The sequence below is a fragment of the Bradyrhizobium sp. MI1.4 genome (assembly GCF_055811315.1).
The window spans coordinates 56292-112990 of sequence record NZ_JBVVPP010000003.1 but is presented as its reverse complement, the minus strand read 5'-3'; the positions used below and the strand labels follow the sequence as shown (position 1 = coordinate 112990).

The following is a 56699-nucleotide window of genomic DNA, read 5'->3' as shown; positions in this document are numbered from 1 at the left end:
GACTGGTCGCTGGCGATCCTGGGCGCCCTCGAACCGGTGGTGTCGCCTGAAGTGGCTGCCCGCGGCAACAAGGCGGTGACGGACTTCCTCGCCTACCTCCGAACGCTGGTCGCGCGCCGGCGCGAAAGGCCCGGCACCCCCGAGCGCGACGTGCTGACGCGCCTGATACAGGGTGAAGACAACGGCGAGCGGCTGACCGAGAAGGAGCTGCTGCACAACTGCATCTTCCTGCTCAATGCCGGCCACGAGACCACCACCAACCTGATCGGCAACGGCCTCGTGGCGCTCGACCGGAACCCGGATCAGAAGCGGCGGCTGATCGACAATCCTGAGCTGATCAAGACTGCGGTCGAAGAGATGCTGCGCTACGAGAGCTCGAACCAGCTCGGCAACCGCATGACCACGGAGCGGGTCGAACTCGGCGGCGTCATGCTCGAAGCCGGCACATCCATCACGCTCTGTATCGGCGCTGCCAACCGTGACCCCGCACAGTTTCCGGACCCGGAGAGATTCGACATCGCGCGCACGCCGAACCGGCATCTCGCCTTCGCCACCGGCGCGCATCAATGCGCCGGCATGGCGCTGGCACGATTGGAAGGCGCCATCGCGGTCTCGCGCTTCTTGGCGCGCTTCCCGAACTATGCCGTGAGCGGACAGCCGGTCAGGGGCGGACGGGTGCGGTTCCGCGGCTTTTTGAGCGTGCCCTGCGCGATCGGCTGAGGCATCAAAACAAAAAATCGCGAAAACAACCCCATGCACAGTAGAAGGTTACCGGCGCGGGATGGGCCAGCGATTCCGCGCAACCATTTGACATCCCAGGCCATCGGCGCCGCCGCGCGCAACAATTGCCGGAAGGCCTAAACCACCGTCTTGTGCCGCGCGATGCAGGTTTGCAGCACCTCGTCCAACGGTTTACCCCACCAGTCGTTGGAGAAGATTTCGATCTCCGAATAGCCGGCAAAGCCCTGCGCTTCGACCGCTGCGCGCACCGATTTGATGTCGATCACGCCGTCGCCCATCATCCCGCGGTCGTTGAGAATGTCCCTGGTCGGCACCAGCCAGTCGCAGACATGGAAGGCGAGCAGGCGATCTCGGCCGGCGCGCGCGATCTGCCCCATCAGCTCCGGATCCCACCAGATGTGATAGACGTCCAGCGCGACGCCGAGCATGCCGCTGCGATCAGGGTCGAGCCGGTCGCAGATGTCGAGCGCCTGCTTCGTCGTGTTGACGCAGGCGCGGTCGGCCGCATAGGCCGGATGCAGCGGCTCGATCGCCAGCGGCAGCTTGGCCTGTTTGGCGTAGTCGAGCATTTCGGCGAGCGCTTCCTCGACCTGCGTCCGCGCGCCGGCGATGTCCTTCGACGCCTCGCTGCCCGGCCGCGAATATTGCGGCAGGCCGCCGACGACGAGCACGACGCAGGGGGCGCCCAGTGCCTTGGCTTCATCGACGCAGCGCCGGTTGTCGTCTCGCACCTCGCCGCGGCGCGCTGCGTCGGAGGTGAACATGCCGCCACGGCAATAGCCCGATAGGTCGAGACCGGCATCGCGCACCGCACGCGCGGCACGATCGAGGCCGACGGTTGCGACCTGGTCGCGCCAGGGGTCGATGGCGCGGATACCGTGCCTGGCACAGGCGTCGATGATCTCGACGAGATCACCCTGTTTCCGGATTGTCGCCGTGTTGAGCGACAGCCAACGATGGTCGGACGAGAAATCACGCATCAGGATTCGATTCCGTGCGTTGAGAGCACCGCCTGCATCCGCCGCGTCGCCAGCTCCGGATCGGCGAGCAGTCCGGCCTTGTCGGCCAGCCGGAACAGTTCGGCCAGATGCAGCGTCGAGCGCGTGCTCTCCTGCCCGCCGACCATGGTGAAGTGGTCCTGGTGGCCGTTGAGATAGGCCATGAAAACCACGCCGGTCTTGTAGAACCGCGTCGGCGCCTTGAAGATGTGCCGCGACAGCGGCACCGTCGGCCCCAGCACGTCGTGGAAGCCGGCTTCGTCACCCGCTGCCAGGCGCGACAAGGCGTAGGACGCCGCCGGCGCGATCGCGTCAAAAATGCCGAGCAGCGCGTGCGAAAAGCCTTCGACGTCGCCGGCGATCAGCTCCGCATAATTGAAATCGTCGCCCGTATACATCTTGATGCGCTTGTCGAGACGACGGCGCATGTCGATCTCGCGCTGCTTGTCGAGCAGCGATACCTTGACACCGTCGACCTTGGCGGCGTTGCCGTTGATGATGGCGACCGCAATATCCATCGCCTTGTCGAGATCGTTGGTGCCCCAATATCCCGTCAGCGCCGGATCGAACATGTCGCCGAGCCAGTGGATGATCACGGGCTCGCGAACCTGCGACAGCACGCGATCATAGACCTTTGCGTAATCGTCGGCATTACGGCCAAGCTTCGCCAGCGCGCGCGACGCCATCAAGATGATGCGGCCGCCGACCTTCTCGACCGCCGATGTCTGCTCCTCATAGGCGCGGATCACGTCGTCCATATTTCTGGCGTCCTCCACCGCGAGATGGTCGGTGCCCGCTCCGGAAAACACCAGCGCGTTGCGACGCTTGGCGGCAGACACCGAGCGCGTGATCAGCTCCAGCGAGGTCGGCCAGTCCAGCCCCATGCCGCGTTGCGCGGTGTCCATGGCTTCCGCAACGCCAAGCCCGAGGTCCCAGACGTGCTCGCGGAAGGCGATAGTCTTGTCCCAGTCGACAGCGGCGGAGAGCCACGGGTCGTTGTCGGCAAAGGGATCGGTCACGGTATGGACGGCCGAGAACGCGATGCGGCTCAGCGGCCCCTCGAGCTTTGCCGGAAACGTTCGCGAGGCCGCGAGCCGGTAGGTCTCGATCGAGCGATCGGCTTTCGGCAGCTTGAGCGACAGGGACGACGTTGACGGAACGGGCTTGGGCTGGACGGGCTTGTTCATTATTCCCTCCTCAGACCTTAATCGGCGCGACGTCGATCCAGCGCCGCTCCTTCCAGCTCTTCAGCGCGCATTCGGCGAGCTGCACGCCCTTGACGCCTTCGAGCAGCGTGAATTTGTAGGGCGCATCCTCGTAGACGTGGCGGATGAACATCTCCCACTGCTCCTTGAAGCCGTTGTCGTAGGTGACGTTGTCAGGCAGCTTCTGCCAGTCGCCGTTGAAATCGTGCAGCCGCTTCTCGTCGGGATTCCATACCGGCCGGGGCGTCGCCTGCCGCGCCTGGATCATGCAGTCGGAAAGGCCGGCGACGGCCGAGCCCAGCGTGCCGTCGACCTGGAAGGTGACGAGATCGTCGCGATAGACGCGCGTCACCCAGGACATGTTGATGTGGGCGATGGCGCCGCCCTTGAGCTGGAACGTGGCATAGGCGGAGTCGTCGGCGGTCGCCTTGTACTTCTTGCCCTGCTCGTCGAAACGCTCGGGGATGTCGGTGTTGCCGATGCAGCTCACGCTCTCGACCTCGCCAAAGAGATTGTCGAGCACGTAGCGCCAGTGGCAAACCATGTCGAGGATGATGCCGCCGCCATCCTCCTCGCGGTAATTCCATGACGGCCGCTGCGCCTCCTGCCAGCCGCCTTCGAACACCCAATAGCCGAACTCGCCGCGCACCGAGAGAATACGGCCGAAGAAGCCGGAGTCGCGCAGGAAGGCGATCTTCTTCAGGCCGGGCAGGAACAGCTTGTCCTGCACCGTGCCGTGCTTGATGCCCTTGGAATTGGCGAGCTTGACGACCTCGAGCGCCGCCTCGAAGTTCGTCGCGATCGGCTTCTCGCAATAAACGTGCTTGCCGGCATTGATGGCCTGGGTCAGAAGGCCCGGCCGTGCCTGTGTGGTCGCGGCATCGAAGAACATGGTGTCGTTCTTGTCGGCGAGGGCGGCATCGAGATCGGTGGTCCAGCGCGTGACGTTGTAGCGCTTGGCAAGGGCCTCGACCTTCTCGGCGCTGCGGCCGACCAGGATCGGGTCCGGCATCACGCGGTCGCCGTTCTTCAAGCGGACGCCGCCCTGCTCGCGGATCGCGACGATCGAGCGGATCAGATGCTGGTTGAGCCCCATGCGGCCGGTGACGCCGTTCATGATGAGGCCGAGGCGTTGGGTGGTCATGCCGATTGCTCCCTAGGTGATTTGGGCTGTTCGAGCGGGCGTAGCGCCGACCAGTCCGGATGGACCGACGTCGCAAAACCCGTTGTGCGAAGCGATCCCGTCAGGAGATCGCCGTCGTGAATGGAGAGACGGATACCCTGCCCGGCATCGGCGTAGAGATCGGGGTGAGCGGCGGCGAACGCTTGGGTCTCTGCGGCAGGCGTATCACCGAAGCCATCCACATAATGATGGCCGTTACGTTCGGCATGGGTGATGCCGATGAAGGCACCGAGCGCAAGGTCCTGCTGCACGGCGACGCCCGCCTGGCAGGTCAGGTCCTCGCCGGTCACGAAGAATCTTTCGCCGGCCACGCTCCATTTCGCCGCGCGCGTCGCGTTGACGATGGACTTGTAAAGCCCTTTGCACGATTTCGACGAGATGCCGTGATAGCCAAGCGCCCGTGCCGCAGGAAACGTATCGTAGGAATCGTCGGCTTCGTCGATGATGAAACCGCGCGCAGCGAGAGAGCCGAGCGGCGACAGCCTCGTAACATCGCGCGGCATTGGCTGCTCGATATAGAGCAGCCTGGATGAAATCGATCGCAGCGCAGTGTCATGGTCGAGCCGGCCGATGAGTTCATGCAAGGCTGCGAGATCGGCATATTGCTCGTTGGCATCGAGCGTCAGGTTGTAGTCACGGTCCAGCGCATCGAGCTCCTTGCCGATGCGCGCCAGCCGCGCTGCATCGGCGACGGGGTCCCCCGACAGCTTCAGCTTGAAGTATCTTGCCCCGGAGTTCTCGCGGGCATCGGCAACCCCGCCCTCGCCTTCAACGGTGTCGTCGAGGCCGACGGTATGCCTGATGGCAACACGCGGCAGCGGCTTCCGGCCGGATAGAAACGTCGTGAGATCCGTCTCCTTCAGGTCGGGCGAAAGCCGCGCGTCGATGCCGGCGATGTTGCCGGCCATGCCGTCGAAAAAATTGGTCTCGGCAGCGCGGAGCAGCGCATCGAGGATCGCTTTGTCGATTTCGGCGGGGCCGTAAGCCGCCGCAAGCGCCGGAATGTTCTTTTTCGCACATGTCGCGACCTGGGCACCGATGCACGAGGCATGCAGATCGAATGCCGTCAAAAACCCGGTTCGCGCGAGATAAAGCCCCCGCGCGATCTCCAGCGCGCGGCGCAAATCATCGACAGTCTGCGCCGGCGACAGTTCCGGCCGCTTGTCGAACCATTTCGGCACCAGCAGCTCGGCGCTGGCACCGACCGCGCTTCCCCGGCCCTCCACCTCGATCTCGACCCGCACGAACAGCTGCGGCGTCGCGTTGATCGTGATCGCGCCGAAGCGGAACGGCCGCGCGAACTGCACGGGACGTTCGAAGAACGCGATATCTCGCAGCTTCAGACGCGGCGCCATGGCTTTAGTCCAGCGAACCTTGCGAGAAGAAATGCTTGCGGATGCGCTGGACGAGTTCGGTGAACACAGGGTCGGCCATCACGTCGAGCGAGCGCGGGCGCGGCAGCGGGACGTCGTAGATCGCGGCGACCGCGCCGGGCCGCTCGGTCATGACCAGCACGCGATCGGCGAGGAACACGGCCTCGGGGATCGAATGCGTGATCAGCAGCACCGTCTTTCTGGTCTCGCGCTGGATCCGCATCAGCTCGACATTCATGCGCTCGCGCGTCAACGCGTCGAGGGCGCCGAACGGCTCGTCCATCAGCATGATCCTGGGATCATGCACCAGCGCGCGGCAGATCGAGGCGCGCTGCTGCATGCCCCCGGAGAGCTGCCACGGCAGCTTCTTCTCGAAGCCTTCGAGCCCGACCAGCTTCAACAGCGCCTTGGCGCGGTCGAGATATGTCTGGCGCGGCAGCCGCTTCATGTCGATCGGCAGCATCACGTTGGACAGGATGTTGCGCCATGGCAGCAGCAGCGCGTTCTGGAACACGATGCCGACATTGCCGTGCGGCGTCGTCACCTTCTCACCCTCGACCAGGATCTCGCCCGTCGTCGGCGGCAGCAGTCCCGAGATCAGCTTGAGCAGCGTGGACTTGCCGCAGCCGGATGGGCCGACCACGACGAAGAACTCGCCGTCATTGATGTGAAAGTCGAGCGGCCGCAACGACGGCACATCGCCGTCGCGCGTCCTATAGGTCTTCGACACGCCGGACAGTTTGATGCCCGACGCATCGCCCGCAGCCCGGTCGCTCACCAGTCTCAGATGCGCGGCCGGTTGCAGGGTTTCACTCATGGCTGTCGCGGGTTTCACGAACCGCTCTTCGGCAGATAGTCGTTGGTATAGAACGCCTTCGGGTTCTCCTTGGCCTTGGCATCGAGCCCGCCATATTCGACCATCAGGTTGACGCTGTCGGTCATGTTCTGGTCGGTGACCTGGAACGGCCGCTTGCTCTTGGTCTCAGCAGTCCGGTAGAGCGGAATGGTTAGCTCAAAACCCTGCGTCAGCGTGTCGACCTTGCCGCCCTTTGGGTTGGCATCGAGGATCGACTGCGCCGCGGCCTTCGGCTCCTTCTCGGCGGCCTCGACCGCCTTGGTCGTCGCCGACATGAAGCGGCGGACGAGATCGGCATTGGCCTTCACATAATCAGTGTTGGCGATGATGCCCGAGGAGACCATGTTGATGCCGTAGTCGGCGAACTTGATCGGATAGACGTCCTTGCCGGTGGCGTCCTTGATCTTCATGGACTGGTCCATGACATAGCCGAGCAAGAGATCAGCCTGGCCGTTGATGACCGCGTTGAGCTTGGTCTGGCCGTCGCCGGCAACCGTCTGGAAGTCACTTTCCTTCAGGCCGGTCTTCTTCAGGAACAACGGCCAGATCTGGGTCATGGAATCGGCCGGCGTGATCGCGACTGTCTTGCCCTTGATATCCTCCGGCTTCCTGATGTTCTTGTCGGCGAAACCCATCGCGGACATCGGGCTGGTCTGGAGCAGCACGCCGGTCGCGACCACCGGCGCGCCCTTGATCGCGGCACGCATCATGGTGGGCACGTCGACATAGCCGAAATCGGCGGTCTTGGCGGCCACCGCCTGCGTGGTCGCGGCCGAGCCGCGGCCTTCCTGGATCTCGAGGTCGATGCCTTCGGCTGCGTAGATGCCCTTGGCCTTGCCGTAATAGAACGGCGCGTGCTCGCCATAGACGTACCAGTTGAGCATCAGCACGACTTTGTCGGCTGCTTGCGCCGGCATGGCCGCGAACACCATCAGCGCCGCCGAGACAACTCCTATCCACCGCTTCATCGTCACTCTCCCTTCTCGTTGTTGCGTCGGCCGTTTGGCGGCCGTTCGTCGCTTTGGTTGTTGTTAAGAGGCGAAAATCACGTCCTCGCGCTGGCTAACATGCCAGGGAATGACCAGCTTCTCGATCCGGTCCACGATCCAGAACAGGATGACGCCGAGCAGCGCGAGGATCACGAGCGCTGCGAACATCGTGGGCAGGTCGAAGGTGCCGATCGAGCGCTGCATCACATAGCCGATGCCGGAATTGGATCCGACGAACTCGCCGACGACGGCGCCGACCACGGCGAGCGTCACCGACACTTTGAGGCCGGAGAAGATCGCCGGCAGCGCATGCGGGAGGTTCACCGCGCAAAACACCTGGAAGCGGCTGCCCTGCATGGCGCGGGCGAGATCGACCATATCTGGATCGACCGATTTGAAGCCCTGCACGGCGGAGACCACCACCGGAAAGAAGCCGAGCAGGAACGCCGAGATCACTTTCGGAATGATGCCGAAGCCAAACCAGACCACGAACAGCGGCGCGATCGCGATCTTCGGCACGGATTGCGAGAACACCAGCAGCGGATAGACGTAGCTCTCCACGGTCTTGGAGCCCGCGATCAGCATCGCGATGGGGATGCCAAACAACGCCGAGAGCGCGAAACCGCAGACGGTGGCATAAGTCGTCGGCCAGGACTGGCGCAACAGTTCCGGCCAATCGGTGCGCAGCACCGCGATGACATCGCCCGGCGACGGGATCTGGTAGGCGGGAATCTTGAACAGCCGGATGGCGAGATCCCAGGCCACGACGATGAACACCAGGAACAAAAACGGCCGAATCCAGGCCGCATTCAGCATCTTGGACACCGCACTCTGCGGCTTCAGCTCAGCCACGTCTCACTCCCGGCAGTCTTGTTCGTTGGGCGAGAAATTAACCCGTTGGGTAAATACTGTCCAGCGGTTTTCCTGCGACGTTTTGGGCGGATTCCGGGTGGCTTGAGGGACGCGTCGGCAGCGCCACGTCTTCGGTGTCATTCCCCGCGAAGGCGGGGAATCCAATACGCCGCGGCCCGTCGGCTCAACCACAACCGTCTCGGAGTACTGGATCGTCCGGTCAAGCCGGACGATGACGGCTGAGTTCGGAGAAGCGCCGATAATCCATCGAGCTGTAGCGAGTTACACCGCTAAACCGTCTGCGCCACCGCGGCGCGCGACTTCGGCGCCTTCGTCATAGCTAACAGTGCGGCCGACTGCCCCGTCAGCGCTGCCAGCACGAGGCCGACCATGTGGTCCAGCCGCTCGTCCTTGGCGTCCTTGGCCAGCAAATCGCGACCGAAGATCACGCTGAGCGTCGCCGAGTTCGACAGATAGAAGAAGCAGAGTCCCGCGATCGAGATGTAGAGCTGGACAGGATCGACCGCGACCTTGAAGTCGCCGCCGGACACACCGCGCCGCACCACGGTGCCGATCATCTCGACGAAGGGCGAGTGCATCGACTTCACCTTGGTCGATTTCTTGAGATGCTTTGCGCGCGCGAGATTCTCGGTCTGGAGCAGCGACAGGAATTCGGGATTGCGCAGGAAATAATTCCAGGTGAACTCGATCAGGCGGCGGATGGCCTCGGGCGGATCGAGATGTTCGAGATCGAGCCCGCGCTCCTCGCTGCGGATCTTGTCATAGGCGCCTTCGAGCACCGCGAGATAGAGCTCGTCCTTGTTGCCGACGTGATAATACAGCATCCGCTTGTTGGCGCCGGCGTTGGCCGCGATGCGGTCGACGCGCGCACCGGCAAGCCCGTGCGCCGAGAATTCCTGCTTGGCGGCTTCGAGAATGCGCAGCCGCATCCCCTCGGGATCGCGCTGCCATTTCAGAGTTCGCTTTGCCGCTGCTTTCGCCAAACCGGTTGCTCGCTGGGTGCTATCAGGATGCCGTGTAACACGCGCTCGGCCCGCCGCATAGTTTCGTCATTGCGAGCGTAGCGACCCAATCCAGACTGCCACCACGGAGGCAGTCTGGGTTGCTTCGTCGCAAGAGCTCCTCGCAATGACGAGGGGAGGACTGAACCTCAATCCACCGGCTTCGGCGAGCGCTCCAGCAGGACCGTCTGGATGCCGCAGGTGCCGGTCCGCACCGTCATCACCCGCGTGCCCGGCTTGCGGCCGTTGCGCACGTCGCTGACGTCGAGGCCGGCGGCGATCAGGCGGGCGCGCGTGGCGTCGATATCGGTCACCCGCCAGCTCAGGCCCCACAGGCGGTCATGCAGGGAATCGCCGCCCGCGACGGGGCGGCGCACCACCTCGACGACGAGATCGCCGCAGCGGAAGAACATCAGCTGGCCCCAATCCTGGTGCGAGCGGTCGAGCGCCAGATCGAGCCCGAGCCGCGCGCCATAGAGCGCGGCGGCGCGATCGGAGTCCTCGGTGGTGATCACGACGTGGTCGAGCGCATCGATCGGCGCGATATCGGTCGCCGGTGAAAGCGGACGCTCATCAGCCAGTTCGAGGAAGAACGTGCGCACGCCGCGCGTGAGCTCCGTGGCGGCGCGCGTCCGCTTCCAGTGCAGGACCGCACCGCTCTCCGCATCGCTGCTTTCGACCTCGGCGACCGGATCCGGCTTGAGCGCCACCCGCTCCAGCCGCCGGTGCATTTTTCTCATGTCCGCGACACGAAAGCACAGGCTGGCGAGCACGCCTTCCTGGTCGTCGAGCAGCGCGCGCATGCGGTCGGCGGCCACGCTGAAGCCGTTCGGCGCCATCAATTCGATCGTCATGTTCGCAAGAGTGAACAACACCCGGTCGGCGCCCTCGCCCGAGTTCTGCCAGGCCGGCGCGCGCCCGAGCAGCGTCTGATAGGCCGCCTTGGCCGCACCGATATCCCTGACCAGTGCGACGACGTGATCGAGGCCGGTGATCATGCTTCCCCCTGTTGAGCGGCCCGGAACCGTGGACCGAGAGACGGCGTTTGTCCGGGCTTGGCATTGCCCGGTGATGGTCGTATTCCGGCCGCATGCCGACCTCAAGCACTCCCAGCGGCGGTTTTGCGAATAATTTCAGCGGTCCCGCGACGGAACCGGTGTTACAGTAAGCACGCCGGCCGGGACCACAAAGCGCATCACGGACAAGCAATGCAGGCTCTCTTCATCGGACAGACCTATATCGACGTCGTCTTCATCACCGACCACATGCCGACCGGCGACGAGAAGCACGTGGCCTCCGACTACGCGGTTTCCTTCGGCGGCAATGCGGTGACCGCGGCGTTCTGCTGCGCCAAGCTCGGCATCGTGCCCGATCTGATCGCCACCGCGGCCAATGACTGGCTCGGCCGCATGTTCATGGACATGTGCGCGAAATATGCGATTTCGCTCCATGGGCGGAAGGTCAATCAGTCCTCGCTGTCCTTCATCATGCCCAAGGACGGCAAGCGCGCCATCGTCCGCTGCCGCGACGACGACCACATCCATCCCTTCCCGATGCTCAATCTCGGCGGCTGCCGCGCGCTGCATGTCGACGGCCATCAGCCCGATGCCGCGATCCACTACGCAAAAGTCTGCCGCGAGGCTGGCATCTTGACCTCGCTCGACGGTGGCGGCCTGCGCACCAACACGCATGAGCTATTGGAATTCATCGACGTCGCGATCGTCGCCGAGCGCCTGTGCGAGCAGATGGATCTGACGCCGGAAAAGATGCTGGACTATCTCAAGAGCCGCGGCTGCAAGATCGGCGGCATCACCATGGGCGAGAAGGGCCTGCTCTGGTACGACGAGACCGGAACGGTGCAGGTGATGCCGGCGATGCCGATTCCGCGCGAGCGCGTGATCGACACCAACGGCGCCGGCGACGTCTTCCATGGCGCCTATGTCTATTCCTATCTCGCCCATCCCGGCAAAAGCTGGCGCGAGCATTTCGATTTTGCCCGGGCAGCCTCGACCTTCAAGATCCAGCGTCTTGGCAACGAAGCTGGCCTGCCGACTCTTGTCGACATCGCCAAGGTCAGGCACGAGTTCGAGGTTAGGGTCTAGCGCTCGCAGGGGTCTCTCATGGGGCGCGTCTTCGTCGCCGGCAGCATCAACATGGATGTGGTGGCGACAGCCGATCGCCATCCCAGGGTCGGCGAGACCGTCGCCGGCAAGCAGGTGCTGTATTTTCCGGGCGGCAAGGGCGCCAACCAGGCGGTGGCGGCGTCGCGGCTTGGCGCGCGGACCACGCTGATCGGCCGGCTGGGCAAGGATTCGTTCGGCGGTGAGCTGAGGACGTTCCTCGGCGCGCAAGGCATCGATCTCGGCGCGATCCGAGAGACGGCCGAGGCGCACACAGGCACGGCCATCATCACGGTGGCGGAGGCCGACAACACCATCGTCGTCATTCCCGGCAGCAATGCGCTTGTCGGCGTCGATGACGTCGCGGCCGTCCCGCTAGCCAAGGGCGACGTCGCGGTCAGCCAATTCGAGATCCCGCTGCCGACGATCGCCGCGTTCTTCCGGCGGGCTCGCGACATTGGCGCCACGACGCTGCTCAATCCGGCTCCGGCACAAACCATGTCGAGCGAATTGCTCGCGCTGATCGACATCCTCGTGCTGAACGAGACCGAGCTCGGCCTCCTCGCCGGCGTGGAGTTGTCCGACAGTGACGAGGCCGCGCGCATCCTCGACGTCGCACGAAAACTTCAGGCGCGCGAGGACCAGACCATCTGCGTGACCCTCGGCAAGCGCGGCGTGCTGGCGCTCGCGGGACGCGAGGAGATTTCGGTGCAAGGCCGCGTGGTGAAGGCGGTCGACACCACGGGCGCAGGCGATTGTTTTGTGGGAGCACTCGCGGCGCAACTCGCCGACGGCGTCGACTTGCGCGCAGCACTCGCCTTCGCCAATGCCGCCGCCTCGATCTCCGTGCAGCGCATGGGCGCGGGGCCGTCGATGCCGACGGCCGCGGAAGTCGCCGCCGTCCTCAATGCGAACTGATCACGCCAGCGCGCCCTTCAGGTCGAAACTTTCGTCGGCGGCATGCTCCGGCGTGATCGAGCGATCCAGGCCGAACAGGCGGCGGCCGAACATGTGGTCGCCGGCACGGTTGATCGATTCGATGCCGAGCAGATTGTCGCCCTTGTAGCAGAACGCCGAGAATGCCTTCCTGGTGGGATCGCCGCGCAGGACGACGCGGTCGTAGCCGGTGGTGAGGCCCGCGATCTGGAGCTTGTCCTCGCCCTGGTCGCTCCAGAACCAGGGATGGCTGTCATAGGCCTTGCGGTCGCCGGTCAGCCGCGCCGCGAGGCAGCGCGCGTGATCGGTGGCATTCTGCACCGATTCCAGCCGCTGCGATCCGCCGAAGCGCGGGCTGTTGAACAGCGCGCAATCGCCGATCGCCGAGATATCAGGATCGGCCGTCGAGAGATATTCGTCGACGATGATCCCGGCCGCGACCGGCAGCCCCGCCTCCGCCGCAAGCTCGATGTTCGGCAGCACGCCGACGCCGACCACGACAAGATCCGCCGGCAAATGCCTTCCGTCGCTCAAGGAGACGCCGGTGACCTTGCCGTCCTCCGCCTCGATCGCGGTTGCTTGCACGCCGAGGTGGATGCGGATGCCGGCCTCGCGATGCCGCGCCTGAAAATACTCCGACACCTCAGCCGTCACCGCGCGCGCCATCACGCGCGGGGCGAGTTCGAGCACGTCGACCTCTAGCCCCTTGATGCGCGCGGTGGCCGCGAATTCGAGGCCGATGAAGCCGGCGCCGATCACCACGACCCGCGTCTTTGACGGCATGATCTGCCGCAGCGCCTCGCTGTCGTCGAGGATGCGCAGATATTTCACGTCGGGAAGGTTCGCATTGGGCAGATCGAGCAGCCGGTTGCGGGCGCCGGTCGCCAGCACGAGGTGGCCGTAGGGCAGCGGCCTGCCCGAGGCGAGCAGCACCTTGCGCCCCGCGCGGTCGATCGACACGGCGCGGCCCGCGACCAGCTCGATGCTCTGGTCCTGGTAGAATTTCCCCGGCCGGAACATCAGGCTCTCCGGCCCGGCGGTCCCCTTGATGTAAGCCTTGGACAAAGGCGGCCGCTGATAGGGCAGATGCGCCTCGTCGTTGATCAGGCAGATAGCAGCGGAAAATCCCGCCTGACGCAGCGATGCCGCCACCTGGTAGCCGCCATGGCCGGCACCGATAATGACCACCGGACCGTCCGTCATTGGACAGCCCATTTCCGCAAGACACGAGCGTCACCCATGTCGTCTCCTCTCGCGCTGATTTTGGCTTGCTTGCCCAGGAGGAGCCGGCGCTCGTGTCCGTCCCTGACGAAGGCAGGTCCATTTGAACCTATCGTTCCGGCTTGCGCAAGGGCGCCTGCCGGGGATTGTCACCCCTCGCCTTCTGCGATTTAGTCGCACGAACGACCTCATGCCGGGGATTTCAAGATGCCAGCTCCCGTCTCCCAGCCCGACGATCCCGCCTTGCTGCGGATCGACGGGCCGATCGCGACCATCACGCTCAACCGGCCCGCCGCGTTCAACTCGATCAATCTGGCGATTGCACAACAGCTCGAACAGCTCGCGGCTTACATTGAGGGCGCCGACGACATCAGGGTCGTGGTCCTCGAAGGCGAAGGCCGCGCCTTCTCGGCTGGCGGCGATCTGCAGACGATCGGCGCCGCCGCCGAAGCGGGCACGGTGACGCCGGTCGTCGGCGAGCTGTTGAAGCACTATCACGCCTTCATCGAGATCCTCCGGCGCATGCCGAAGGTCTCGCTGTCCAGCGTGCACGGCTCGGCGGCCGGCGCCGGCATGGGCCTCGCCTTCGTCACCGATCTCTGCATCGCCGCCGAGGATGCCAAATTCACGCCGGCCTATGCCAAGATCGGCGTCTCGCCGGATGGCGGATCTACGGTCGGCATCGTCAACACGGTCGGCTCCCGCCGCGCGCTGCAGATTTTCCTGGCCGAGGATAATTTTACCGCGCAGCAGGCCCATGAATGGGGTCTGGTTGCGAAGCTCGTTCCCGCCGCCGAGTTGAAGGCGGCAACGCGAACCCTCGCCGAGCGGCTGGCGCAGAACCCGCTCGCCGCGATTGCCGGCACCAAGTCGCTGGTCTACCAGGCCGCCACGACCCCGGTGAAGCAGCAGCTCGACGCCGAGGAGCACAAGATCATCATGGCGATGAACACTGCGGAGTTTCGAACCGCCGTGAAGAAATTCACCAGCAAGAGCAAGTAGCGTTCACTCGAGCAGGCTTACTTGGGACAGATATAGCCCGTGCCCGCCGGCGACTTGAAGCATCCGACCGATTCCGGCAGCACTTTCTGCGGCAGCCACAGCACCACACTCGGGAAATAGATCGCAAACGCGATCGTCCCGAGGAACACCAGATAGATCGGCAAAGCGGCGCGTAGCGCCTTTGCGAAACTGACGCCGACGAATTTCGAGGCCATCAGCAGCACCAAGCCGTAAGGCGGCGTGATCAGGCCGAAGGCGAGCGTGGCGATCAGCACCACGCCCATATGCACGGCGTTGATGTCGCCGGCTTCCGTCAGTGTGTTGACCAGCGGCATGAAAATGATGATGGTCGGCACCGGCTCGATGAAATCGCCGACGACCGTGAACAGCAGCACCATCAGCAGCATGATCAGATGCGGGTCGTTGCCGGCGAGCGAGGTGATGACTTCGGCGATGCAGCTTGCACCGCGCAAATAGGCGAGCATCCAGCCGAACGCATTGGCGGCGCCGATCGTGATCAGCGGCAGCGAGAAGATCAGGCCGGCGAGACAGAAATCGTACGGAATCTTCCTGATATGCCCGCGGTTGAGCGCTGGGATCACGACGACGACAATCCAGACCACGGCGACGACACCGGCTTCCGTCGGCGTGAACCAGCCGGTCAGGATGCCCCCCAACAGGATCACCGGAATCATCAGCGGCAGCGCCGCATCGCCGGCCGCGAACACCACCTGCCGCAGCGGCGCGCGCGGCTTGCGCAGGCCGGACGGGCCGAAGAAATAGCAATAGATCATCAACCCGAAGCCGATCATCAGGCCCGGCACGACGCCTGCCATGAACAGGCCGGCGATCGAGACATTGCCGACGGCGCCATAGACCACCGCGGTGATGCTCGGCGGCACCAGCGCCGCGATGGTCGATGCGGATGCGATGATCGCGGCGATGAAGGCGGGCTCGTAACCCTCGCGCTTCATCGGGCCGCCCAGAGCGCGGCTCATCACAGCGACGTCGGCCGTGGTCGAGCCCGACATTTCCGAGAAGAACATGCTGAAGACGACCACGACCTGCGACAGGCCGCCTCTGATGTGGCCAACGAGGGACACCGAGAGGTTGGCTATTCGAACCACCACATTGGCCGAGCTCATGAGCTCGCCGACCAGCAGGAAGAACGGGATCGCCAGCAGCGCCTCGGAATCGACGCCGTCGAAGATTTTCTGGATGATTGCGGCGAGCGAGACGTCCGACAGCAGCGCGCCGATGAAGACACCGGCCATCAGCGAGAACGGCACGGGCACGCCGAGATAGCCGAACGACAGGAAGCAGACCGTCATCAACGCCAGAACAAGGGGTGCGCTCACGGCTGCGCCCTCATCTGCGCGTCGGTGATAACAGGCGCCCCGTCATCCTCTTCGGGCGGCTCGGGGTGGTCAAAGCCGTTGCGCAGACCGTTGACGAGCTGCTCGATGGTGAACAGGCCGACCAGCACGCCCGACAGCGGGATGATCGCGTAGAGCGAGGCGATCGGCGTGCCCGACGGCAGGCGAAAACTGCCGAAGCCGCGAAGATAGTTCTGATATCCGTACAAGATCAGGCCGAAGGCGACGCCGAGCACCACGATCCGGATGATGACTTCGACGATCAGACGCGGCGTGCCGTGCATCGCCTCGGAGATCGCGGTGAGATAGAGGTGGTCGTTGCGCCGGGTCGCGGCCGCGGTGCCGACGAAAATCGCATAGATGAACAGCGTCGAGGTCACTTCCTGGAGCCAGAGCCAGGGATGGCCGATGGTACGGGTGACGATGTCGGCGGTCACCGACAGCGAGAAGCCGAAGCAGAGCACGCCGCACAGGATCATCAAGGCGAGCTCGAGCCAGTCCAGCCCGCGCCATTTGAGGTGCCGTTGGCGTTGCACCAGCAGTTTGTCGGCGATTGTCATCACTATCCCCGTCGTCCCGGCGAAAGCCGCGACCCATATCCCCAGCTGCGTGTGGTCAAAGCAAGCTGGCGGCTATCCTGCCCCAAGCTCCGCCGCGGCGTATGGGTCCCGGCTTTCGCCGGGACGACGCGGAGGCAACGGTACGCGGCCTAGTTGATCGAGCGGATCAAATCCTTGATCTTCTCGGCGTGCGGGCCGAGCTCCTTGGCGAGCTTGTCGAGATAGGGATCGGCGATCGCCGTGAAGGTCTTCTTGTCGACGTTGTCGACGATCTTCACGCCCATCTTCTTCAGCTTCTCTGCCGCGGTGCGTTCGAGGTCGAAGGCCTTCTGCGGCTCCTTGGAGCTGACCTCGTTCCCCGCCGCCTGCACCCATTGCTTCTGCTCCGCCGACAGGCTCTGCCAGAGCTTGTCGGAGATGAACACCAACGCGTTGTTGGCCTCGTGCTCGGTGATGTTCAGGACCGGGGCGACCTCGTAGTGCTTGTTGACGAGGTAGACATTGATGCTGTTCTCGGCGACGTCGACCACGCCGGTCTGCAGGCTCGTGTAGACGCTGCCGAACGGCATGTGCACGGTCTGGGCGCCGTAGGCCGGGAACATGGTGTCCTCGGTCGCAGTCGCCTGCACCCGGATCTTCAGGCCCTTGATGTCGCCGACATTGTGAATCTCCTTCTTGGAGTACATGTGGCGCACGCCCTGCGACCCCGTCGCGATCACATGCAGGCCGTGCGTGGTCTCGTCGATCATGGTCTTGAGCGCCTCGAACACTTTTGGATCGGCCAGACCCTTGACCACGTGGTTCTCGTCGCGGAACAGGAAGTGCAACGACATCACGCCCGCTTGCGGCGAGATCGTCGCGGTGTTCGCCGAGGAGATGATCGAGAACTCGACGTCGCCCGCCTTCACGAGCTGGAGCACCTGCGGCTCCTGCCCGAGCTGCGCGCCCGGATATTGATCGATGATCATGGTGCCTTTGCTCAATTCCTTGAGCTTTTCGGCAAAGAGGTCGCCCGCGATGGAGTAGCCGGTATTGCGCGGCTGGTCGTAGGCGAAGCGATAATGCTTCACCTCCTGCGCAGATGCGCCCGTGACGAACAGGATTGCGGCCGTTGCCGCCAGCCGATGTAAGAATCTTGGCATGGATCGTGCGATCATCGTTTCCCCCTGTTTTAACGCCCGCCGCTTTAGCGGTCTGGGCTACGCTTCCGGGTGGTTGGTCACCCTCTCTTAGTTTTCTGCTCAGTCTTCTTCCCAGTCCTCTGCATGAAATCGAAATCGCAGCCCTCGTCGGCCTGCATGATGGTCTCGTTGAACAGCCACGCATAGCCGCGCCGCGCCTCATCCGGCGCAGCCGCGGGCTTCAATGCCGTACGCCGCCGTTCCAGCTCGGTAGCATCCACCAGAAGCTCGATGCTGCGCTTGGCGACGTCGAGTCGGATCATGTCGCCGTTCTTCACCAGCGCCAGCGGGCCGCCGACGGCGGATTCCGGAGTGATGTGCAGCACGATGGTGCCGAATGCGGTGCCGCTCATGCGCGCATCCGAAATGCGCACCATGTCCTTGGTCCCAGCGCGCGCGAGCTTCTTCGGGATCGGCAGATAGCCCGCCTCCGGCATGCCGGGCGCGCCCTTAGGACCGGCGTTGCGCAGCACCAGCACGTCATCGGCCGTGACGTCGAGATCGGGATCGTCCACCCGCAGCGTCATATCCTCGACCGATTCGAACACCACCGCACGGCCCGTGTGTTGCAGCAGCTTTGGGCTCGCGGCGGATTGCTTGATAACCGCGCCGCGCGGCGCGAGATTACCGTGCAGCACGGCGAGGCCACCTTCCTTCTTGATCGGATTGTCCCGCGGACGGATCGCGTCCTGGCCGGGCACGTCTTCCGCGTTCGCCGCGATATCGCGCAGCGTCTGGCCGGTGATCGTCTTGGCATCGAGATCGACGAGATCGCCGAGTTGCGCCAGCAGTTTCGGCACGCCGCCGGCGTGATGGAAATGCTCCATGTAATGCTCGCCGGACGGCTTGAGATCGACCAGCACCGGCACCTCGCGGCCGATCTGGTCGAACACCCCGAGGTCGAGCCGGTGTGGCGAACGATGTGCCATCGCGGTCAAATGGATCAGGCCGTTGGTCGAGCCGCCGATCGCCTGGAGCACGACCTGGGCATTCTTAAAAGATGCCGGCGTCAGCACCTCGCTCGGCTTCGGACCTTTGGTCTTGGCCATCTCGGCGGCCACCCTGCCGCTCGCCTCGGCAAGGCGAAAGCGCTCCGCATGCGGGGCGGGAATCGTCGCGCTCATCGGCAGCGACAGGCCCATGGCCTCGATCATGCAGGCCATGGTGGAGGCGGTGCCCATCACCATGCAGGTGCCGACCGACGGCGCAAGGCGGCCGTTCACCGCCTCGATCTCGACATCATCCATTTCGCCGGCGCGATACTTGCCCCAGAGGCGACGGCAATCGGTGCAGGCGCCCAGCACCTCGCCCTTGTGATGACCAACCACCATGGGGCCAACGGGGATGACCACCGTCGGCAGGTCGGCGCTGATCGCCGCCATCACCTGCGCAGGAAGAGTCTTGTCGCAGCCGCCGATGACGATCGCCGAATCCATCGGCTGCGCGCGGATCATCTCCTCGGTGTCCATCGCCATCAGATTGCGCAGATACATCGAGGTCGGATGCGCAAAACTCTCCGCGATCGAGATCGTCGGGAACACGAACGGCATCGCGCCCGACAGCATCACGCCGCGCTTGGCGGCCTCGATGATCTGCGGGACGTTGCCGTGGCAGGGATTGTAGTCGCTATAGGTGTTGGTGATGCCGACGATCGGACGCTCCAGCGCGTCGTCGGAATAGCCCATGGCCTTGATGAACGCCTTGCGCAGGAACAGCGAGAAGCCGGCATCGCCATAGCTCGTCAGCCCTTTGCGCAACCCACTCGTCATCATACCACTCCCATTACCGGGTCATTGTCCTACAGACTGCCCCTTGATTGTCAATAAGACAGACGTCAAACCTGCCATTTACCCGTGTTGCGCGCTGGTGGGAGACCAGATTATTGACAATCAGGGCCTTCCCTGCTCCACAGGACGAACCGGCCAAGCGCCGGGAGGCCGAGGGCATGTCCGACATTCACATCGCAGACGCCACGATGGTCCGGCGCGACGATCCGGACGACATCGTCGCGCGGCTCGAAGAGGACATCATCTTCGGCCGACTTGCGCCAGGCGCGCGCCTCACAGAGGACGCGCTGATGTCGGCTTACGGCACTTCGCGCCATTTCGTGCGGCAGGCCTTGGTGGATGCGGAGCGCCGGGGCATCGTCCGCCGCGAGAAGAATGTCGGCGCCACCGTGCGGTTCTATTCGGCCGAAGAGGTCCGGCAGATCTACGAGGTCCGGGAGATGCTGACCCGGCAGGCGGCGCTGATGATCCCCCTGCCCGCACAGCAAGGCCTGATCGATGAGCTCTCTGCATTGCAGCGGCAATATTGCGCGAGAGCGGATTTGCAGGACCTGCGCGGCATCCATGAAGCCAACGACGCCTTCCACCTCGCGCTGTTCTCGGCCTGCGGCAATCCCTATCTGGTGCGCTCGCTGCAGCACTACATGAACCTGACCCTGCCGATGCGCGCCAAGAATCTCGCCGACAGCGACGGGCTGGCACAATCGCGCCGCCAGCACGAGCTCATGATCGAGCTGTTGAAGGGCCGCGACAGCTGGGCGCTGGCGCAGCTGTGTGTGGATCACATGCAGTTCAGCAAGAAGGATTACTTGGCGCGGATTGGGGATGAGCGAGCCGAACAGCAGGGCCCGCGTTCATAGATGGGAGACGTTCGCTTCTCGCGGTGGTGCAGTTCACGCGGTAAGGGCGCGCTGGATTGCCCGCAATTGCAGGCCGCACGAGCCCATTCGGGCAATAATGCCCGCAGTCCACAACTTCCGGGGAACCTATGGTCGGCTTGGTACTTGGTCTTGCACCAATCCCCCACCATAGGAGCTGCCATGATTTGCCGTTTAGTCGGAGCCGCCGCTGTTGCCGTCGCCGTCCTGCTTCCCGTAACGACCCAGGCCCAGGGCGTTCCCGGAGGCGTCGAACGCGGTGCGCGGGATGGTGAGCGAGCGGCAGGGCCTGTCGGTGCAGTTGTGGGTGGCGTCGTCGGCGGCGTCGTTGGCGGCGTGGCGGGAGTCCTTGGTGTCGATCAACGTCCTCGCTTTCACTCCTACGTCGTCGAACAGCGGCGGCCCTCATATCAGTACCGCGAGGATGTGAGAGTCGGGGCGGTTCTTCCGGAAGAGGGCGTGACCTATTACGAGGTGCCGCCCGAGTACGGCGCCCGTGAGTATCGTTACACGGTGGTGAACGGTCGCACGGTTCTGGTCGAACCGCGAACCCACCGGATCGTTGAGATCGTCGAATAACAACCAAGGGCCGTCTTTCGAGACGGCCCTTTCGTTTGCGCAGATCTGAATCCCTGAAGTCCCGGTTCAGTACCGCCTCAGCAGACCGCGATCCACGCTGGCATCGCCATAGTCGGCGCAGGCTCTCTTCGGGTTTCTGATCAGATCGGTCCGGACGCGCCTGAACGTTTTGCCGGCAGCGTCGGACACTTCGGGGCGGAATTTACCGGGATCGGAGCTCTCGCCATCGCGGGCCTTGACGGCTGCAGCATAGGCGTCGATCATCGCCATCGCAGCATCCGTGCTGCCGAGAAGTCGGGCGCCGAGCTGTACACTGCCGGCACCATTGACCTCGTAGCCGACACATCGTTGTTCGAGCACCGCGGATGCGGTGACGAGCTGGTCGAGAAACGTCGCCTCGGCGTCGCCGAGCATCGCGGCCCGCGCCGGTCCCGACATGAACAGCGTGAGCAGTACGGCGGCTGGCAATTCGATTTTCATTGTCCTGACTCGCGCTGCCGCCGTTGAGCCGTGATCGAGGCACCGATTGCCGAATTGCGGTCTCGCAAAATCGAGAGCCAGACGGCCAGAGCAACGTTGATCTGGATCAATGGCCGGAACGACCAAAGCGAGGCTCAGGCCTTTGCGTCGCTCGCCCTGTGTGAATCGAGGCACCACGGCGGGACGGGCACTAAAACTGTTTGTCAAGCCATCGAAATTTCGCAGAGCCGGAAATAAATATGGCCGGGCTCCGGCGCCACGTCGCGCGTCCTCCTCCACTCCCTCCCAAATGAATGCCATGACCGAACAAACCCTGACGGAGCCGATCGCCGAGCGGCAAGCGCCATCCCGAGGCTTTTCGCGCTACCAGGCGATCCTCGTTGCGCTGCTGGCGCTGGTCCAGTTCACGATCATCATCGATTTCATGATCATGTCGCCGCTCGGCGCCATCATGATGCCGGCGCTCGATATTTCGGCCGCTCAGTTCGGCGTGGCGGTCTCGGCCTATGCGTTCAGCGCGGGGATTTCCGGTATCCTGGCGGCCGGCTTTGCCGACCGGTTTGATCGCAAGCGGCTGCTGTTGTTCTTCTACGCCGGCTTCACCCTTGGCACGATGCTGTGCGCGATCGCGCCCAACTATCATCTGTTGCTGCTGGGGCGGATCGTGACCGGCCTGTTCGGCGGCGTGATCGGCTCGGTCGTGCTCGCCATCGTCACCGATTTGTTCACGCTGCAATTGCGCGGCCGCGTCATGGGTTTCGTGCAAACCGCCTTCGCTGCAAGCCAGGTGCTGGGCATCCCGGCCGGTCTTTTCCTCGCCAACCAGTGGAACTGGCACGTCGCGTTCGGCGCGCTGGTCGGACTGTCGGTGATCGGGATGACCGCAGTGATGCTCCTGATGAAGCCGGTGAACGGCCATCTCGGGCTGAAGCAGGATCGAAATCCGTTCCGGCATCTGATCGCCACGGTCTCGCAGCCGCGTTATTGGATGGCGTTTTCGGTAACGACCCTGCTGGCGACCGGCGGCTACATGCTGATGCCGTTCGGCAGCGCCTACACGGTGCACAATCTCGGCATCGACATCGTGCATCTGCCGACGATCTATCTCGTCTCCGGCCTGTTCAGCATTGTCATCGGCCCGCTGGTGGGACGCGCGAGCGATGCCTTCGGCAAATACCCCACCTTCGTCTTCGGCAGCGCCATGTCCATCGTGATGGTGCTGATCTACACCCATCTCGGCGAGGTGAGCCTGACGGTCGCGATCCTGGTCAACGTCCTGATGTTCGTCGGCATCTTCTCCCGCATGATTCCTTCGCAGGCGTTGATTTCGGCAATCCCCGAGCCGGCGCAACGCGGCTCCTTCAGCGCGGTCGGCGCGTCGCTGCAACAGCTCTCCGGCGGGCTCGGCTCCGTGCTCGCCGCCGCACTCATCGCGCAGGACGCCGACGGTACGCTCCGGCATTTCGACCGGCTGGGATACGTCGTCGTGACGACGGCGGTGATTTCCCTGATCCTGATGTACTTTGTACAGAGGCCCATCGCGGCCCAGGCCGGCAAACGCGTTGTTTAGCGCGTCGATTCCGACACCCTGGATTTGCGAATGCGCTCCTACCGCTTGGTCCAATCGATGATGCGACTTGTGTCGCCGTCGAACTCGTTGCTGCAGAACGCGCCGCCCTGATAGTGATCGCCGACCGGATCGGGCTTCAGCTTGGCCTGCTCGGCCATCGCATGTGCCACATGATCCTCGGAGCGCCCCGTCGGACGGTAACCGAACTCGTAGGCGCGGTGGTTGTCCCACCAGGCACGCTCGTTCAGGGACACGCCGTAGAAGATCTCGAAATGAATGTCGGGATGCTCGAGCCCGATCCGGCAGAGCTGCACCAGATCTTCCGGCTTCAGCCAGATCGAGATCCGGCGATGGTCCAGCGGCACGTCGCCGAAATTGCCAATGCGAAGGCAAGTCACCTTCAGGCCATGCTTGTCAGCATAGAGCGCGCCGACCGCTTCGCCGAATACCTTGCTGACGCCATAGCGGCCATCGGGGCGCGGGGTCACGTCGGTGCCGATCTTGTGGTGGCGGGGATAGAATCCGACGGCATGGTTCGAGGAGGCGAACACCACACGCTTGACGCCCTTGCGATACGCGGCCTCGAACAGATTGTAGCCGCCGATGATGTTGGCCTGGAGGATGTCGTTCCAGGGACCTTCGACCGAATAGCCGCCGAAATGGATGATGCCGTCGACGCCCTCGCAGATCGCCTCGCACTGCGCCAGGTCAGAGAGGTCCGCCGCCTTGAATTGTTCGTTGGGGCCGAGATCGGCGGGCGGGCGGATGTCGCTGAGCAACAGGTCCGGATAGATCGGCGGCAACAGTTTTCGCAGACGCGTTCCTATCCCGCCCGAAGCTCCCGTCATCAAGATGCGCGCCATGTCTTTCCTCGCCTTTGGCAACCAATTTGCGGTCACATGTCTCTAATGATAGCAGGATTGTCCAGAGGGAACGAAACGAGAGAACCGACATGAATGAGGCATCGTCCCATCCCCAGGAGCGGCCAGGCTGGCGGCCGGCGAGCTACTATCCCGATCCGGCGATAAAGGCACTCGATCCCCGCTTCGAAAAATACTGGCTGAAACTCTCGGCGGTGGAGCGGCTGACGACCGGCCTGCGCTGGGCCGAGGGTCCGGTGTGGTTCGGCGACGGGCGCTATCTCCTGTGCAGCGACATTCCGAACCAGCGCATCGTCAAATGGGAAGAGGAGACCGGCGCGGTCTCGGTGTTCCGCAAGCCCTCCAATTTCGCCAACGGCCACACCAGGGATCGCCAGGGTCGGCTCGTCACATGCGAGCATGGCGGGCGACGCGTCACCCGCACCGAATATGACGGCAGCATCACCGTGCTGATGGACTCGTTCGGCGGCAAGAAGCTCAACTCGCCGAACGACGTCGTGGTGAAGTCCGACGGCGCGGTTTGGTTCACCGATCCCACTTTCGGCCTACTCGGCAATTACGAGGGCTACAAGGCCGAGCCCGAGATCGAGCCGAACGTCTACAGGCTCGATCCCGCGACCGGCAAGGCGACCATCGTTGCCGAAGGCGTGCTCGGGCCCAACGGGCTGTGCTTCTCGCCGGACGAGACAATCCTCTACGTCGTGGAATCACGCGGCGTGCCGAACCGGAAAATCCTCGCCTATGACGTCTCGCCTGACGGCGCCACCATCTCCAACAAGCGCGTCCACATCGACGCCGGCCCGGGCACGCCTGATGGCATGCGCTGCGACATCGACGGCAATCTCTGGTGCGGCTGGGGCATGGGCGATCCCGAGCTCGACGGCGTCGTGGTGTTCGCGCCCGACGGCGTCATGATCGGCCGCATCGCGCTGCCCGAACGCTGCGCCAATCTCTGCTTCGGCGGCGTCAAGCGCAACCGCCTGTTCATGGCCGCGAGCCAGTCGATCTACGCATTGTATGTGAACACGCAGGGCGCGGTCGGGGGATAGTTTTTCCTCCGTCACGCCTCTCGTCATTGCGAGCGGAGCGAAGCAATCCAGAATCTTTCCGCGGAGGCAGCCTGGATTGCTTCGTCGCTTCGCTCCTCGCAATGACGAAAGATAGAACAAAAACGCCGGAGCGGTTTCCCGCTCCGGCGTCATGTTCACCCAGGCAGTAACGCCTACGCCGCGTTGAAGCCGGCGACGGCCTTCACTTCGAGGAAGTCCTCGAGGCCATATTTGCCCCACTCGCGGCCGTTGCCGGATTGCTTGTAGCCGCCGAACGGCGCGGAGCGGTCGTTGGGTACGCCCTGCAGGTTGACGTTGCCGGCGCGGATCTGACGGCCGACGCGCTTGGCGTCCTCGACGGAAGCGCCCGTGACGTAGCCGGCAAGCCCATAGGGCGTGTCGTTGGCGATGTGCACGGCCTCGGCTTCGTCCTTGGCGCCGATGATCGTCAGCACCGGTCCGAAGATTTCTTCGCGGGCGATGGTCATGTCGGGGGTGACGTCGGCAAAGATGGTGGGACGGACATAGAAGCCCTTGTTAACGCCTTCGGGCAGGCCCGGACCGCCGGCGACGAGCGTTGCGCCCTCGTCGATGCCCTTCTTGATCAGACCCTGGATCTTGTCCCACTGGCCGCGGTTGACCACGGGACCGATGGTGGTGCCTTCGGCGCGCGGATCGCCTGCCTTGGTCTTGTCGGCGACAGCCTTCGCGATCGCGGCGACTTCCTTCATCTTCGAGGCCGGCACGATCATGCGCGAGGGCGCGTTGCAGGACTGGCCGGAGTTGTTGAACATGTGCATCACGCCGCCCGTCACCGCCTTCGTGAGGTCGGCGCCTTCGAGGATGACGTTCGGTGACTTGCCGCCAAGCTCCTGGCTGACGCGCTTCACGGTCGGTGCCGCACGCTTGGCCACGTCGATGCCGGCGCGGGTCGAGCCGGTGAACGAGATCATGTCGATGTCGGGGTGCTCGCTCATTGCGGCGCCAACCTCGGGGCCGAGACCGTTGACGAGGTTGAACACGCCCTTCGGCACGCCGGCTTCATGGAGGATTTCCGCAAAGATCAAGGCCGAGGTCGGGGTGAACTCCGACGGCTTCAGGATCATGGTGCAGCCGGCGGCGAGCGCGGGCGCGACCTTGCAGGCGATCTGATTGAGCGGCCAGTTCCAGGGCGTGATCATGCCGACCACGCCGACCGGCTCGCGTAGCACCATGGCGGTGCCGACCGGTTCCTCGAAATGATAGTTCTTGAGCACGTCGAGCGTGGTCATGAGGTGGCCAAGGCCGGCGCCGGCCTGCAGCTTTTCGGCCATCGGCAGCGGCGCACCCATCTCGTCCGAGACGGCGGCACCGATCTCCTTGAGGCGGCCCTTGTAGATCTCGATGACCTTGGTGAGCAGCGCGACGCGCTCGTCACGGCTGGTCTGAGAGAACGTCACGAACGCGCGCTTGGCGGCGGCGACGGCTTTGTCAACGTCGGCCTTGGAGCCCAGCGCAACCTCGTACATCGCTTCTTCCGTCGCCGGATTGACCACGGCGGTGGACTTCTTGACGGCGGGATCGACCCAGGCGCCGTCGATGTAGAATTGCATGCGATTGACCATAGTGAACCTCTTCTTGGGGGCTTGGAGGGGGCGTTTCGGCAGGCATCCTTGCACGAAAGCGCCGGCAATTGAACCCGCCATATGCGGGGCCAGCATTGCGGCGGACCGAGGTTATATGAGCCGATGGCGGAGGGGTGGCAAGGTCTCGATTGCCGTCGTCCTGGCCCAGTGCGCAATTGCGCACGGGGGCCAGGACCACGACGGAGAACTACACCGCCATCTTCCGATGCAACACCGGCGCGCCGGTGGTGAGGCTTTCGGCCGCATCGATGATGGCGTTGGCGTCAATGCCGTGGTGGCGGTAGAGGTCTGCGATGGTGCCGGTCTGGCCGAACTGCTCGACGCCGAGCGCCTCGACGCGATGGCCGCGGATGCTGCCGAGCCAGCCGAGCGCCGCCGGATGGCCGTCGATCACCGTCACGATGCCGCAGTCGCGCGGCAGCGGTGCGAGCAGTTTTTCGATGTGGCTGAGATGCTGCACGCCGCGCCGATCACGGCGCAACTTCCGTGCGGCCGTCCATCCCGCATGCAGACGATCCGCGGACGTGATCGCGAGCAGGCCGATGTCGCGCCGGCTCTCGCCAATGAAGCCGGTCGCTTCGATCGCTTCTGGCGCCACGGCGCCGGTATAGGCGATGACGGCTTCGGCATTGGGCCCCGGCTTGCGCAACCAATACGCGCCGTCGGTGATGCCCTGTGCAAGCTCGGGCGTCATGATCCGCTGCGCCTGCTCGATCGAGCGCGTCGAGAGCCGCAGATAGACCGAGCCGCCCTCACCCGGATCGCGCTGCATGTGATTGAAGCCCCACCCCATGATCACGGCGAGCTCGTCGACAAAGGCCGGCTCGAACGAGGCAAGGCCATCCTGCGCCATGCCGATCAAAGGGGTTGCGATCGACTGATGCGCGCCGCCTTCGGGCGCGAGCGTGATACCTGAGGGGGTCGCCGCCACCATGAAGCGCGCATCCTGGTAACAGGCATAGTTCAGCGCATCGAGACCGCGCTCGATGAAGGGATCGTAGAGCGTGCCGACCGGCAGCAGCCGCTCGCCGTTGATCTGGTGCGACAGGCCGAGCGCCGAGAGCATGATGAACAGGTTCATCTCGGCGATGCCGAGTTCGAGATGCTGGCCCTTGGGCGAGAAGTCCCAGTTGAAGGTGGATGGAATTTTCTCGCTGCGGAATAAGTCCGCCTTCTCGCCGCGCGCAAACAGGCCGCGCCGGTTCACCCACGGACCGAGATTGGTCGAGACGGTGACGTCAGGCGATGTCGTCACGATGCGCTTGGCGAGCTCGCTGTCGCCGCGCGCGATCTCGTTCAGCACCAGCCCAAAACCCTGCTGGGTCGACATCTGCGGCGCCGGCTTGAAGGCAAGCTGCGACGGCACCTCGATAACAGGCGCGGTGAGCCGGCGGCCGTCCTGGTTGAACGGCACGCCCGCGAGGAAGGCGTCGAGCTCGGCGGCACTTTGCGCGAGACCCTCGTATCTGTCCCATTCGTGTCCGGGCCGGATGTTCTGGCTGTCGCGATATTTCTCCATCTGCGCGACCGTCATTAGGCCGGCATGATTGTCCTTGTGGCCCTGGAACGGCAGGCCGACGCCCTTGATGGTGTAGGCGATGAAGCAGACCGGGCGGTCGTGGTCGATGGATTCGAAGGCGTCCAGCATGCTCGCCATGTCATGGCCGCCGAGGTTCGACATCAGCGCCAGCAGCTCGTCGTCGCTGCGCCTGTCGATCAGCTTGGTGATGGGGCCCTGATCGCCGATCTCGTCGTGCAAATGCTTGCGGAACGCCGCGCCGCCCTGAAAACACAATGCGGCGTAGAGTGCGTTCGGACAATTGTCGATCCAGCGCTTCAGCGCCTCGCCGCCAGCTTCCGCAAAGGCCTCGCGCATCAGGCGGCCATATTTCACGATCACCACGTCCCAGCCGAAATTGCGGAACACGGTCTCGAACTTCTCCCAGAGGCCTTCGCGGACGACGGCGTCGAGCGACTGCCTGTTGTAGTCGACCACCCACCAGGTGTTGCGCAGGCCGTGCTTCCAGCCCTCCGCCAGCGCCTCGAAGATGTTGCCCTCGTCCATCTCGGCATCGCCGACCAGAGCGATCATCCGCCCTTCGCGGCGATCCTTCATCCAGCCATGTGCCTTGACGTAGTCCTGCACCAGCGAGGCGAACAGCGTCTGCGCCACGCCAAGGCCGACCGAGCCGGTGGAGAAATCGACGTCGTCGACGTCCTTGGTGCGCGAGGGATAGGACTGCGCGCCTTTGAAGCCACGAAAATTCTCCAGCTTCTCGCGGCTCTGCCGGCCGAACAGATACTGGATGGCGTGGAACACCGGGCTCGCATGCGGCTTCACCGCGACGCGATCTTCGGGCTTCAGCACGTGGAAATACAGCGCCGACATGATGGTGGCGAGCGAGGCCGACGAGGCCTGATGTCCCCCGACTTTCAGGCCGTCCGCATTCGGGCGGATGTGGTTGGCGTGATGGATGGTCCATGACGACAGCCACAGCGTCTTGCGGGCCAGCGCGGTCAAGGTGTCGAGGCGGGCGGTATCAACGGGCATGGCAATGCTCCCGGAAAACAGGTGCCCGATGATACCCCTGCAGGAAGCGCCAAACTTCTCAATTTTTCGCGCAATACCAGCCAATATTGGGATAGCTTACCAATCAGCCGACAAAAACGACAGGTCCATCCCAATGCCTGACCTCGACGCCATCGACCGAAAAATCCTCGCTCTGCTCCAGAACGACAGCCGACTGACCATGCAGGAACTGGCCGACAAGGTCGGGCTGTCGGTGTCGCCCTGTCATCGCCGGGTCAAGCTGCTCGAGGAACGCGGCGTCATCTCGCGCTACATCGCGACCGTGGACCAGAAGGCGCTGGGGCTGCATGTCAGCGTCTTCATCTCGATCAAGCTGGCCCGGCAGAAGGAGGAGGACCTCAACCGCTTCGCGCGCGCGATCTCGAAATGGGACGAGGTGCTGGAATGCTATCTGATGACCGGCAATCGCGACTATCTCTTGCGCGTGGTCGCCGCCGACCTCGCCTCCTACGAGACTTTCCTGAAGACCAAGCTGACCCGGCTCGACGGCATCGCCTCGATCGAGTCCAGCTTTGCGCTCAGCCAGGTGAAATATTCGATCGCGCTGCCGGTGTAAGGCATCACCGCCACGGCTGCACGATGATCTTGGTGTGAGCCTCAGGGTTGGCGAGATCTGCGAAAGCCTTTGCGACACCGTCGATGCCGACTTCCGCCGTCACCATTGCCGCCGCATCCACCTGCCCCTCCGCGATCAGGCGCAGTGACGCCGCGAATTCGTCCGGCGTGTAGCCGAGCACATACTGGACGTTGAGCTCCTTCATGATGCCGAGCATGGGCTCGCTCCTGTCGGTCTCCATGCAGACGCCGACCACGACGATCCTCGCATCGCGCGGAGCGCCCTCGAACACCTGCTGCAAGAGACCGGGCACGCCAACGCATTCGAAGATGATCGCGGGTTTGAGGGCGGGCAGCATCGCCTGCAACGGCGGCCGCGCGGCCTTCTCCGCCTCCGACATCTGCGCATGCTCGGCCCAGGTCAGATAGGGCTGCGACACCCGTGGATCCACGACGACATCGGCGCCGAGCTTTGCCGCAAGCGCGCGCCGCGCCGGCGAATAGTCGGCGGCGACGATCGGATGCAGGCCCTTGAGCTTCAGCGCCGCAATCACCGCGAGCCCGACCGGGCCGCAGCCGATCACGAGCGGCACTTCGCCGCCTCGGATGTTGGCCTTGGCGACCGCGTGAACGCCGACCGCGAGCGGTTCGGTGAGCGCGGCATGCTCCGGCGCGAGACCGTTGGGCACCTCGAGCAGCAGCGCTTCGCTCAGCAGCATCGCCTCGGCATAGCCGCCAATATTGTCGTTGGAGTAACCGATGCCTTCGATGCCCTGCGGCGTTACGAGGGCTGGCAGCGAGCAGACGCGCGTGCACGACTTGAGCTTGCGCACGGTCCCCGGGCCGAAGTCGACGATCTCGCAGCAGAACTCGTGGCCGAACACGACGTCGCGGGCGAGATCCATCGGCTTGCGGCCGGTCTTTCGCGCCATCTCCACCATGCGGTGGGCGTGCTGGCGCGCGTGCAGATCGGAGCCGCAGATGCCGCAGGCGAGCGTCTTGACCAGCACCTGGCCGGGGCCGGGCTTTGGCTCGGCCATCCGGTCGACGACAATCTCACCGTTCCTGAAAATCGCAGCGCGCATCCGGCTCCTCCCGTGGTGTTGGAGCCATTGATAGCACGAAGCGGACGCGCGAACTTGCGTCAGGGGTTCGGGGAACGCTCTTCCAGGATCAGGAGCTGGGCGCGGCGGATGCGCTCGCGATGGGCGATGTAGAGGCCGCTGGCGACGATGAAGGCCGCACCGGTGACGGTCCAGACATCAGGCACTTCGCCGAACAGGAAGAAGCCGAGAATGCTGACCCACAGCAACTGGGTGTACGAGAACGGCGCCAGCACCGAGGCATCGCCGTAGCGATAGGCCAGGACGATGATCCACTGGCCGACGGTGGACGCGACGCCGATCACGATGCCAAGCCCGATCGCGGTCCAGGTCGGCGTGACCCAGACGAACGGTACCATCAGGGAGAGGATCGCAACGCCCGTCAGCGCCGAATAGGCCATCGTGGTGAGGACGGCTTCACGCCCGCTCATCATGCGCGTCAGGATCAGCGCCGCGGCCCAGCAGAACGCCGAGACGATCGGGAAGAAGGCGGCGGCGTGAAACGCGCTGGAGCCCGGGCGCAGGATGATCAGCACGCCGGTCAGGCCGATCGCGGTCGCGATCCAACGGCGCATGCCGACCTTCTCGCTCAGGAAGACGATCGAGAGCGCGGTGACGAACAGCGGCGAGACGAAGCCGGTCGCGGACGCTTCTGCGATCGGCAGGAAGCTCAGGCCGGTGATGAAGAACAGCGAAGAGCCGAGCAATGCCGCGCCGCGCATCAACTGCAGGCCGAGGCGCTCGGTGCGCATCGCATGGAGCGGCGAGCCCGGCAGCATCACCGGCGTGAACATCAGCGCAAACGTCACGAAGCGGATCCAGGTGATCTCGATCGACGGCAGGCTCGACGACAGATATTTCGCGGTAACATCGGAGCAGCCGAGAAAGATCGTCGACAGCAGCACCAGCGCGATGCCTTTGAACGGGTGATCGACGCGCGCCGGCGCCCGTCGCGCCTGCGGCTTCTTTTCCGGCATGGGCATGGGAATACTGTCGAGCCTTGCGGCTGCGGCGGGCGGCGGGGTCACGGCTGGAACCTAGGAATGCGAATCGGGAATGATCGTAAAAAACGATAATTGCGCCGCTTTCACAACTTCCGAAAACAGGATGCCGATATGCGCTCACGTCCGCGCACGTCAAGACCCCATTAATAACGGGCGTTTGTGCACTACAGCATGGGCAGGCCGCGCGGCTTCGGACCGCGCGGAAACGCCGCATCGAGCGCCGCGATCTCGTCTTTCGTCAGCACCAGATCGCCGGCCGCAGCATTGTCGCCGGCATGTTCCGCGGACGACGCCTTCGGGATCGCGAACACCGTAGTTGCACGGGTGAGGAAGCTCAGTGCGACCTGGCGCGGCGTCGCGCGACGCGCCTCCGCGATGCGCGCCAGCACCGCGCCGCCCTTGCTGTTGCTCGCAGGGAAATCATCGTGGCCGAATGGCGAATAGGCGACCACAGCGACACCATGCCGTTCGCACCACGGGATCACCGCGTGCTCGATCGCGCGTTCCTTCAGATGATAGAGCACCTGATTGCAGGCGATGCGGTGTTCGCCGGCGGCGTCGAGGATCTCGTCGAGATCATCGGCATCGAAATTGGAGACGCCCCAGGATTTGATCTTGCCGGCCTTCACCAGTTCCTCGAATGCGGCGACGGTGTCCTCCAGCGGATACGAGCCGCGCCAATGCAGCAGATAGCAGTCGAGCCGATCGGTTTTCAGCCGCTTCAGCGAGCGCTCACAGGCAGTGATGGTTCCGCGGCGCGAGGCGTTGCTCGGCAGCACCTTTGACACCAAGAAAACCTCGTCGCGTCGGCCCGCGATCGCATCCGCAATGACGAGTTCGGCATCGCCATACATCTCGGCGGTATCGATGTGGGTCATGCCTAGATCGAGCCCGCGCTGAAGCGCCGCGATCGCGCGCTTGCGATCGCCATGGTCGAGATACCAGGTGCCCTGCCCGATGACGGAGACGCTGGCACCCGTTTTGCCGAAGGGTTTCGTGTTCATATTTGCTCCGATACCACTCGTTCGCTGAGGCAACCGCCGTCGCGCTCAAGAGTTCAATCCGCCGATGTCAGCGACCAATACGCTACCGGTTGCGGACTCCGTGATGTAGAGCCGATCCTTCTTCGCGCCACCAATCGCGACATTGGTGCAGTTCGGCCCTGCACACGATTTCACCCGCGCAATCAATTCGCCGTTGGGCGCGAACACGAAGACATGGCCGAGTGAGGCGTGACCGACGAACAGGCGGCCCTTGGCATCCATTGTCATGCCATCAGGGCCACTGGTGCCGAACAGCGAGCAGAAGCGGCCAACCTTCGACACGCTGCCGTCCTTCATGAACGGCAGCCGCCACACCGCGTTGTCGCGCGTCATTGCGACGAACAGCACGGTCTCGGTTGGATCGAGCACCAGGCCATTCGGGCTGATACCAGTGTCGATCAGGCAATCGAGCCGGCCGCTTTGCGTCAGGCGATAGACGCGGCCGCTGGGGTCATGCAGGCCGGTCTGTCCCTGGTCGGTGAAATAGATGTCGCCGTTGGACGCGAGATGCAGATCGTTGCAGCCCCGGAAAGACTCCGAGTTGCGCGAGGTCAGCACCGGCGCAATGCGCCCTGCCCTGGCGTCGAACTCCATGATGCCGTGCCTGTAGTCGGCGACCAGGATGCGGCCGTCGGCCGCGATCTTCAGCCCGTTCGGCCAGCCCTCATATTCAATCGCCAGCGACCACTCGCCGTCAGGCGCAATGCGGAAGATGCGGCCGAAGGGAATGTCGACGATGTAGAGATTGGCATCCTTGTCGAACGACGGCCCTTCGATGAAGGAATCCGTCGGCACACCGGGCCGGTTGGCATCGGCCCAATCGGTGCGCTCGCCCTTGCGGCGGAATTTGTCGGGCATGGCGGAAAAGAGCCTGGTCTCGATCAGGCGCGGCGGCGTTTCCAGGTACATCATTGTTGTTTTTGCGTGTTGAGGGCGAGAGCGCGGCACCATAGGGCACAATGAGGCGTGCGTCGATTGGGCCGAAGCATAGCGCCCCGCCCTCGCTGTCATTCCCCGCGAAAGCAGGGAATCCAGTACGCAGTGGCCTTAGCGCTTGATCACAGGCGTCTCGGCGTACTGGATCGCCCGGTCAAGCCGGGCGATGACGGCGGAGTATGCGCGACGACCGAGAAAGTCGCCCCTACCCCGCCGCGCCCGCGTGCTTGGCATGCTTCGCCGGCGCAATTTCGGTCGTCGCGATCAGGCGCTTCAGCTCGGGGATGCAGGAGCCGCAATTGGTGCCGGCCTTGAGCTTTGCGCCGATCTCGGCGGCTGTGCGCGCGCCTGCGGCGATGGTGTCGCAGATGGTGCCGCGGCCGACGCCGAAGCAGGCACAGACGACAGGACCGGTCGAAGCCGCGCCCTCGCTCGACTTGCCGGACAGCAGCATGCGCCGCTGCTCATCGGTGACGTGGTCGGCCACGAACAGGCTCTTCACCACCTCCCAGTCCCCGGCATCATGCGCGGGGCCGACGAACAGGCAGGTTTCGATGCGGTCGCCGGCAAACGAGGCCGCGCGATAAACGCCGCCGCCGAGGTCGCGATAGTCGGCGACGTCCTCGCCGGCAACGCCACCGAGCCAGGCCGGCCAGCGCGACAGGTCCGCATTGTCGGCGAAGAGGTAGCCGAAGCCGCCGGTAACAGTGACGCGGGTCCACATCAGGTTCGGTGGCAGCTCCAGCTGCTTGCGCGACAACGCAAAGCCGCGGAAGACGTATTCATAAGGCGAAATCGCCGCCGGTGTCGCCTTCGACTCCGGCTGCCCCGAGAACGGATCGGTGAACGGTGCGACCAGCGCCCCGACGCGACCGTGCGAGGCGTTCATCGCACTCCAGTGGATCGGCGCGAACAGCGTGCCGCGCTGCTGGTGGTCGCTGACGACGACCTTGAGGGTGCACTGGCCGTAGTCGGTGGTGATGCGGGCATAGCCGTCATGAACGACGTTGTATCTGCCGGCGTCATCGGGATGAATCTCGACGAACGGCTCGGGCAGATGCGCGCCGAGCCGCGGGCTGAGGCCCGTGCGCGTCATGGTGTGCCACTGGTCGCGGATGCGCCCGGTGTTGAGCCGCAGCGGCCGCGACGGCCCGGTCTCGCCGCGCAGCGCCGGCACCTCCGGCGCGACGAAGCGGCCCTTGCCGTCATTGGTGAAGAACCCGCCGGCCGCGAAGAAGCGCTCGCCGGGCGCCTGGCCTTCGCGCGCGGGCCACTGCACGGGCTTCAACGCGTCGAAGCCCTCGTCGGACAGCGAGGTCAGCGCGCCGATATCGAAGTCGCGGCTGCCATCGTTCTCGAACGCCGAGAGCGCGGCGTGCTCGCGAAAGATGTCGGCTGCGGATTTGTAATTAAAACTGTCGCCGAAGCCGAGGCGTTTTGCGGTTTCGCTCAGGATCCACCAGTCCGGCCGCGCCTCGCCGGGCGCCGGCAGGAACGAACGCTGGCGCGAGATCCGGCGCTCGGAATTGGTCACGGTGCCCGACTTCTCGCCCCAGGCGAGCGCGGGCAGCAGCACGTGCGGGCCAGCATCGACCGTGTCGTTGGAGAGCACGTTCTCGGAGACCACGAACAGCTCGAGCTTCTTCAGCGCCTCGCGCACGAAGTCCGCGTCGGGCAGCGACACTGCGGGGTTGGTGCCCATCACCCACAGCGCCTTGACCTCGCCGCGGTTGATGGCTTCGAACAGCTGCACCGCCTTCAACCCTTCATGGGTCGCGATACGCGGCGCCTTCCAGAACCGCCGCACGCGATCGATGTCCGGCGGCGTGAAGTTCATGTGTGCGGCGAGCTGGTTGGCGAGGCCGCCGACCTCGCGGCCGCCCATCGCGTTGGGCTGGCCGGTGAGCGAGAACGGCGAGGCACCGGGCTTGCCGATGCGCCCCGTGGCGAGATGGCAGTTCAGGATCGCGTTGACCTTGTCGGTGCCCTGCGCCGACTGATTGACACCCTGCGAGTACAGCGTGACGACGCGGGGCGTGTCACGGAACATCTTGAAGAAGGTGGCAACGTCCTGCTCGGAGAGGCCGGTCGCCAGTGCGGTCGCGGTGATGCTGCCGGCGATGCTGCGTGCGCGCGCCAGCGCGTCGTCAAAACCCGACGTGTTTTGCCCGATGTAGTCCTGATCCAGGGCCCCATTGTCGGCGAGGTGAACGAACAGGCCGGAGAACAACGCCGTGTCGGTGCCGGGCTTGAGGCCGAGGAACAGATCGACGTCGGTCGCGGTGTCGGTGCGGCGCGGATCGATCACGATCATGCGCGCGCCGCGCTCCTGCCGGTTCTTCAGCATGCGCTGGAACAGCACGGGATGGCACCAGGCGGCATTCGAGCCGACGAACACCAGAAGATCGGCCTGGTCGAGATCCTCGTAGCAGCCGGGCACGGTGTCGGCGCCGAAGGCGCGGCGGTGACCGGCGACCGATGACGACATGCAGAGCCGCGAATTGGTGTCGACGTTCGCAGTGCCGACAAAGCCCTTCATCAGCTTGTTGGCGACGTAATAGTCCTCGGTCAGCAGCTGGCCCGAGAGATAGAATGCGACCGCGTCGGCGCCGTCGCGCGCGACGATGTGCTGCATGCGGTGGGCGACGTGATCGAGCGCATCGCTCCAGGCGACGCGTTCGAGCACGCCCTTGCAGCGGATCATCGGATAGAGCAGCCGGCTTTCGAGCCCGACCGTCTCGCCGAGCGCCGAGCCCTTGGAGCACAGCCGGCCGAAATTGGCAGGATGATCGGGATCGCCCGCGATCGCCGCGCCGCCCTTGCCGTCTGGCGTCGCCAGCACGCCGCAGCCGACGCCGCAATACGGACAGGTCGTTTTGGTAGCGCGGAGCGTGGGATCGATCGCCGTCATATCGAGCCGCCTCAATCAAGCCGCTTTGGAGGGACGCGCGAGCGCGCGGCCGAACATCATGTCGGTGCGGATCGCCGCCACCTTGTCACGATTGCGGATCAGCTCGAGATACCAGAGCGCATCGACGGTATCGCCGATCAGCACCGCGCCGGTGAGCCGGCCGTCGGAGATGACGAGCTTCTTGTAGGTGCCGCGCCTGCGGTCTGACAGCACGAGGCTCTCGCTGCCCTCCCCGCCCATGAAGTCGCCCGCGGAGAATACGCTGACGCCCGACACCTTCAGATTGGTCGAGACCACGCTGCCCTGATAGGCCGCGGGACGGCCCGCGAGATGCCGCGCCAGCACGCGCGCCTGCTCGTAGGCAGGCTCGACGAGGCCGTAGCAGGTGCCGCGATGCTCGGCGCATTCGCCAAGCGCGTAGATATCGGGTGACGCCGTCTGCATCTCGTCGTTGACGACGATGCCGCGGTTGACTGCGATGCCGGCGTCCTTTGCGAGCGCAATGTTGGGCCTGATGCCGGCGGCGAAGATCACCGCATCGGCCTCGATGCGGCTGCCGTCGGCAAGCTCGACCGCTTGGACATGACCTTCGCCGTGGATGCGCGCTGTGGATGCATTGAGCAGGATACGAATGCCCTTGCGCTCGACCAGTGTCTTGAGCAGGTCCGCGGCGGAGGCATCGAGCTGGCGCTCCATCAGCCGGTCCATCAGGTGCAGCAGCGTCACCGGCGCTCCGGCCTTGGCGAGGCCGTAGGCCGCTTCGAGTCCGAGCAGACCACCGCCGACCACGACGACGCGCTTCCTGGCGGCCGCGAGCGTCAGCAGCAGGTCGACGTCGCGGGTATCGCGAAAGGTGTGCACGCCGGCGAGATCGGCGCCGGGCACGTTGAGCCGTAGCGGCGTCGAGCCGACGGCGAGCACGAGCTTGGAATATTCCATGCTCTCTTCGCCTTCGATCTTGAGCTCGCGTCGGCCGGTGTCGATCTCGGTGACCCGATAGCCGTAGCGCACCGTGACACCGCGATGGCGCCACCAGTCGGCGGGTCGGAGCTCGATCTCGTGCGAGCCGGTTTCGCCGGCCAGCACGGAGGAGAGCAGAACACGGTTGTAAGCGAGCCGCGGCTCTTCGCCGATGACGGCGACCGCGTAGCGGCCGAGTGCGGTCTTGGCGAGCTCGTCGACCAGACGCGCGGCCGCCATACCGTTTCCGACAATGACCAGCGGTTCACTCACAACGCATCTCCTATTCAGCGGCCTGCGACTGTGCGCCGTAGGCCTCGGACATCATGTAGCCGGACAACACGCCGTAGGCGTCGGTCCAGGCGGTAGCGAGTTCGGGCGTCCAGGCCTCGCCAAGGCCCTTCTCCAGGGTCCACAGCAAGGTCGCGCCGACCACGGGGTAGTGCTCGGCCTTGGCGCCGTAGCCGACGTGACGCTTCGCAAGCGCGGAGGCCGCCGGAAGAATCGAGTCCAGATTCGACAGACCGCCGACGACGGCGGCGAGCATGCCCATCAGCTTCTTGCGCTGCTCGGTCATGTCCTCGGGGAACATCGCGCGCACGGATGGCGCCACCTCGAACAGGCGATCGTAGAACAGCACCGCGGCCTGCGCGGAAATCGGCGCGACCTTGGCAAAGCTCTGCTGCACGAGGGTGATCTGTTCCGGCGTCATGATGTTCTCCTGCCTGTTGGGTTTGCCTTGGTGCGCGCCATTGCGAACCAGGTTCATTGTCAAACTGTCGGGCAATGCTTCTCCCCGCGTATGGGGAGAAGCGAGATTCGTACCAAGTATTAGACACGCGCGCCGGCGAGGCTTGACGCGCCTTCGCCCTGCGGGCTGCGACGCAGATAGAACCACCAGGTCAGCGCGAGGCAGGAGGCGTAGAAGCCGAGATAGATCGCGAGCGCGAGCTGCGGCCCGCCGGTCAGCGCGATCGACTTGCCGAACCCGGTCGGGATCAGATAGCCGCCAACGGCGCCGACCGCGCCGATGAAGCCGACCGCAGCACCGCTCTCGATGCTCGCCGTCTTCAAGGCGACCGCGCGCTCCGCATCGCCTTTGCCGCGCACCCTGAACAAGTTCTGCTCGCGGAAGATCGAGGGGATCATGCGGTAGGTCGAGCCGTTGCCGATGCCCGTCGTCACGAACAGGACCAGGAACATCGACAGAAAGCCGATGAAATCCTTGTGCCCGACGAAGTAGAGCACGCCGATCGTCGCGCCTGCCATCACGATGAAATTCCAGAACGTGATCACCGAGCCGCCGATCCTGTCGGCAAGCCAGCCGCCGAGCGGCCGCGACAGCGAGCCGACCAGCGGCCCCAGGAACGCGATCGCAATGGTGACTTGCGGGAACTGGGTCTTGATCAACAGCGGAAATGCAGCCGAGTAGCCGATGAAGGAGCCGAACGTGCCGATATAGAGATACGCCATGATCCAGGTGTGCTTGCGCCTGACCACGGCGAGCTGGTTCTTGATCGACGACTTGGCCGTGGTCAGGTTGTTCATGAAGAACACTGCGCCGAACACCGCGATCGCGATCGGCAGCACCCACATCAGGCCGGCGTTCTGGAGGAAGACGCCGTCGACGGGCGATGCCTGGAACAGGTTGATGACGGCGAGCGTCATCAGGATCGGGGTCAGGAGCTGCACGCTGGAGACGCCGATATTGCCGCCGGCCGCATTCAGTCCGAGCGCCCACCCCTTCATCCGGTCGGGGAAGAAGAACGAGATGTTCGTCATGCTGGAGGCAAAATTGCCGCCGCCGAGACCGGCGGTCGAGGCAATCAGCAGCATCAGCCAGAACGGCGTGTCGGGCTGGCCGACGAAATAAGCCAGCGAAAGCGTCGGAATGAGCAGGATCGCCGCGCTGAAGATGGTCCAGTTGCGCCCGCCGAAGGTCGTCACCGCGAAGGTGTAGGGAAAGCGCATCAACGCGCCGATCAGCCCGGGCACCGCGACGAGCTGGAACAGCTGGTCGGTGGTGTAGTGGAAGCCCGCCTGCGGCAGCTTGGTGGTGACGATGCTCCAGATCAGCCAGACCGAGAAGCCGATATGTTCGGCCACGATCGACCAGATCAGGTTGCGTCGCGCGATAGTCTTGCCAGTCGCATTCCAGAACGCCTCATCTTCGGGGCGCCAGTCTGAAATCCAGGTTGGATTCTTCGTCATTGAGTATCCCTTCTTGCCTCACCGCTGCGTCGTTGCAGGCTCAGCCTCCGGCCACGGAGGCGCGCGCCGAGGCCAAGCCCCGGTGGCGAGTTCACGATGCTGATTGATGATGTTGAGGGACGTCGTCGTTGGCGTCGCGGTCGGTGTTTCAATTTCCGTGCCAACTGCGCGCATTCCGGAAACGCAGGAAATTCAGGAGCTTGTTCGTCGTGCCCCAAATTCTTGCAGCACTATTTCGCACGCAAATTTTGCGATTCGCTCAATCCCTGTGCGCCGCACAAGGATTGAGCTTGATGATTCAAAATTAGGCGTTGCGTGAGCATCTGTTGGTGACGCGCCTACGCGGCTTCGACGAAGCGATGACGCTCATAGAGGAATTCGAGCACGCGCTGCCGGCACTTCAGGTAAGTGACGTTGGTCGCGAGTTCGAGCCGCTTGCGCGGCCGCGCCAGCGGCACCTCCAGCACCTCGCCGATGCGCGCGCTCGGCCCATTCGTCATCATGACGATGCGATCGGACAGCAGCACCGCCTCGTCGACGTCGTGGGTGATCATCAGAATGGTGTTGCCGAGCTTCTGATGCAGCGCCATCACCGAATCCTGCAAATGCGCGCGGGTCAGTGCGTCGAGCGCGCCGAAAGGCTCGTCGAGCAGCAATACTTTCGGCTCCATGGCAAGCGCGCGGGCAATGCCGACGCGTTGCTTCATGCCGCCGGAGATTTCCGAGGGCCGCTTGTCCTTGGCATGGGCCATCTGCACGAGGTTGAGATTGTGCATGACCCAGGCGTCGCGTTCGGCGCGCTTCTTGGTCTTGGCGAAGACCTTGTCGACGCCGAGCCGGACGTTCTCGTACACGGTCAGCCATGGCAACAGGCTGTGGTTCTGGAACACCACCGCGCGATCCGGTCCCGGCGAGTTCACCTCGCGGTTCTCGAGCAGCACGCCGCCCATGGTGGCGTTGGTCAGGCCTGCGATGATGTTGAGCAGGGTCGACTTGCCGCAACCGGAATGGCCGATGATCGAGACGTATTCGCCCTTGTCGATGGTGAGATTGATATCCTTCAGCACCTCCGTGGAGGCTGCGCCGCGGGTGAAAATCTTGTCGATATGGTCGAGCTTCAGATAAGCGGTCATGTGCTTCCCCTTTTAGTTCAGCGCGGTGCCGCGGGTGACGATCTTGCCGGCGCCCGCGATCAGGCGGTCGAGCACGAAGCCGATGATGCCGACATAGAACAGCGCCAGGATGATTTCGCTGATATGCGAGGAGTTCCAGGCGTCCCAGATGAAGAAGCCGATGCCGACGCCGCCGATCAGCATTTCCGCGGCGACGATCGCGAGCCATGACAGGCCGATTCCGATGCGAAGTCCCGTGAAGATGTAGGGCGCGGCGGCAGGGATCATGATCTTGGCAAAGAACTCGAGCGGGTTGAGCTGCACCACTGCGGCGACGTTGCGATAGTCCTGCGGAATGTTGCGGATGCCGACCGCGGTGTTGATGATGATCGGCCAGACCGAGGTAATGAAGATGACGAAGATCGCCGACGGCTGGCCGTCACGGAAGGCCGCGAGCGAAAGCGGCAGCCAGGCCAGCGGTGGGATCGTGCGCAAGACCTGGAACAGCGGATCGAGCCCGCGCATGGCCCAGACCGACTGGCCGACCAGGACGCCGAGCGCGATGCCGGCGATGGCGGAGAGCGAATAGCCGAGGGCAACGCGCTGGAGACTGGCGGAGAGATGCCAGAACAGACCCTTGTCGATGCCGCCATGGTCGAAGAACGGATCGAGGATCAGCTCCTTGGTGTCCTTGAAGACTTTTGACGGCGGCGGCAGCGCCGAGCCGGCGCGACGGCAGACCAGCTCCCATATCAGCATGAGCAACGCGACCACGACGAGCGGCGGGATGACGCGCACGGCGGTCTCCCGCGCCATCCGCGCGTAAGTCTCCGAGCGCGGCGGCCGCTTCGGTGTCATCGCGACGACCGGTGCGGCAGCGCTCGCGGGCTTCGCGGTCTCAACCTCGATCTTCGTGGCGGGCATGTTCATCGCAATATCTCTCCGGCTGCAAAAGACGATGCGGCCGCCCGGAGGCGGCCGCTGGCTCCATCAGACTTCGACGCGCTTGATCGCGAGCGACTTCAGATAGGCAGCGGGATTTTCCGGATCGAACACCTTGCCGTCGAAGAAGGTCTCCTTGCCGCGCGACGTAGAGGCCGGGATCTCCGCACTTGCGACGCCGAGCGTCTTGGCCGCATCGCGCCACATGTCCTCGCGGTTGACCTTGGCGATCAGCGCCTTGGTGTCGAAATTCGCCTCGTACTTGCCCCAGCGGATGTCCTCCGTGAGGAACCAGAGGTCGTGGCTCTGGAACGGATAGGAGGCGAAGTCGCGCCAATACTTCATGATGTGCGGGGAGTTCTCGACCACCTTGCCCGGGATGCCGTAGTCGAACTTGCCAGCGGTGCGGTCGAGCACGTCTTCGACGGGGCAGTTCATCCACTGCCGCTTGCCCATGATGGCGGCAAGCTCGGCCTTGTTCTCGGCCTTGTCCGACCATTGCTGCGCTTCCATCACCGCCATCAGCAGCGCCTTCGAGGCCTTTGGATATTTATCGACGAAGGCGGCGCGCATGCCGAAGGATTTTTCCGGATGCTTGTTCCAGAGTTCGCCGGTGTTGATGGCGGTGTAGCCGATGTTCTGATGGATCAATTGCAGATTCCAGGGCTCGCCGACGCAGAAGCAATCCATGGTGCCGACCTTCATGTTGGCCACCATCTGCGGCGGCGGCACCACGATGGTCTCGATGTCCTTGTCGGGATCGATCCCGCCGGCGGCGAGCCAGTAACGGATCCAGAGGTCATGCGTGCCGCCGGGGAAGGTCATCGCGGCCTTCACGGCCTTGCCCGAGGCCCTCTTCTTCTCCAGCGCCGCCTTGAAGGGCGTGGCGTCGACGCCGAGCTTCAGGTCGGCATATTCGTTGGCGACGGAGATGCACTGGCTGTCGAGATTGAGCCGCGCCAGGATGTACATCGGCGTCGGCTGATTGTTCTGCGTCACCTTGCCGGCCGAGATCAGATACGGCATCGGGGTGAGGATGTGCGCACCGTCGATGCCGTTGCCTTCTGAGCCGAGCACGAGATTGTCCCGCGTGGTGCCCCAGGAGGCCTGCTTCTGCACGTCGGTGTCAGGCATGCCGTATTTGGCGAACAGGCCCTTGTCCTTGGCGACGAACAAGGGGCCGGCATCGCTCAGCGCGATGAAGCCGAGCTTGGCACCCTTGACCTCGGGGCCGGCGTCCTGCGCGAAGGCGCCAGCGGGGAAATTGAGTTTTACGGCGGCCAGGAGTGCGGCGGTCGAGCCGGCGGCCTTCAACAATTGACGGCGGCTGAGGCCAGTGTCCGACGGCCGGCGGGTGCGCTTGGTCATAGGCGATATCGTCCTTTGCGTCGTTGCAGAATGATTGCGTCAGTGCACACGAGCAGCCCATCCGGTCCGGCGACGCCTGAAGCTGCGCATGCGAACGCGCGGCGGGGAGACCCCCGTCTGGTGGCGTCGGCAATTCGGATGAGAAGTCTCGCGGGACGGCTTCAATGGCGTCGGGCTGGAACTATTCAAGCTTCGTGCCAAGCGCCACAAGGCAGAAAACGACCCGATATCAATGCGTTATTGACGACGCGCTAGTCTGTCGCAGGCCTATTCCGCTCGCGAAATTTGCCGCTTGCCCAATAATTGTGCGGCGCACAACAGTTGAGCAGCAGCTCAAGGAAAAGGCCGCACGACGCGCAAAAGCCGCGTCAACCAAAGCTCTATCGCGTTGATATTGCTCGATTTCTATGGAGCCACCACACGGCACGCGACTTGCATTTAAGTTCGCGTCAACGACGACTGCGGCTCGACCGCAATACTGCAGCCTGTGGCGGCTGCAGTCCGGAAGCTCATCGGCTTCGCGGCCCTCCGCGGCTCCATCCTCGTGACGCGAATCCCAAGGCTTCCAAATCTCCCCGGCGCGGCACGTGGCCCGCACGGCCAATAACTTTCGGCGGCGCACTCAGAGCGTCTCGATCTCTCTTACGGAGCAAAAGGAATCATAGATGTCGTATCTCGCGCCTTCGGAATTCGTCACCAAGATGGTGGATGCGGGCGAGTCCAAAGTCTTCATGTCCACCCGGGATACCATCATCCGTGCCTACATGGCCGGCGCTATCCTGGCGCTCGCGGCATGGTTCGCCGTCACGATCAACGTGAACACGGGGCAGCCGCTGATCGGCGCGCTGCTGTTCCCGGTCGGCTTCGTCATGCTGTATCTGCTGGGCTTCGACCTCCTGACCGGCGTGTTCGTGCTCTCCCCGCTCGCCCTGATCGACAAGCGCCCCGGCGTCACCATCGGTGGCGTCTTGCGCAACTGGGGCCTCGTCTTCGTCGGCAACTTCGCCGGCGCCTTCACCGTGGCCTTCATGATGGCTTTCGTCACGACCTTCGGCTTCACGCAGGACCCCGACAAGATCGGCACCGCGATCGGCAATATCGGCGAAGGCCGAACGCTGGGCTACGCTGCGCATGGCGCGGCCGGCATGGCGACGCTGTTCCTGCGCGGCATGCTTTGCAACTGGATGGTCTCGACCGGCGTGGTCGGCGCCATGATCTCGACCTCGGTCCCCGGCAAGGTCATCGCGATGTGGATGCCGATCCTGGTGTTCTTCTACATGGTGTTCGAGCATTCCGTCGTGAACATGTTCCTGTTCCCGTCGGGCCTGATGCTGCACGCAAAATTCTCGATCATGGATTACCTGATCTGGAACGAGATCCCGACGGTGCTCGGCAACCTCGTCGGCGGCCTCGCCTTCACCGGCATGACCCTCTACGCCACGCACGTCATGACCAAGCCGAAGCGCCAGGCCGGCAAGGCCACGTCGCCCCGCGTCGCGGCCTGATACGTCTCGACAGGAGAGCCTCGCCCGATCAGGGTGAGGCTCCCCTTTGCCGGTGATGACGATGACCCGCGGACTTCAGATCTCGGTCGGCCAGCATTCCGACAAGGGTCGCAAGCCCATCAACCAGGATTTTCACGGCGTCCTCGTTCCGGACGAGCCGATGCTCAGCCTGAAGGGCATTGCGGCCGTCCTCGCCGACGGCATCTCCAGCAGCACGGTGAGCCAGATCGCCAGCGAGTCGGCGGTCAAGAGCTTCCTGATGGACTATTATTGCACGTCGGAATCCTGGACGGTGAAGACCTCCGCCCGCCGCGTGCTGGACGCGACCAATTCCTGGCTCCACGCGCAGACGCGCAAGAGCCAATATGCCTATGACCGTGACAAGGGTTATGTCTGCACGCTGAGCGCCATGGTCATCAAGGCGAGCACCGCGCACATCTTCCACGTCGGCGACTGTCGCGTCTACCGCGTGGCCGGCAAGGCGCTCGAACAGCTGACCGACGATCACCGGATCATCGTGTCCTCGGAGCAGACCTATCTCGGCCGTGCGCTCGGGATCAATCCGCAGCTCGAGATCGACTACCAGAGTTTCGAGATCGAGACTGGCGACACGTTCCTGCTGGCGACCGACGGCGCCTATGAATTCGTCGACGCGCGTTTTGTCACGAGTGCGCTCAGCGAGCATGCAGCCGAGCTCGACGGAGCGGCGAAGGCGATCGTCGAGGAAGCCTACCGGCGCGGCAGCGACGACAACATCACAGTCCAGATCCTCCGCATCGATGCAGTGCCGCAGCGCGAGCCGGCCGGCATCTTCAACCAGACCTCCCAGCTGCCGCTTCCCCCGCTGCCGGAGCCGCGGGCCGTCTTCGACGGCTACAGGATCGTCCGCGAAATCCACGCCAGCAGCCGCAGCCACATCTACCTTGCCGTCGACGCGGTGACCGAGGAGCCGGTCGCGCTGAAGCTTCCGTCGATCGATTTGCGCGACAATGCCGCCTACCTGAAGCGCTTCCTGATGGAGGAGTGGATCGCGCGCCGGATCGACAGCCCGCACGTGCTGAAGCCGCTGTCACAGTCGAAACGGCGCGGTTACCTCTACGTCGCGACCGAATTCGTCGAAGGTCAGACCTTGCGGCAATGGATGACGGACAATCCGCGCCCCGATCTCGAAACCGTCCGCGGACTGGTCGAGCAAATCGCCGCGGGCCTGCGCGCCTTCCACCGCATGGAGATGCTGCATCAGGACCTCAGGCCCGACAACATCCTGATCGACAAGACCGGCACCGCGAAGATCATCGACTTCGGATCGGTTAAGGTGGCAGGCGTCGCGGAGGCCGCGCCACAGGACGAGACCGACGAAATTCTGGGAACGGTCCAGTACACGGCGCCGGAATATTTTCTTGGCCAAGGCGGCTCGCCGCGCTCCGACATGTTTTCACTCGCCGTGATCTGTTACCAGATGCTGACGGGAAAGCTTCCCTATGGCACGCAAATCGCGAGGATCCGACGCAAGGCGGACGTGCGGAGGCTCAAATATCGCCCGGCCGATGACGACAGCAACGTGCCCGCCTGGGTCGATGGCGCGCTCAGACGTGCGCTCCATCCGGATCCTTACAAGCGGCACGAGGATCTGTCCGAATTCGTCTTCGAGCTTCGCACGCCCAATCCGGCCTATCTTGACACGCGGATCACGCCGCTCTTGGAGCGCAGCCCGCTGATGTTCTGGAAATTGACCACGGCGGCGCTCGCCTGCGTCGTCGTGGTCCTGCTTGCGATGTTGCACGCGCGCTGATCAGGGGTGTAGCCACGCAAAGCATCACCACGTGATCAGCGGAGACCGATGCAGCCAGGTATCGGCGTGCACCTGATCGAGCACGAATTTCGCAACGTCTTCGCGCGCGATGCTGCCGCCATGGAAGCCCGAAAGATCCGTCAGGGCCCGGATCGAACCGCGGCCGGGCTTGTTGTTCAGGATCGAGGGACGAACCAGGACCCAATTCAGCCCGCTGTTTCTGACGATCGCCTCCTGCCGGTCCTTGTCGGCGTACACCTTCTTCAGGAGAAGCGGAAAGATCACATTGTCGGCGATAAAGCCGCCGTGGCCTGCACTGTCGCCGGCGCCCATTCCCGTGATGCAAACCAGCCGCGAGACCTGCTCGGCCTTCATCGCGCTCACGAGCGCGCGCGTCGCGGTCGAGAGAAGCGTCACCTCGCGGAACGGACTTACCGGTGTACCCAGCGCACTGACCACGGCGTCACGGCCTTCGAGGGCTGCGCGCAGGGCTGTTTCATCGCGGGCGTCTCCGACGATGAGCTTCGCCCCCGTGATGTCACTTGCCTTTCCGGCGGAACGCACCAGCACGGTAACGTCGTAGCCTCGCGCCACCGCCTGGTTGACGATCAGGCGGCCGGTGGCACCGGTCGCTCCAAGCACTAATATCTTCGTTGCACCTTGCGGATCCGCCGGAACGGTGGCGATTGAAGAGGTCATGATGGGAATCCTCGTTGTCGTGATGGGGACGTACCCCTGCCGTCAGGCAGAGGCCGTGATCTCGGAGACGAAGTCGCGGTAGGAGCGCAGGGGGCGGCCCAACAGTGCGGTCAGACGCTCGACGTCGCCGGGCTCGGGGACCATTCCCTCGGTGAGGAAGCGCTCGCTCATCAGCCGCATGTCGTAGGCCATCCAGTTCGGCATGAACTGCCGGAGATTCTTCTCGAAGCCGGCGGTATCGTCACCGGGATAGGCGATCGTGCGGCCCAGCACCTCCGACCAGACGGCGGCGGCTTTCGCGCCGGTCAGCGTCTCAGGACCGACGAGATTGATGCGGTCGAGCGCAAGCGGCGCTGCGGCGCGCTCACGACGGATGAGCTCGACGGCCGCGATCTCGCCGATGTCGCGCGCATCGATCATGGCGAGCCCCCTGCTCCCGATCGGCATCGGATAGATGCCGTATCCGGTCACCACGTCCTTGATCGTGACGTCGTTGTTCATGAAGTACGCCGGGCGCAGGATGGTGGCGTGGAAGCCCATCTGCTCGATCATCCGCTCGACGCCGAACTTGCCGGCAAAGTGCGGGACGTTCACGTAGCGGTCGCTGTGGATCACCGAGAGGTAGACGACCCGCTCGACGCCAGCCTCGCGGGCGACGTTGAGCGCGATCAGTGCCTGCGTGAATTCATCCGGCACCACTGCGTTGAGCAGGAACAGGGTCGAGACGCCCTTGAATGCGCTGCGGAGCGAGTCGACGTCGAGCAGGTCGCCCTGCACCACGGTGACGCCTGCCGGGAGGTTTGCCTCGGCGGGATCGCGGGCGAGAGCACGGACATCGGCGCCGCGCTTGACGAGCTGTTCGACGACGTGGCGGCCGATGGTGCCGGTTGCACCGGTAACGAGGATGGTCATGGGGATCACTCCGGGTTGGGTCAGAAGACATCCGGGAAATTAGTGATCCACAAACGAAACGATAGCCGCTATATCTGGACAGACTGTCTCACTGGTGGAACGATGGACCTGCTCGCACTCACCGATTTCAATCTCGTCGCCCGGCACGGCGGGTTCGGCCGGGCCGCACGGGCCGCCGGCCGCCCGAAAGCCACCCTGTCCCGGCGCGTCGCGGAGCTGGAAGCCGCGCTCGACCTGCGCCTGTTCGAGCGCGGAGCGCGCACCCTGAAACTCACACAGGAAGGACGCGCTCTCTACGAGCGGACGGGGGCCCTGCTCACCGAGCTCGACGAGACGGCGACAGCGATCGCCTCGGGTGGGGACAGGCCGCGGGGGCGCTTGCGGATCAGCGCGCCCTTGCTGTTCTCGCAGACTGCAATGGGAAACCTCGCGGCCGGGTTCGCGCTCAGATATCCGGAGGTCCGTCTCGAGGTCACGACGGAAGATCGCTCCGTCGACATGGTGGAGGAAGGGTATGACCTGGTGATCCGGGTCAATCCCGATCCCGATGACAGCCTTGTCGGACGAATCTTTCTGCGCGATCGGCTGGTGGTCGTGGCGAGCCCGGACCTGAAACGACCGCGGGACGGTATCGCTGCGCCGGCAGTCATGCGCGGACCGGGCGACCAGCTGACAAGCTGGGAAATCGCGGTGCCAAGCGGAACATCGCGCATCGCGATTGATCCGGTCCTGCGTCTGTCATCGCTCATCATGGTCCGCGACGCCGTCCGGGCCGGCGTCGGCGCCGCACGCCTCCCGGTGTCACTGGTCAGTCACGACCTCGCTGCCGGCACGCTGGTGCTTTGGGGCGACATCGAGGGACCGGAGATCGCGTTGTGGACACTCTATCCTTCACGCCGGCTCCTAAGCGCGCGCGTATCCGCCTTCCTCGACTTCATGAAGGAAGCCTTTCCAACGGGGGCACCTGACGAACTGGCGGCCTTTATCGGGCGCTGAAGTACATCCGTCCGCGATACGTCAGGCCGGCTCCTCCGCCTTCATCCCCAGCGGCTTGGGCGCCATGCCGCCGCCGGGCTTGAGATGGAATTCGTAACTCATCAAGTGCCACTGCCCGTTCGCCTTGGTGCCGTCGGGCATCTCCGGGTCGCTGCGCGGCTCGACCTTGGCGATGAGATCGTCCTTCACGCCGAACACCACGTCGGAATCCAGATATTTGTCGCCGTCCATGAAGACGTGGGTGATCAGCGGCTCGTAGCCCTTGGCATTGACCAGGAAGTGCACATGCGCCGGGCGCATCGGATGGCGGTTGGTCTGCACGATCATCTCGCCAACCGGCCCGTCGGTCGGAATCGGATAGCTGCAAGGCAAGATGGTGCGGAAGAAGAAGTGGCCATCGCTGTCGGTGAGGAAGCGCGCCCGTGCCGAGGCGCCGACCTGGTCATAGTTCGGCTTCTGCGAGTCGTAGAAGCCGTCATCGTCGGCGTGCCAGACGTCAACAGGGACATTCGCTAGCGGTTTGCCCTTGAGATCGGTGACACGGCTCTGCACGAACATCCGTTCGCCGCTTTGATTGTTCGGAGAAATGTCCGTGCCGTGCGCCGTCACCTTATGCTCGCCGACATAGAACGGCCCGAGCACGGTGGTCTGGGTGGCGCCCTCGCGCTCGCGATGGTTGACCGCGTCGACCAGCATGGAGACGCCGAGCACGTCGGACAGGAGGATGAATTCCTGTCGTGTGTCCGTGCATTTCTGACCGGTGCGGGTCAGGAAATCGATGGCGTATTCCCATTCCGCGAAGGTGAGGCCGGTCTTGCTCACGTAATCGTGCAGCGACTTCACCAATTCCTGGAGCAGGAATTTCGCGCGCGGGTCAGGTGTCTGGTCAAAGCTCCGGACGACGGCTTCGGTGAGTTCGGTTTCGTTGAACTGGGTCATGGTGCGTTTGCCTGCGTTTTCTCATTGGCCCGTTGGGGGATCTTTTGGGCTGCTCGGAGGCGTTCCAAAGTGAAGCCTACACCAAACAGCCGGCCGGCGTTAAGCGCGACCGGCTTGGAATGAGACCGCCTTTTCGGCTATCAACGGCGGACAAAACTGCCCGGAGGAACTGATGCTCGCCCCCACCCCCGCCTCGCCCGAATCCGTGGGCATGTCCAAGGCCGCGCTCGACCGTGTCGATGCGCATCTGAAGAGCCGGTACATCGATGCCGGTCGCTTCCCGGGCACGCATCTCCTGGTCTATCGCCGTGGCAAGATCGCCCACAGCTCGGTGCAGGGTTTTGCCGACGTCGAACGCAAGCTGCCCGTCAAGGATGACACGATCTACCGCATCTATTCCATGACCAAGCCGCTCACCAGCGTCGCCTTCATGATGCTGGTCGAGCAAGGCCTCGTCGCGATCGATGAGCCCGTCGCCAAGTACATTCCGGAATGGAAGGATCTCGGTGTGTTCGTCGCCGGCACCGCGCCTTCCTTCCTGACCCGTCCGCCCTCGCGGCCGATGCTGATCGTCGACCTCCTGCGCCACACCTCCGGCCTCACCTACGGCTTCCAGCAGCGCTCGAACGTCGATGCCGCCTACCGCGCTGAAAAGATCGGCGAGGTCGAGAAATCCGGCACGCTCCAGACCATGATCGAGAGCCTTGCAAAAATCCCGCTGGAGTTCTCGCCGGGCGAGGCCTGGAACTACTCGGTTTCGACCGACGTGCTGGGCTACCTCGTCGGCAAGATCTCCGGCATACCCTTCGAGCGGTTCCTGAAACAACGCATCCTCGATCCACTCGGCATGACCGACACTGATTTCCACGTGCCGGCTTCCAAGGCCCACCGGTTCGCCGCCTGCTACTCGGCCGACCCGGGTGGCGGCATGACCTTCCATGCCGGCCAGCGGCGCGAGGGACTGACATTGCAGGACGATCCGGCGACGAGCTCGTTCCTGTCGCCGCCGTCCTTGATCTCGGGCGGCGGCGGGCTGTGCTCGACGACGGCCGACTATCTCACCTTCTGCCGTGCGCTGCTCAATGGCGGCGAGCTCGGCGGCGTCAGGTTGATCGGGCCGAAGACGCTGGCGCTGATGACGACCAACCACATTCCGGGCGGCCGCTTTCTCCCCGAGGTGTCGCGCTCGCTGTTCTCCGAAGCGACCTATAACGGCATCGGCTTCGGCCTCGGCTTCGCCGTGACCATGCGCCCGGCCGAGACACTGGTCGCCGGCAGCCCCGGTGAATACAATTGGGGCGGCGCGGCCACGACGTCGTTCTGGATCGACCCGGCCGAGGAGCTGATCACCATCTTCATGACGCAGGTGCTGCCGTCCAGCGCCTACCCGCTCCGGCGCGAGCTGCGCAGCATGGTCTACGCCGCGATCACCGAGAGCAATCTCTAGACCAAATGCACCGATCCCCAGGCATCAGAGCCGCGGGATCAAGCTTGGCTCATTTCAACATCTCCGGCACGATCAGGCGCGGCAGGAACAGGGAAACGCTGGGCCAAATGATGAGCGCCGCCAGCACGAGCAGCATGGGGATCAGCATGATCACCGTGTCCTTCAGCGCATAGCGCAGCCGCACCCCGGCGATCGAGCAGGCGATCATCAAGCACAGGCCATAAGGCGGCGTCACCAGCCCGAAGGCCAGCGAAACGATCGAGATGATCGCAAACTGCACCGGATGAAGGTCCACCGATTTCGCCAGCGGTTCGAGAACGGTACCGACGATGATGATCGCCGGAATGGCGTCGAGGAAGCAGCCCACCACCAGAAAGCAGAACGCGATGAAGAAGCCGGCTCCGATCGCTCCCATGCCCCAGGTCGAGACGTTGGCCAGCAGTTCCTGCGGGATCCTGTAATAAGCCAGCAACCAGCCGAACGCGCTGGCGGTGCCCACGCAGAACAGCGCGACTCCCGCAAGACGGCCGGTGTCGAGCAAGGCCTTGTAGAGTTCGCGCGCGCCGGTTTCACGGTAAAAGAATGTTGATAGCGCCACGGAATAAAGCACCGCGACGCAGGCGGATTCGGTTGCGGTGAACCACCCCAGCAGGATGCCGCCGACGATGATGAACGGCGTCAGCAGCGCCGGTATCGAGCGCCAGATGGCGCAGCACATCTCCCGCCAGGTGTCCTTCGGATAGGTCGGGTAACCTCGTCGCACGGCATAGATATGCACTGTCGCCATCTGCGCTCCGGCGATCAGCAATCCCGGCACGATGCCCGCGAGATACATCGCCGCGATCGAGGTCGAGATCAGTCCACCCCACACGATCATCAGGATCGAGGGCGGGATGATGACGGCGAGCACGGCCGAGACCGCGGTGATAGCAATGGAGAACGAGAGGTCGTAACCCTCCTTGGTCTGGGCATCGATGAAGATCTTGGACTGGCTCGCCGCGTCCGCGGTGGAGGAGCCGGAGATGCCGGCAAAGAACACCGACAGCACGACGTTGATCTGCGCCAGCGACCCCGGCCAGTGCCCGACCATCGAGCGCGACAGCGCGACCAGCCGGTCGGTGATGCCGCCGATGCTCATCAAATTGGCGGTGAGCAGGAAGAACGGTACCGCCAGCAGGATGAACGAATTGTAGGCGTTGAAGGTTTCCTGCGCGAGCGTCATCAGCGACAGATGCGGCTCGATCAGCAGGATCGGCACGCAGGCAAGGCCAAGCGCGAAAGCGACCGGCACGCGTATGATGAGCAGGCCAACGAAAGTCCCGAACAGGACCATCGCGGCCTGTCCGGCAGAAAGAATATTGCCGCTCATTGATCTGCCCCAACCAGAATCCGCATCTCGTCGATAATCTGTTCACCGGCGAACACGATCCAGGTCACGCCGGCAACCGGCCAGGCGACGTGGATCAGCCAAAGCGGCAGATCGGCCAGCTCCGAAGTTCTGTTCCAGGCAAAACGGGTAAACTCGATGCCGGCTGATACGAACACGAGCGCCAGCGCCAGCACGCCGAGCCGCGCGAGAATTCGCACCATGGCTTCACTTCGGCGTGACAGGTCAGGCCAGACGTCGACTTCAAAATGCTGCGACTCTCTGATGCCGACCATCGCGCCGATCATGATCGTCCAGATGAACATGAACCGCGCCATCTCCTCGGTCCAGATGTAGGATGGAATCAAAGGCGTGTAGCGCGAGATGATCTGCAACGTGACCGGAATGACCAGAAGGCCGACAGAGGCGGCGAGCAGGATTTCCAGCAGTTTTGCATAGGCCGCCGTTGCTCGGCGCCACGGCGACGGGTTCGGTGGCATCGATATTTCGGTCATTACGACTCCGGGGGATCACAATCACGCAATGGGGCAAGCCGTCCGGCTTGCCCCGACGTTCTATCGCGTGGGCGGCGACAGTTGTCAGACGACGTTGATCTTCTCGAAAATGCCTTCCGCGCCGATTTCCTTGGCGTAGGTGGCCATCACGGGATCAGCGAGCTTCTTCATGGCGTCGCGCTCTTCGAATGGAACGCGCTTGAGTTTTCCGGCTTTCTCAAGCGTGTCGAGCTTGACGACCTCTTCACTCGACTCCAGCTGACGGCCGTAGTCGCCGGCCTCCTTGCCGGCCTTCATGATCGCGTCTTGCAAATCCTTCGGCAGCGTCTTCAGCGTCTTCACCGAGAAGCAGATCGGCCGGATCGACACGGCGTGCTGGGTCAGATTGAGATGCGGGGCCACTTCGTAGAACTTCATCGCCTCGACGCCGGCCGCCTCGTTCTCGCCGGCCGATATCACGCCGTTCTGGATCGCGTTGTAGATCTCGTTGTAGGCGATCACCGTCGGGCTCATGCCGACGGCCGCGAAGGTCTTCGACCAGATCGGCGCGCCCTGTACGCGCACCTTGAGTCCCCTAAGGTCGGCGAGAGTCTTGAGCGGCTTATTGGCGAAAATGTTGCGGATGCCACCGCCGGAATAGCCGATCAGAACGACCTCGGCCTTGGCCGCGACTTCGTCGGCGATCGGCGCCAGGATATTGGCTTCGACGACCTTGTTCATGTGTTCGATGCCCTTGAACACGAAGGGCGCGTCGATGAACGGGGCCGCCTTGGCGAAGGTCGACATGTGAGCCGGCGAGACGATGCCGTAATCGACGGCTTTGCCCTGCGACATGTACTCGAAGTACTGCTTTTCGAGGCCAAGCGAGGAATTCCTGTGCAGCGTGAAGTTGACGGGCTTGCCGTAATACTTCTTCACCAGCTCTTCGAACCGGAGCAGTGCCCGGTTGAAGGCGTGGTCGTCGTTGAACTGGACCGCGCCGTTCAGCGTGATCGGCGATTGCGCCCGGACGATCGACGGCATGCCAATCGCAGCCGCCGCAGTGGTCGCACCGATCCCAGCGAGAAATGATCTTCGCTTCATGGTTTCCCCTCCCTTTGATGCTCCGGCCCTGTCGCCGGGCCGTGAGCGCAGCCGGTATGCGGCTTGCGAGAGGAAGCGTATGAAAAACGTCGGCGGGACGGAAGTCATTTCGCGTGCGCGGGAGGTCCTCTTCGTCGCAGGGCTAGCCGTTGCGCGGACTGTTGCACTGCAACCTGTCCTCCTGCCGGCCGCGGCAGCTGCGGGGCGGCCTCCCACTCTCGCAGGCGACAAACGGCGTGCGGGCCCGTGCGCTGCGCACAGACCCGCCTTCCGTTGCCGCTTAGTGCATGTGGCCGATCAGATAGATGCCGCCGCCGATCACCAGCACGGCGGGCACGGCCCAGAGAATCAGAACTGGCATTTGTGATCCTCCTCAGTTTGATGTGCAGACCTTGACGGTCTTCATGCTGGCTTCGGCTTCGGTGCGCGATTTGTAGATCGTGCCCGAGGGGCTGACGACGGTCATGGACGTGTCCGTCGGCTTCTTGTCGACGATCGTGCACTTCTTCGTCTTGACGTCCTGCACGACGTAGAACTCGTCGGCCGCGAACGCCGGCAGGGATGTTGCGGCAAGCATCAGTGCTGCGGTTACTATTTTCAGCTTCATTTGTTGTCCTCCTCCAGAGCCCGAGCCGTTCAGCCCGGTCATCTACAAACGGGAAAAAGCGGCAATTTGTTCCCTGAGCCGGGAACACTGTCGACGATGAGGGGTTGGTGCGGCGCCTATTCAAACGAGGAGAACGAGATGAAGAAGTTGTTCCTGCTTTCCGCCGCGGCGGTCCTGATTTCGACCGGTGCCTTCGCGCAATCGACTGTCGTGACGACGACCGGGACCGGCCACGCTGCTGCCGTCCAGATCGAGCCGCAGTACCGAACCAAGATCAAATCCTACGTCACCGAGCACCGCGTTCGTCCGGTGACGACGAAGGAAAAGATCGTTGTCGGCGCGGCGGTGCCGAGCGACGTGGAGCTCGAGGCCGTTCCGGCGGACTGGGGTCCCTCCCTCACGAAGTATCGCTACGTCTACTCCGGCGATCGCGTGATGCTCGTCGATCCCGGTTCCCGCACGGTCGTTCAGGAAATTGATTGATCCAGGTGTAAGGGGGCCGCTTGAAGGCGGCCTCCCTCTCTGGGAGTTGAAGTTATGAAAACGCATCGAGAGGCCCGGATCGCCGGGCTCAGCCTGGCGGCCGTGTACGCCACGTGCCTGCTACTGACCGCAATCAGCATGAGCTGAGACGCAGCCGCGGACTGCGCTGCAAAATCTTGTCCCTCGGGCGGCTCGCCCGGACGCGAAAATTATGGCGCAGCGCAAATCCGGCCCCTATGGTCTCCCAAAATCATAAATCCAGCGCCCCCCTGCGCTGGAATCGGGACGCCTGCGTTTGTCAAAGCTCACCCTGCCAGTCCGGCTCGCTCTTCTGGTCACGGGAACGATGTTGCCGCTGATCGTCTTCGCGGTCGGTATTGCCGTCTACAATTACAAGCAGGACCGCAACGACGCGACCCGCCGCGTGCTGGAGAACGTGCGCAGCATGCGCCTCGTGCTGGACTCCGAGGTGCAGCGGATGACCGGCGGCCTGCAGGTGCTCGCGCTGACGAATTCGCTGCGCGACGACGACTTCCAGAATTTTCGCCGCATCGCGCTCGGCTTCGTCGATCAGTACGGCAAGGGCGGCCTGGTGCTGATCTCCGATCGCAAGGGCCGACTGCTGTTCTCCTCCGCGACCGAGGACACCGCAAGCCTGCCGCCACGCGGACATCTTGAGATCATCGAGAGGGTGTTTGCGAGCAGGTCACCGCAATATTCCGACCTGTTCACCGGCGCGATCAACGGCCGGCAGGTGCTTACGGTCGAGGTTCCGGTGCTCCGCGACGGCGAAGTGATCTACGACCTCTGCTTCAGTCCGCCGGTCAGCACCTTTCAGGACGTGGTCGAGAAGCAGCGGCCCGACCGGGATTGGACGGTTTCCCTGCTCGACACCAAGGCCATCGTATTCGCGCGCACGCCGAACCCTACGGAGATCTTCGGCAAACGGGCTACCGGCACGCTGTATGAGAGTATGTTGCGCACGCCTGAGGCCGCACTCTCGACGGTTTCGCTCGACGGTGTTGCGTTGTCCACCGTCTATACGAGGTCGCGGCTGACCGGCTGGACCATCGTCGCCGGCGTCGCCGAGAGCTCGCTGATCGCTCCGCTCTGGCGCAACATCGCGATCACCAGCCTGATCGGCGGCATCTTGCTG

Annotated in this window: 51 protein-coding genes (2 of these 51 cut by a window edge); 15 read left to right on the top strand and 36 right to left on the bottom strand. The window is 64.0% G+C overall.

All coding sequences use genetic code 11. From position 1 onward, the window contains the following. On the top strand, nt 1–720 hold the 3' portion of the coding sequence (locus AC0L23_RS04795; RefSeq protein ID WP_018457055.1) for a cytochrome P450. Its footprint begins 501 nt before the window's first position; the window shows 720 of its 1221 coding nt (coding positions 502–1221); its start codon lies beyond the left edge, outside the window; it ends in the stop codon at nt 718–720. A gap of 137 nt (nt 721–857) precedes the next feature. On the opposite strand, the gene AC0L23_RS04790 is transcribed toward AC0L23_RS04795, so the two are convergent. The 9 genes from AC0L23_RS04790 to AC0L23_RS04750 all read right to left on the bottom strand — a co-directional run bounded on the left by AC0L23_RS04790 (nt 858) and on the right by AC0L23_RS04750 (nt 10217). Then, nucleotides 858–1721 carry a sugar phosphate isomerase/epimerase family protein gene (locus tag AC0L23_RS04790; protein WP_018457056.1) on the bottom strand — a complete coding sequence of 288 codons (864 nt, stop codon included), beginning with the start codon at nt 1719–1721 and terminating at the stop codon, nt 858–860. Next, nucleotides 1721–2926 carry a dihydrodipicolinate synthase family protein gene (locus AC0L23_RS04785; protein ID WP_018457057.1) on the bottom strand — a complete coding sequence of 402 codons (1206 nt, stop codon included), beginning with the start codon at nt 2924–2926 and terminating at the stop codon, nt 1721–1723. The genes AC0L23_RS04790 and AC0L23_RS04785 overlap by 1 nt, the downstream gene beginning before the upstream one ends. A 10-nt stretch (nt 2927–2936) precedes the next feature. Further along, the gene (locus AC0L23_RS04780) at nt 2937–4088 is read right to left on the bottom strand and encodes a Gfo/Idh/MocA family protein (RefSeq protein WP_085362285.1); all 1152 of its coding nucleotides are present in this window, start codon (nt 4086–4088) and stop codon (nt 2937–2939) included. Continuing rightward, nucleotides 4085–5482 (bottom strand): hypothetical protein, encoded by a 1398-nt coding sequence (locus AC0L23_RS04775; protein ID WP_085362284.1) that lies wholly within the window; start codon nt 5480–5482, stop codon nt 4085–4087. The genes AC0L23_RS04780 and AC0L23_RS04775 overlap by 4 nt, the downstream gene beginning before the upstream one ends. 4 nt (nt 5483–5486) lie before the next feature. Further along, nucleotides 5487–6317 (bottom strand): ABC transporter ATP-binding protein, encoded by an 831-nt coding sequence (locus AC0L23_RS04770; protein ID WP_210350960.1) that lies wholly within the window; start codon nt 6315–6317, stop codon nt 5487–5489. Between the two features lie 14 nt (nt 6318–6331). After that, nucleotides 6332–7324 carry an ABC transporter substrate-binding protein gene (locus AC0L23_RS04765; protein WP_085385884.1) on the bottom strand — a complete coding sequence of 331 codons (993 nt, stop codon included), beginning with the start codon at nt 7322–7324 and terminating at the stop codon, nt 6332–6334. Nucleotides 7325–7387: 63 nt separating this feature from the next. Then, nucleotides 7388–8197, bottom strand: coding sequence for an ABC transporter permease (locus tag AC0L23_RS04760; protein WP_007593901.1), 810 nt, complete (start codon nt 8195–8197; stop codon nt 7388–7390). Nucleotides 8198–8487: 290 nt separating this feature from the next. Beyond that, nucleotides 8488–9147, bottom strand: a complete 660-nt coding sequence (locus tag AC0L23_RS04755; protein WP_018457063.1) for a TetR/AcrR family transcriptional regulator — start codon at nt 9145–9147, stop codon at nt 8488–8490. 221 nt (nt 9148–9368) lie between these two features. Continuing rightward, on the bottom strand, nt 9369–10217 hold the full coding sequence (locus AC0L23_RS04750; protein WP_085362281.1) for a VOC family protein: 849 nt from the start codon (nt 10215–10217) through the stop codon (nt 9369–9371). Nucleotides 10218–10427: 210 nt separating this feature from the next. On the opposite strand from AC0L23_RS04750, the gene AC0L23_RS04745 reads away from it, so the two are divergent. Next, entirely contained in the window at nt 10428–11321 is an 894-nt protein-coding gene (locus AC0L23_RS04745; protein ID WP_007593904.1) for a sugar kinase, read from the top strand. Nucleotides 11322–11339: 18 nt separating this feature from the next. Then, a complete protein-coding gene (locus tag AC0L23_RS04740; protein WP_018457065.1) occupies nt 11340–12257 on the top strand; it encodes a ribokinase in 918 nt (305 codons plus the stop codon). On the opposite strand, the gene AC0L23_RS04735 is transcribed toward AC0L23_RS04740, so the two are convergent. Next, on the bottom strand, nt 12258–13478 hold the full coding sequence (locus AC0L23_RS04735) for an NAD(P)/FAD-dependent oxidoreductase (RefSeq protein WP_085362280.1): 1221 nt from the start codon (nt 13476–13478) through the stop codon (nt 12258–12260). It abuts the gene before it with no gap. Nucleotides 13479–13703: 225 nt separating this feature from the next. Here AC0L23_RS04735 and AC0L23_RS04730 point away from each other — a divergent pair, with 225 nt between their 5' ends. Continuing rightward, complete coding sequence (locus AC0L23_RS04730) at nt 13704–14498, top strand: enoyl-CoA hydratase/isomerase family protein (protein WP_018457067.1); 795 nt, start codon at nt 13704–13706, stop codon at nt 14496–14498. 17 nt (nt 14499–14515) lie between these two features. On the opposite strand, the gene AC0L23_RS04725 is transcribed toward AC0L23_RS04730, so the two are convergent. The 4 genes from AC0L23_RS04725 to AC0L23_RS04710 form a co-directional block, all read right to left on the bottom strand. Beyond that, the gene (locus AC0L23_RS04725) at nt 14516–15856 is read right to left on the bottom strand and encodes a TRAP transporter large permease (protein ID WP_085362279.1); all 1341 of its coding nucleotides are present in this window, start codon (nt 15854–15856) and stop codon (nt 14516–14518) included. Then, a complete protein-coding gene (locus AC0L23_RS04720) occupies nt 15853–16434 on the bottom strand; it encodes a TRAP transporter small permease (RefSeq protein WP_085362278.1) in 582 nt (193 codons plus the stop codon). Before AC0L23_RS04720 ends, AC0L23_RS04725 begins: the two co-directional genes overlap by 4 nt. Nucleotides 16435–16583: 149 nt before the next feature. Then, the gene (locus tag AC0L23_RS04715) at nt 16584–17591 is read right to left on the bottom strand and encodes a TRAP transporter substrate-binding protein (protein WP_085362277.1); all 1008 of its coding nucleotides are present in this window, start codon (nt 17589–17591) and stop codon (nt 16584–16586) included. 62 nt (nt 17592–17653) lie between these two features. Further along, a complete protein-coding gene (locus AC0L23_RS04710; RefSeq protein WP_085385948.1) occupies nt 17654–19384 on the bottom strand; it encodes an IlvD/Edd family dehydratase in 1731 nt (576 codons plus the stop codon). 176 nt (nt 19385–19560) lie between these two features. On the opposite strand from AC0L23_RS04710, the gene AC0L23_RS04705 reads away from it, so the two are divergent. Together AC0L23_RS04705 and AC0L23_RS04700 are read left to right on the top strand one after the other, a co-directional pair. Next, nucleotides 19561–20262: a GntR family transcriptional regulator gene (locus tag AC0L23_RS04705; RefSeq protein ID WP_085362275.1), complete on the top strand. Its 702-nt coding sequence runs from the start codon at nt 19561–19563 to the stop codon at nt 20260–20262. 180 nt (nt 20263–20442) lie between these two features. Then, nucleotides 20443–20859 (top strand): DUF1236 domain-containing protein, encoded by a 417-nt coding sequence (locus AC0L23_RS04700; protein WP_026233295.1) that lies wholly within the window; start codon nt 20443–20445, stop codon nt 20857–20859. A 66-nt stretch (nt 20860–20925) separates the two neighbouring features. Here the strand turns inward: AC0L23_RS04700 and AC0L23_RS04695 are convergent, their stop codons facing one another. Continuing rightward, complete coding sequence (locus AC0L23_RS04695; RefSeq protein WP_085362274.1) at nt 20926–21339, bottom strand: hypothetical protein; 414 nt, start codon at nt 21337–21339, stop codon at nt 20926–20928. Between the two features lie 298 nt (nt 21340–21637). Here AC0L23_RS04695 and AC0L23_RS04690 point away from each other — a divergent pair, with 298 nt between their 5' ends. Further along, nucleotides 21638–22909 carry an MFS transporter gene (locus tag AC0L23_RS04690; protein ID WP_085362273.1) on the top strand — a complete coding sequence of 424 codons (1272 nt, stop codon included), beginning with the start codon at nt 21638–21640 and terminating at the stop codon, nt 22907–22909. Between the two features lie 38 nt (nt 22910–22947). Here AC0L23_RS04690 and AC0L23_RS04685 read toward each other — a convergent pair whose 3' ends face one another. After that, nucleotides 22948–23772, bottom strand: coding sequence for an NAD-dependent epimerase/dehydratase family protein (locus AC0L23_RS04685; protein ID WP_085362272.1), 825 nt, complete (start codon nt 23770–23772; stop codon nt 22948–22950). A gap of 89 nt (nt 23773–23861) precedes the next feature. Between AC0L23_RS04685 and AC0L23_RS04680 the strand changes: the two genes are divergently transcribed. Beyond that, complete coding sequence (locus AC0L23_RS04680) at nt 23862–24839, top strand: SMP-30/gluconolactonase/LRE family protein (protein WP_085352132.1); 978 nt, start codon at nt 23862–23864, stop codon at nt 24837–24839. 173 nt (nt 24840–25012) lie between these two features. Here the strand turns inward: AC0L23_RS04680 and AC0L23_RS04675 are convergent, their stop codons facing one another. Both AC0L23_RS04675 and AC0L23_RS04670 read right to left on the bottom strand, forming a co-directional pair. Continuing rightward, nucleotides 25013–26443, bottom strand: coding sequence for an aldehyde dehydrogenase family protein (locus AC0L23_RS04675; RefSeq protein WP_085352131.1), 1431 nt, complete (start codon nt 26441–26443; stop codon nt 25013–25015). A 208-nt stretch (nt 26444–26651) separates the two neighbouring features. Further along, nucleotides 26652–29015 (bottom strand): transketolase, encoded by a 2364-nt coding sequence (locus tag AC0L23_RS04670; protein WP_085352130.1) that lies wholly within the window; start codon nt 29013–29015, stop codon nt 26652–26654. 133 nt (nt 29016–29148) lie between these two features. On the opposite strand from AC0L23_RS04670, the gene AC0L23_RS04665 reads away from it, so the two are divergent. After that, nucleotides 29149–29610, top strand: coding sequence for an Lrp/AsnC family transcriptional regulator (locus AC0L23_RS04665; RefSeq protein WP_014497003.1), 462 nt, complete (start codon nt 29149–29151; stop codon nt 29608–29610). 4 nt (nt 29611–29614) lie between these two features. Here the strand turns inward: AC0L23_RS04665 and AC0L23_RS04660 are convergent, their stop codons facing one another. From AC0L23_RS04660 to AC0L23_RS04610, 11 genes are all read right to left on the bottom strand, one after another. Further along, nucleotides 29615–30694, bottom strand: a complete 1080-nt coding sequence (locus AC0L23_RS04660; RefSeq protein ID WP_085362271.1) for a zinc-binding dehydrogenase — start codon at nt 30692–30694, stop codon at nt 29615–29617. Nucleotides 30695–30753: 59 nt separating this feature from the next. After that, nucleotides 30754–31695, bottom strand: a complete 942-nt coding sequence (locus tag AC0L23_RS04655) for a DMT family transporter (RefSeq protein ID WP_018457082.1) — start codon at nt 31693–31695, stop codon at nt 30754–30756. Between the two features lie 185 nt (nt 31696–31880). Continuing rightward, on the bottom strand, nt 31881–32720 hold the full coding sequence (locus AC0L23_RS04650) for an aldo/keto reductase (protein ID WP_018457083.1): 840 nt from the start codon (nt 32718–32720) through the stop codon (nt 31881–31883). 45 nt (nt 32721–32765) lie between these two features. Continuing rightward, nucleotides 32766–33668 carry an SMP-30/gluconolactonase/LRE family protein gene (locus AC0L23_RS04645; protein WP_085352126.1) on the bottom strand — a complete coding sequence of 301 codons (903 nt, stop codon included), beginning with the start codon at nt 33666–33668 and terminating at the stop codon, nt 32766–32768. A gap of 232 nt (nt 33669–33900) precedes the next feature. Continuing rightward, nucleotides 33901–36606, bottom strand: a complete 2706-nt coding sequence (locus AC0L23_RS04640; RefSeq protein WP_085362270.1) for a nitrate reductase — start codon at nt 36604–36606, stop codon at nt 33901–33903. Between the two features lie 15 nt (nt 36607–36621). Further along, on the bottom strand, nt 36622–37839 hold the full coding sequence (locus tag AC0L23_RS04635; protein ID WP_085385885.1) for an NAD(P)/FAD-dependent oxidoreductase: 1218 nt from the start codon (nt 37837–37839) through the stop codon (nt 36622–36624). Nucleotides 37840–37849: 10 nt separating this feature from the next. Next, on the bottom strand, nt 37850–38278 hold the full coding sequence (locus AC0L23_RS04630) for a globin family protein (RefSeq protein WP_026233298.1): 429 nt from the start codon (nt 38276–38278) through the stop codon (nt 37850–37852). Nucleotides 38279–38397: 119 nt separating this feature from the next. Continuing rightward, nucleotides 38398–39777 carry an MFS transporter gene (locus tag AC0L23_RS04625; RefSeq protein WP_018457089.1) on the bottom strand — a complete coding sequence of 460 codons (1380 nt, stop codon included), beginning with the start codon at nt 39775–39777 and terminating at the stop codon, nt 38398–38400. Between the two features lie 338 nt (nt 39778–40115). Beyond that, on the bottom strand, nt 40116–40910 hold the full coding sequence (locus AC0L23_RS04620) for an ABC transporter ATP-binding protein (protein ID WP_085362269.1): 795 nt from the start codon (nt 40908–40910) through the stop codon (nt 40116–40118). Between the two features lie 12 nt (nt 40911–40922). Next, nucleotides 40923–41819 carry a nitrate ABC transporter permease gene (gene ntrB, locus AC0L23_RS04615; RefSeq protein ID WP_085352122.1) on the bottom strand — a complete coding sequence of 299 codons (897 nt, stop codon included), beginning with the start codon at nt 41817–41819 and terminating at the stop codon, nt 40923–40925. Between the two features lie 60 nt (nt 41820–41879). Further along, the gene (locus tag AC0L23_RS04610; protein WP_085362268.1) at nt 41880–43199 is read right to left on the bottom strand and encodes a CmpA/NrtA family ABC transporter substrate-binding protein; all 1320 of its coding nucleotides are present in this window, start codon (nt 43197–43199) and stop codon (nt 41880–41882) included. Nucleotides 43200–43864: 665 nt separating this feature from the next. On the opposite strand from AC0L23_RS04610, the gene AC0L23_RS04605 reads away from it, so the two are divergent. Together AC0L23_RS04605 and AC0L23_RS04600 are read left to right on the top strand one after the other, a co-directional pair. Continuing rightward, nucleotides 43865–44704: a formate/nitrite transporter family protein gene (locus AC0L23_RS04605; protein ID WP_018457093.1), complete on the top strand. Its 840-nt coding sequence runs from the start codon at nt 43865–43867 to the stop codon at nt 44702–44704. 55 nt (nt 44705–44759) lie between these two features. After that, nucleotides 44760–46496 (top strand): bifunctional protein-serine/threonine kinase/phosphatase, encoded by a 1737-nt coding sequence (locus AC0L23_RS04600; protein WP_085385886.1) that lies wholly within the window; start codon nt 44760–44762, stop codon nt 46494–46496. Between the two features lie 24 nt (nt 46497–46520). Here AC0L23_RS04600 and AC0L23_RS04595 read toward each other — a convergent pair whose 3' ends face one another. Next, the gene (locus AC0L23_RS04595) at nt 46521–47195 is read right to left on the bottom strand and encodes an NAD(P)-dependent oxidoreductase (RefSeq protein ID WP_085362267.1); all 675 of its coding nucleotides are present in this window, start codon (nt 47193–47195) and stop codon (nt 46521–46523) included. Between the two features lie 42 nt (nt 47196–47237). Next, on the bottom strand, nt 47238–48107 hold the full coding sequence (locus AC0L23_RS04590; protein WP_085362266.1) for an SDR family oxidoreductase: 870 nt from the start codon (nt 48105–48107) through the stop codon (nt 47238–47240). A 102-nt stretch (nt 48108–48209) separates the two neighbouring features. Between AC0L23_RS04590 and AC0L23_RS04585 the strand changes: the two genes are divergently transcribed. Then, nucleotides 48210–49103 (top strand): LysR family transcriptional regulator, encoded by an 894-nt coding sequence (locus tag AC0L23_RS04585; RefSeq protein ID WP_085362265.1) that lies wholly within the window; start codon nt 48210–48212, stop codon nt 49101–49103. 21 nt (nt 49104–49124) lie between these two features. On the opposite strand, the gene AC0L23_RS04580 is transcribed toward AC0L23_RS04585, so the two are convergent. Next, nucleotides 49125–50042: an intradiol ring-cleavage dioxygenase gene (locus AC0L23_RS04580; RefSeq protein WP_085362264.1), complete on the bottom strand. Its 918-nt coding sequence runs from the start codon at nt 50040–50042 to the stop codon at nt 49125–49127. Between the two features lie 172 nt (nt 50043–50214). Between AC0L23_RS04580 and AC0L23_RS04575 the strand changes: the two genes are divergently transcribed. After that, entirely contained in the window at nt 50215–51489 is a 1275-nt protein-coding gene (locus AC0L23_RS04575) for a serine hydrolase domain-containing protein (protein ID WP_085362263.1), read from the top strand. A gap of 49 nt (nt 51490–51538) precedes the next feature. Here the strand turns inward: AC0L23_RS04575 and AC0L23_RS04570 are convergent, their stop codons facing one another. The 4 genes from AC0L23_RS04570 to AC0L23_RS04555 all read right to left on the bottom strand — a co-directional run bounded on the left by AC0L23_RS04570 (nt 51539) and on the right by AC0L23_RS04555 (nt 55060). After that, complete coding sequence (locus AC0L23_RS04570) at nt 51539–52858, bottom strand: TRAP transporter large permease (RefSeq protein ID WP_085362262.1); 1320 nt, start codon at nt 52856–52858, stop codon at nt 51539–51541. After that, nucleotides 52855–53370, bottom strand: a complete 516-nt coding sequence (locus AC0L23_RS04565; protein WP_085362261.1) for a TRAP transporter small permease — start codon at nt 53368–53370, stop codon at nt 52855–52857. Before AC0L23_RS04565 ends, AC0L23_RS04570 begins: the two co-directional genes overlap by 4 nt. An 84-nt stretch (nt 53371–53454) precedes the next feature. Beyond that, nucleotides 53455–54453 carry a TRAP transporter substrate-binding protein gene (locus tag AC0L23_RS04560; RefSeq protein WP_085362260.1) on the bottom strand — a complete coding sequence of 333 codons (999 nt, stop codon included), beginning with the start codon at nt 54451–54453 and terminating at the stop codon, nt 53455–53457. Between the two features lie 373 nt (nt 54454–54826). Next, nucleotides 54827–55060, bottom strand: coding sequence for a hypothetical protein (locus AC0L23_RS04555; RefSeq protein ID WP_085362259.1), 234 nt, complete (start codon nt 55058–55060; stop codon nt 54827–54829). Nucleotides 55061–55198: 138 nt separating this feature from the next. Here AC0L23_RS04555 and AC0L23_RS04550 point away from each other — a divergent pair, with 138 nt between their 5' ends. Both AC0L23_RS04550 and AC0L23_RS04545 read left to right on the top strand, forming a co-directional pair. Further along, nucleotides 55199–55543, top strand: a complete 345-nt coding sequence (locus AC0L23_RS04550; protein ID WP_085362447.1) for a DUF1236 domain-containing protein — start codon at nt 55199–55201, stop codon at nt 55541–55543. 346 nt (nt 55544–55889) lie between these two features. Continuing rightward, nucleotides 55890–56699, top strand: the 5' portion of a protein-coding gene (locus AC0L23_RS04545; protein ID WP_085362258.1) for a sensor histidine kinase. It continues 648 nt past the right edge of the window; only the first 810 of its 1458 coding nucleotides appear in the window; the start codon lies at nt 55890–55892; its stop codon lies beyond the right edge, outside the window.

What these genes read in the sequence shown, in the direction of transcription:
- AC0L23_RS04790 (WP_018457056.1), bottom strand. Translation starts at nt 1,721, where the DNA reads ATGCGTGATTTCTCGTCCGACCATCGTTGGCTGTCGCTCAACACGGCG.
- AC0L23_RS04785 (WP_018457057.1), bottom strand. Translation starts at nt 2,926, where the DNA reads ATGAACAAGCCCGTCCAGCCCAAGCCCGTTCCGTCAACGTCGTCCCTG.
- AC0L23_RS04780 (WP_085362285.1), bottom strand. Translation starts at nt 4,088, where the DNA reads ATGACCACCCAACGCCTCGGCCTCATCATGAACGGCGTCACCGGCCGC.
- AC0L23_RS04775 (WP_085362284.1), bottom strand. Translation starts at nt 5,482, where the DNA reads ATGGCGCCGCGTCTGAAGCTGCGAGATATCGCGTTCTTCGAACGTCCC.
- AC0L23_RS04770 (WP_210350960.1), bottom strand. Translation starts at nt 6,317, where the DNA reads ATGAGTGAAACCCTGCAACCGGCCGCGCATCTGAGACTGGTGAGCGAC.
- AC0L23_RS04765 (WP_085385884.1), bottom strand. Translation starts at nt 7,324, where the DNA reads ATGAAGCGGTGGATAGGAGTTGTCTCGGCGGCGCTGATGGTGTTCGCG.
- AC0L23_RS04755 (WP_018457063.1), bottom strand. Translation starts at nt 9,147, where the DNA reads ATGCGGCTGCGCATTCTCGAAGCCGCCAAGCAGGAATTCTCGGCGCAC.
- AC0L23_RS04750 (WP_085362281.1), bottom strand. Translation starts at nt 10,217, where the DNA reads ATGATCACCGGCCTCGATCACGTCGTCGCACTGGTCAGGGATATCGGT.
- AC0L23_RS04745 (WP_007593904.1), top strand. Translation starts at nt 10,428, where the DNA reads ATGCAGGCTCTCTTCATCGGACAGACCTATATCGACGTCGTCTTCATC.
- AC0L23_RS04740 (WP_018457065.1), top strand. Translation starts at nt 11,340, where the DNA reads ATGGGGCGCGTCTTCGTCGCCGGCAGCATCAACATGGATGTGGTGGCG.
- AC0L23_RS04735 (WP_085362280.1), bottom strand. Translation starts at nt 13,478, where the DNA reads ATGACGGACGGTCCGGTGGTCATTATCGGTGCCGGCCATGGCGGCTAC.
- AC0L23_RS04730 (WP_018457067.1), top strand. Translation starts at nt 13,704, where the DNA reads ATGCCAGCTCCCGTCTCCCAGCCCGACGATCCCGCCTTGCTGCGGATC.
- AC0L23_RS04720 (WP_085362278.1), bottom strand. Translation starts at nt 16,434, where the DNA reads ATGACAATCGCCGACAAACTGCTGGTGCAACGCCAACGGCACCTCAAA.
- AC0L23_RS04715 (WP_085362277.1), bottom strand. Translation starts at nt 17,591, where the DNA reads ATGATCGCACGATCCATGCCAAGATTCTTACATCGGCTGGCGGCAACG.
- AC0L23_RS04710 (WP_085385948.1), bottom strand. Translation starts at nt 19,384, where the DNA reads ATGACGAGTGGGTTGCGCAAAGGGCTGACGAGCTATGGCGATGCCGGC.
- AC0L23_RS04705 (WP_085362275.1), top strand. Translation starts at nt 19,561, where the DNA reads ATGTCCGACATTCACATCGCAGACGCCACGATGGTCCGGCGCGACGAT.
- AC0L23_RS04700 (WP_026233295.1), top strand. Translation starts at nt 20,443, where the DNA reads ATGATTTGCCGTTTAGTCGGAGCCGCCGCTGTTGCCGTCGCCGTCCTG.
- AC0L23_RS04695 (WP_085362274.1), bottom strand. Translation starts at nt 21,339, where the DNA reads ATGAAAATCGAATTGCCAGCCGCCGTACTGCTCACGCTGTTCATGTCG.
- AC0L23_RS04690 (WP_085362273.1), top strand. Translation starts at nt 21,638, where the DNA reads ATGACCGAACAAACCCTGACGGAGCCGATCGCCGAGCGGCAAGCGCCA.
- AC0L23_RS04685 (WP_085362272.1), bottom strand. Translation starts at nt 23,772, where the DNA reads ATGGCGCGCATCTTGATGACGGGAGCTTCGGGCGGGATAGGAACGCGT.
- AC0L23_RS04680 (WP_085352132.1), top strand. Translation starts at nt 23,862, where the DNA reads ATGAATGAGGCATCGTCCCATCCCCAGGAGCGGCCAGGCTGGCGGCCG.
- AC0L23_RS04675 (WP_085352131.1), bottom strand. Translation starts at nt 26,443, where the DNA reads ATGGTCAATCGCATGCAATTCTACATCGACGGCGCCTGGGTCGATCCC.
- AC0L23_RS04670 (WP_085352130.1), bottom strand. Translation starts at nt 29,015, where the DNA reads ATGCCCGTTGATACCGCCCGCCTCGACACCTTGACCGCGCTGGCCCGC.
- AC0L23_RS04665 (WP_014497003.1), top strand. Translation starts at nt 29,149, where the DNA reads ATGCCTGACCTCGACGCCATCGACCGAAAAATCCTCGCTCTGCTCCAG.
- AC0L23_RS04660 (WP_085362271.1), bottom strand. Translation starts at nt 30,694, where the DNA reads ATGCGCGCTGCGATTTTCAGGAACGGTGAGATTGTCGTCGACCGGATG.
- AC0L23_RS04655 (WP_018457082.1), bottom strand. Translation starts at nt 31,695, where the DNA reads ATGCCCATGCCGGAAAAGAAGCCGCAGGCGCGACGGGCGCCGGCGCGC.
- AC0L23_RS04650 (WP_018457083.1), bottom strand. Translation starts at nt 32,720, where the DNA reads ATGAACACGAAACCCTTCGGCAAAACGGGTGCCAGCGTCTCCGTCATC.
- AC0L23_RS04645 (WP_085352126.1), bottom strand. Translation starts at nt 33,668, where the DNA reads ATGTACCTGGAAACGCCGCCGCGCCTGATCGAGACCAGGCTCTTTTCC.
- AC0L23_RS04640 (WP_085362270.1), bottom strand. Translation starts at nt 36,606, where the DNA reads ATGACGGCGATCGATCCCACGCTCCGCGCTACCAAAACGACCTGTCCG.
- AC0L23_RS04630 (WP_026233298.1), bottom strand. Translation starts at nt 38,278, where the DNA reads ATGACGCCGGAACAGATCACCCTCGTGCAGCAGAGCTTTGCCAAGGTC.
- AC0L23_RS04625 (WP_018457089.1), bottom strand. Translation starts at nt 39,777, where the DNA reads ATGACGAAGAATCCAACCTGGATTTCAGACTGGCGCCCCGAAGATGAG.
- AC0L23_RS04620 (WP_085362269.1), bottom strand. Translation starts at nt 40,910, where the DNA reads ATGACCGCTTATCTGAAGCTCGACCATATCGACAAGATTTTCACCCGC.
- ntrB (WP_085352122.1), bottom strand. Translation starts at nt 41,819, where the DNA reads ATGAACATGCCCGCCACGAAGATCGAGGTTGAGACCGCGAAGCCCGCG.
- AC0L23_RS04610 (WP_085362268.1), bottom strand. Translation starts at nt 43,199, where the DNA reads ATGACCAAGCGCACCCGCCGGCCGTCGGACACTGGCCTCAGCCGCCGT.
- AC0L23_RS04605 (WP_018457093.1), top strand. Translation starts at nt 43,865, where the DNA reads ATGTCGTATCTCGCGCCTTCGGAATTCGTCACCAAGATGGTGGATGCG.
- AC0L23_RS04600 (WP_085385886.1), top strand. Translation starts at nt 44,760, where the DNA reads ATGACGATGACCCGCGGACTTCAGATCTCGGTCGGCCAGCATTCCGAC.
- AC0L23_RS04595 (WP_085362267.1), bottom strand. Translation starts at nt 47,195, where the DNA reads ATGACCTCTTCAATCGCCACCGTTCCGGCGGATCCGCAAGGTGCAACG.
- AC0L23_RS04590 (WP_085362266.1), bottom strand. Translation starts at nt 48,107, where the DNA reads ATGACCATCCTCGTTACCGGTGCAACCGGCACCATCGGCCGCCACGTC.
- AC0L23_RS04585 (WP_085362265.1), top strand. Translation starts at nt 48,210, where the DNA reads ATGGACCTGCTCGCACTCACCGATTTCAATCTCGTCGCCCGGCACGGC.
- AC0L23_RS04580 (WP_085362264.1), bottom strand. Translation starts at nt 50,042, where the DNA reads ATGACCCAGTTCAACGAAACCGAACTCACCGAAGCCGTCGTCCGGAGC.
- AC0L23_RS04575 (WP_085362263.1), top strand. Translation starts at nt 50,215, where the DNA reads ATGCTCGCCCCCACCCCCGCCTCGCCCGAATCCGTGGGCATGTCCAAG.
- AC0L23_RS04570 (WP_085362262.1), bottom strand. Translation starts at nt 52,858, where the DNA reads ATGAGCGGCAATATTCTTTCTGCCGGACAGGCCGCGATGGTCCTGTTC.
- AC0L23_RS04565 (WP_085362261.1), bottom strand. Translation starts at nt 53,370, where the DNA reads ATGACCGAAATATCGATGCCACCGAACCCGTCGCCGTGGCGCCGAGCA.
- AC0L23_RS04560 (WP_085362260.1), bottom strand. Translation starts at nt 54,453, where the DNA reads ATGAAGCGAAGATCATTTCTCGCTGGGATCGGTGCGACCACTGCGGCG.
- AC0L23_RS04555 (WP_085362259.1), bottom strand. Translation starts at nt 55,060, where the DNA reads ATGAAGCTGAAAATAGTAACCGCAGCACTGATGCTTGCCGCAACATCC.
- AC0L23_RS04550 (WP_085362447.1), top strand. Translation starts at nt 55,199, where the DNA reads ATGAAGAAGTTGTTCCTGCTTTCCGCCGCGGCGGTCCTGATTTCGACC.